Below are 57671 nucleotides of genomic sequence, written 5' to 3' on the forward strand. Positions count from 1 at the left end.
GACGACCGGGCGCAGATCGACTGGCTCAAGCGCGACCTCGCCGCCAACGGCAAGAAGTGCGTGGCGGCGTACTTCCACCACCCGCTGTTCTCCTCCGGCGAGCACGGCAACAACCCGGTCAGCAAGCCCGTCTGGAAGCTGCTCCAGGGCGCGAAGACCGAGCTGGTGCTCGGCGGGCACGACCACCACTACGAGCGGTTCGCGCCGCAGGACGCGGACGGCGACGCCGACGCCTCCGGCGGGATCGTCGAGGTCATCGCCGGGACCGGCGGCGCCAACCCGTACAAGATCGAGGAGGTGCAGCCGCACAGCCAGAAGCGGATCACCAACACCTATGGCGTGGTGAAGTTCGACTTCGCGGACGACGGGTTCTCGTGGAAGCTCATCGGGACCGACGGGTCCACGAAGGACACCAGCCCCGCGTACTCCTGCCGCTGACGCCGGACCTGGTGCCCCGCCCATGTATCTGGCCACCACCGACGCGGTCGCCAAGGCCGCGGACGGCCGCCGCGGCCGCGGCCGCGTCACCGGGCCCGTCCTCGCGCTCGGCGCGGTCAGCCTCGTCACCGACATCTCGTCGGAGATGGTCGCGGCCGTGCTGCCCCTGTACTTCGTCCTGGGGCTCGGGCTCTCCCCCCTCCAGTTCGGGTTCCTCGACGGGTTGTACAACGGCGTCACCGCCGTGGTCCGGCTCGCCGGCGGGTACGTCGCCGACCGGCGCGAGCGGCACAAGCTCGTCGCCGGCTCCGGCTACCTCCTGTCGGCCCTGTCCCGGCTCGGCCTGCTGCTCGCGGGCGGCGCCACCGCGGGGATCGGGGCCGCCATCGCGGCGGACCGGCTCGGCAAGGGCGTACGCACCGCGCCGCGCGACGCGCTGATCTCCCTGAACAGCCCGGCGGACCAGCTCGGCCGCGCCTTCGGCGTGCACCGGGCGATGGACACCACGGGCGCGCTGCTCGGCCCGCTCGCGGCGTTCGCGCTGCTGTGGGTCACGGCGGACGCCTACGACGCCGTGTTCATGGTCAGCTTCTGCTGCGGACTCTTCGGGGTGCTGCTGCTCGTCGCGTTCGTACCGGGGCGGCAGGCGCCGCCACCGGCCCCCCGGCGGGCGCGCGGCCCTTCGGCGCCGCGCCTCGCCCTGGCGCTGCTGCGCGACCCGGGCTTCCGGCGGGTCTGCGGCGCCGCCGCGCTGCTCGGGGCGGCCACGGTCGGCGACGCCTTCCTGTACCTGCTGCTCCAGCGGCGGCTCGACTTCGCGGAGAGCTGGTTCCCGCTGCTCCCGCTCGGCACCGCCGCCGTGTATCTGCTGCTCGCCGTGCCCGTGGGGCGGCTCGCCGACCGGTTCGGGCGGCGCGGCCCCTTCCTCGCGGGCCACGGCGCGCTGCTTGCCGCGTACGCCCTGCTGCTCCTGCCGACCGGTGGAAAGCCGCTGCTCATGGGCGTGCTGCTGGCCCTCGGCGTGTTCTACGCCGCCACCGACGGCGTCCTGATGGCGCTCGTGGCCCCCTTCGTGCCGCCGGGCCAGCGGGCCAGCGGCATGGCCGTCGTGCAGACCGGCCAGGCGCTCAGCAGGCTCGTGGCCGCCGCCGGCTTCGGCGCCGCGTGGACGCTGTGGGGCGTCGGCACCGCGCTGACCTGCGCGGCGCTCGCGCTCACGGCCGCGATCGCGGGCGCGGCGGCGCTGCTGCCCCGCGCCGGCGACCCCCACGGCACGCTTCCCCGGAGGACGACCTGACCATGACCCGCCCGCGCCCGACGACCATGAACCCGTCCCTGTACTCCCGGCCCCGCGTCCTCGCCGTCGCCGTGGCCGCCGCCCTCCTCGCCACCGTCGCCGTCACCTACACCGTGCGGGCGGCGCGCGAGGCCCCGCCCACCGTCACCACCTCCGAGTTCGCCCTGGACCGTGGCCAGTTGTACTTCCGCTCGACCGGCGCCGGGTCGGGCCGCGTCGCCCGGCTCCCGCTCGCGGGCCGGGGGCCGCGCACCACCGGAGGCCCGACGTGCGAGCGCTTCCACGCCGCCGGGGGCACCGGCCTGTGCCTGCTGCGTCGCCCCGGCATCCCGCCGAAGGCGTACGCCGTGGTGCTCGACGGCAGGCTGCGCGAGAAGCGCCGCGTCGCGCTGCCGGGCATCCCGAACCGGGCGCGCGTCTCGGCGTCGGGGCGAATCCTTTCGTGGACCATGTTCACCACCGGCGACTCGTACTCGGGCGGGGGCGGCTCCTTCTCCACGCGCACCTCGATCCTGGACACCCGCACCGGTTATCTGATCAAGAACATGGAGGAGATCCCGCTCACCCTCGACGGCCGCCGCCACCACTCCCCCGACGTCAACTACTGGGGCGTCACGTTCGCCCGCGACGACAACCGCTTCTACGCCACCGTCTCGACGAAGGGCAAGACGTATCTCGTCCGCGGCGACCTGCGGAAGTGGGCGGCGACGGCGCTGCGCGAGAACGTCGAGTGCCCGTCGCTGTCCCCCGACAACACCCGCCTCGCCTTCAAGAAGCGGGTGCGCGAGGGCACCTCGGACCCATGGCGCCTGTACGTCCTCGACCTGCGCACGATGCGTGAGCGCCCGCTCGCCGAGCACCGCTCCGTCGACGACCAGGCGGCCTGGCTCGACGACGGCACCCTGGCCTACGCCCTGCCGGGCCGCGCAGGGCGGAAACAGGACATCTGGACCGTCCCCGCCGACGGCTCGGGCCGCCCCGAGCTGCGCATACCGGGCGGCAGTTCCCCCGCGGCCGTGCGCTGACGCCGCGTACGCGCCACGACGACCCCACGAGCACGCCGCGTACACGACAGCCCGAACGTGCCACCGCCGGACGAAAATTGAGGTGCGCCCGCGGCGGCGCACCTCGCACGATGCCCCCATGACTGAGCACCGCACCGTCGTCCCGTCCCTCTTCCCGCCCCCCGGATACGCCCACGCCGCCGTCGTCGAAGCCGGTACGCGGCTCGCCTTCATGGCGGGTTCCGTGCCCCTGGACGCCAAGGGCGCGCTCGTCGGCGAAGGCGACGTCGCGGCGCAGACACGTCAGGTCGTCGCCAACCTCGACGAGGCCCTGCGCGCCATCGGCAGCGACCTGTCGCAGGTCGTGTCCAGCACCGTGTACGTCGTCGGGCACGAGCCCGGCGCGCTGACCGAGGCCTGGGAGGTCGTCCGCGCCTCGGGCCTGCTCACCGGCGAGCCGCACCCGTCCACGCTGCTCGGCGTGACCGTGCTCGGCTATCCGGGCCAGCTCGTGGAGATCACCGCCACCGCGGTGGTGCCCGCCGCGTGACCGTCACCCTGCGGGCCGCCACCGCCGGGGACGGCGCCGCCGTGGCGGAGGTCTATCTCCGCTCGTACGACGCCGCCCTGCCGGCCGTGCGCCGGGCCCACACCGACGACGAGGTGCGGGACTTCATCCGGCACGTGGTGGTGCCGCGCGGCACCACGTGGGTGGCCGAGGCCGCGGGCGCGGTCGTCGGCATGATGGTCCTGGACGGTGGGCGGCTCAGCCAGCTCTACCTCGCCCCCGCCTGGCGCGGCCGCGGCGTCGGCGACCTCTTCGTCGCCCTCGCCAAGGAGCGCAGCCCGGACGGCCTGACCCTGTGGACCTTCCAGGTCAACGCGCCCGCCCGGCGGTTCTACGAGCGCCACGGCTTCACCGCCGCCCAGTGGACGGCCGGTGACAACGAGGAAGGCGAGCCGGACGTGCGCTACGACTGGCGGCCCTGACCCGTCGGGCGCCGCCCCGCTAGATGCGGGAGTTCCGCGCGAGTTCCAGGGCGTAGCGCGGCCACCAGTCCCCGGCCTCCGGCCCGCCTCGGCAGGTGCCGTCGGACTCGCCGGGGCGCTTCACCCACAGGTAGGCGTCGACGGCCGGGTCACCGGTGCGCGTGGTGGGCGCCGTGCCGAGGGCGCGGCCGGGCGGGTTGCACCACGGCTCGGTGCCCGCGTACGGGCCGTTGCCGTTGCGGCTGGAGTCGATGACGAAGCGCGTGCCGCCGCCGAGGGCCTGGACGATGCGGTGTCCGTACGCCGCGCTCACCTGGTCGGTGTGGAAGTTGGACACGTTCAGGGCGAAGCCGTCGGCCTGGTCGACGCCCGCCCGCCGCAGCGGGGTGACGAGCCGCCCCACCTGCGGGATCCAGGTGGCGTTGCCCGCGTCGACGTACACCTTGGCGCCGGGCTGCCGCTTGAGCCGGTCCACGGCGTACGCGAGCAGCTCGTACCGCTCTTCGGTGTCGGCGCCCGCGCAGCCCGCCACCGCGTGCGCGACGGCGTCCGGTTCGACGATCACGTACGCGTCCCGCGTGCCGAGCCCGGCCGCGAAGCCGTCGATCCACGCCCGGTAGTGGTCGGCGTCGCGCGCGCCGCCCGCCGAGTAGGCGCCGCAGTCGCGGTCCGGGATGAAGTACGTGACGAGCACGGGGGTGCGCCCCGCGGCGGCCGCGCGCTCCACGAACGACCGCACCACCGGGCCGGGCCCGTCCTTGCTCAGCCACTCGGCCTGCGGCCGCACCGAGATCCGGGCCATCAGCCAGGCGTCGGTGAGCCGCCCCTGCCGCAACCACTCGGCGGCCTGCCGCGCGGCGCTGGTGTCCGGGTTCACCCAGAACGAGACGTCGGCGCGCCGCGCTTCGGCCGCGGGGGCCGGGACGGCGGCCAGCGCGCACAGGCCGAGCGCGGCGACGAGGACACTGCGGACGATGGCCTGGGACGGCATCCGGGCTCCCTGGGTCAGCACGGCGAGGGGCGGGTTCGCGGGGACGGCGCCCCCGTCACGTCACCACCGCACCCAAGGCCACGAACCCGCAGATCAGCACGGCCAGGATCGCGAGCAGCGGCCACACGAACCGCAGGTACCGGTCGTAGCCCACCTTCGCCAGGGCCACCCCGCCGATGGTCACCGCGGTCGTGGGTACCCACAGGTTCATCCATCCGCTGGCCGCGGCCCAGGCGGTGACGACGACCGACCGCGAGACCCCGGCGAAGTCCGCGAGCGGCGCCAGGATCGGCATGGCGAGCGTGGCGTGCCCGGACGTGGACGGGATCAGGAAAGCGAGCGGCAGGTTCACCAGGAACACGATCACCGCGAACACCCCGGACGACGTCCCCTTGACCACGCCCTCGATGGAGTGCAGGACCGTGTCCGTGACCCGCGAGTTGTTCATGATCACGGTGACGCCCCGGGCGAGGACGATCACCAGGGCGGGCGAGATGAAGTCGGCCGCGCCCTGGACGACGGTCGCGCTGAGCTTCTGCTCGCCCATCCGCGCCACCAGGCCCACGAGCACCGCCGCGCACAGGAACAGGGCGGCCAGCTGCGGGAAGGACCAGCCCAGCTCGAAGCCGTACGGCTCCGCGTCCGCCTTCCCGGTGAGCGCGCTCGACCACGGCACCACCGAGAAGATCATGAAGGCGAAGACCAGGGCGACGACGACCAGGATCACCTGGTGGAGGCGGGTCAGCTCGGGCACCTCGGCGTCCGGCCGCCCCGCGCCCGCCGCCTGCTCGCGATCGCCCGGCAGGAAGCCGCTGAGGGAGCGCTCGGGGTTCCTGCGCACCCGCCGCGCGTACCAGACGACGTACGCGACCGTCACTCCCGTGAGCACCAGCCACATCGCGAACCGCAGCACGATGCCGTCACCGAGGGAGATGTCCGCCGCCGACGAGGCCACTCCCGTCGCGAAGGGGTTCACCGTCGAGCACAGCACGCCGACGCCCGCGCCCAGGATGATCGCGCCGACGGCCGTCATGCGGTCGTAGCCGAGGGCCAGCATCAGGGGCACGATCAGGCCGTAGAAGCCGAGCGTCTCCTCGGCGAAGCCCTCGACGGTGCCGAGGACGGAGAACACCACCATGACGCCCGCGATGAGCAGCGCGCCGCGCTCGCGCAGCCGGTGGGCGAGCCGGCCGATGCCCCGGTCGAGGGCACCGGTGGCGAAGACGACGGTGATGAACGCGCCGATCGCGAGCACGAAGAGGAATACACCCGCGCTGCCGTACAGATCACCGGTCAGATCCGGGCCGACCTGGCCCGACCTGGGGTCCTGGATGCCGTACAAGCCGTTGACGGGCGCGAGGAAGAGATCGTTGAGGCGGTCGGTGAAGGACTGGTCGCCCGCGACGCGGTGGTAGCTGCCCTGGACGGGGGCGCCCTTGTCGTCGCGGTCGTACTCCCCGGACGGGATCAGGAAGGCGAGCAGCCACACCGCCACGGTGACGACGGCGAGCACGGTCAGGGCACTGGGGAAGGTGAACTTCCGCTTCCCGGCGGGCTCTTCGGGCGCGGACGGAGGTGCGGGCGGAGGTGCGGGCGGGGACGATGTCATGCCGTGCCTCCCGCCCGGCCACCGGCGCGGAAGCCGTCCGCGTACTCGCGTACGAAGGCACCCATGGCCACCACGGTGTTGCGCAGCTCGGAGAAGAGGACGCGCTCGTTCGGGGCGTGCAGATTGCACATGCTGTCCTGCGCGCCGAAGAGCAGCACCTCCGCTTCGGGCGCCGCCGCGGCGAGCCCGTTGACCAGCGGGATCGAGCCGCCGGTCGCCACGTACGAGGCGTCCGTGCCCCAGGCCTCCTTGAGGGCGGCGCGCGCGGCGCGGTAGGCGGGGCCGCCGGTCGTGGCCTCGTAGCCAGGTCCCGTGTCGCCGGGTGTGACGGTCAGCGGGACGCCGAAGGGCTTGAGGGACCGCAGGTGCTCCACGAGCGCGTCCCGGGCCTCGCGCGGATCCTGGCGTGGATGGAAGCGCAGGTTCAGCTTCGCCCTGGCGTGCGGCACGACCGCCGAGGCGGCGTGCTCCACGCCCGGCGCGTCCAGGCCGATCACGGTGATCGCGGGCCCGCTCCACAGCCGCTCGCCGAGGCTGCCGCCGCCGATCAGCGGTACGCCGTCGCGCACGCCCGCGAGGTCGCGGAACTCCTCCTCGGTGTACGAGGTCCCGGTCCACTCCTCGCGCCGGAGCCCCGCCACGGCCACGTCGCCGTGGACGTCGTGGAGGGTGGCGAGGGCCTTGAGCAGGACGAGCAGCGCGTCGGGCGCGGCGCCGCCGAACTCGCCGCTGTGGCGCGGCTCGTCGAGCGTGCGCACCTCCACGACGACCTCGGCCGCGCCGCGCAGGCCGGTGGTGAGGGTGGGGGTGCCGGGGCGGAGGTTGCCGAGGTCGGCGATGACCATGGCGTCGCAGGCGAAGCGCCCTGGATCGGTGGGCGGGTAGCCGTCGAAGGCGCTGCCGTACTCCTCCTGGCCCTCCACGACGATCTTCACGCCGACGGGCGGGCGGCCCCCGTACGCGCGCAGCATCCCGAGGTGGGCGATGACGTTGGACTTGTCGTCGGCGATGCCCCGCGCGCGCAGCCCCCCGTCGACGGGCGTCGGCTCGAAGGGCGGCGACCGCCACAGCTTCTCGTCGCCGGGCGGCTGCACGTCGTAGTGGCCGTACAGCAGGACGGTCGGGGCGCCGGGGCCGGGCGGCGGGATCTCGCCGTAGACGACCGGTGCGGTGCCGGGCAGGTCGAGGCGCTCGACCACGGGCACGCCCGCGTCCCGCAGCAGCGCGGCCACCAGGTCGTGGGCCTCCTCCACGGGCCCGCTCGGGAAGCCGGGGAAGGCGATCGAGGGGATCGACGACAGCCGTACGAGGTCGGCGCGCAAGCCGTCCATCAGGCCGTCGACCGTGGTTGCTAGCTCTTCGGGCGTCATGGGTAGCACCTCAGGATCAGCTGTCATGCGTGATTTGCCGTGATAAGCCCGAATTATTGGGTGCGGTGGCTCGCGGATTCCGGACGGCTCGCCGTGCGCCCGGGCCGCCCGCACCGATGCCGCATTAAGGTCGACGCATGGCTTCGGAGACTTCGGGAGGCGACGCGACGGGCAACGCCGTGCGCGTCGACAGCTGGATCTGGTCGGTACGCCTGGTCAAGAGCCGCTCGATGGGCGCGGCCGCCTGCAAGGGCGGGCACGTGCGCGTCAACGGCGAGCGCGTGAAGCCCGCGTACGGCGTGAAGCCCGGCGACGAGGTCCGCCTCCGCCAGGCCGGGGGCCGCGAGCGGGTCGTGATCGTCAAGCGCGTGATCCGCAAGCGGGTGGGCGCGCCCGTGGCGGTCGAGTGCTACGTGGACAACAGCCCGCCCCCGCCGCCGCGCGAGGCGGTGGCCCCCGCCGGCATCCGCGACCGCGGCGCGGGCCGCCCCACGAAGCGCGACCGCCGCGAACTGGACCGTCTGCGCGGCGCCCTGGAGCAGCCCCCGGCCCCCTAGCGCGGGGCTCCTAGAGGCGGAACCAGCCGTGGCCGCCGTACCAGTGGCCGCCCGCCCGCAGGTGGTCGCCGACGGCCCGCTGCACCCGGGTGCGGCGTGGCAGCCCGGCCACCGGCAGGTCCCGGTCCCCGAAGACGAAACCGATCGGCACGGTGTCGTCGGGCTCCTCGTCGCCGTACGTCGTGGCGAGCCGGAAGCGGTCCTGGAAACGCACGATGTTCGCGTCGGCGGGCAGATACCGCTTCAACTGCGGGTCGAGCAGCCACGAGTGGCACACCGCGACCTCGTAGCGCTCCTGGGGGAAGTGGCGCGGGAAGAACTCCCGGGCCAGCGCCACCGACCGGTCGCACGCCTCGGGCGACAGCGGACCGTGGAAGTCCGGTATGTGCACGCTCAGGCACAGGTCCTCGGGGCCGAGGCGGAGCCCGGCCCGCGTGACGGCCTCGGCCATGCGCTCGCCGAGCCGCGCGCGCTGGAACTGCAGCCGCCCCAGCTGGTACAGCTCGCCTCTGAAGTGCAGCGCGTTCCACGACGGCACCGGCACGCCGCGGCCCCCGTGCCCCCTGCGGTGCACGGCCATGTGCCGCCCGAGGTCGGCGAGGGTGCGGCGGGCGACGCCCTCGGGTATGCCGTGGCGGCGGTGGTACGCGCGCACGTGCGGCAGCGCGGCGAGGAACACGTACACGTAGAAGCAGCTGCCGAACTCGCCCAGTTCCTCCGGCAGGACCGGTGTGCGGGGCTGCGCCCCTGGCTCGCCCAGGTCCCGCACGAGCGCGTCGACGCACCGCTCCAGGAGCCACCGGGTGTCCTCGTGCCCGAGCACGTGCGCGCGCAGGGCCACCAGCTCGTTGACGTCCTCGTGGGGCACGGCCAGGTCGAGGAGGACCTCGGCCAGCTCGTCGGCCTCCGGCAAGACGGTGGCGACCCGCGGCTCCCCCGCGTCCGCGAGGTCCTTCAGCCACGCGGCGAGCCCCTCGTCACTCTCCGCCGCGGCCCGCAGCACGTCCAGCACAGCCCCACCTACCCCTCGGTCGCCCCTTCCGCTCCGCCCGCGCCGGGTGGACCCTGGAAGGAGGAGATGACGTCCGATGCGCACAGGCAGTGAACCGGTCACGGCACGCAGCCCCTTGCGCATGCGCTTCTGGTTCAGCGTATGGGGCCTGATCTGGGCGAGTGCGGGCACGGTGGCCTTCGCGCTCGCCGGGCGCCCCGGCTGGGCCGCGGCGTGCGGCGTCCTGTGGGTGGTGATCACCGTGGACATGACGCTCGTGCTGCGCCACATCCGGCAGGGGCCGCACTACCAGCCCGGGCGCGAGGTCCCTCCCTACGAGCCGCCGAAGGCCTGAGCGCGCCGGGGCCGTCACACGCGGCCGCTGGGGCCGTCCGTGTCCTCGGGGGAGTCGAAGCGGGCCGCCGCCAGATACTCCGGCTGCGGGTCGAGCGCCGCCGCGAGCCGGAAGTGGCGGCGCGCCTGGTCGGGCCGCAGGGCGCGCTCATAGGTGCGGGCGAGCGCGAAGTGCGCGAACGCGTTGTCCGGCTCGCGCTCAAGAACGATGCTGAACTCCAGCTCGGCGGCGCGCAGTTGGGCGGAGGCGAAGAAGGCGCGGGCGCGCAGCAGCCGCGCCGCCGTGTTCTCCGGGTGGGCGGCGATGACCGTGTCGAGGAGCTTCACCGCGCCCCGGGGATCCCGTGCGGCGAGGAGCTGCTCCGCCGCGCGGAAGTCGATGACGTGGCTCTCCGGGCTGCTTTCGGGCACGCCGGACTCCTTCCCTTGCCTCTGTGCGTCAACGCCCCGGGCGCGTACGCGTATTCCGCTACGCCCGCGGCCCTAAGGGGCGCTTCGCGCCCGTTCCTGGAGGTCCTGCCAGACGGCCGCCACGCGGGGGGCGAGGGTGTCGAGCGGGCCGTCGTTGTCGATCACGATGTCGGCGATCTCCAGGCGCTTCTCGCGCGTGGCCTGGGCGGCCATCCGGGCGCGGGCGTCGTCCTCGGTCATGCCGCGCAGCCGTACCAGGCGGTCGAGCTGGGTGGCCGGGCTCGCGTCGACGACGATCACCAGGTCGTACAGCGGCGCGAGCCCGTTCTCGGTGAGCAGCGGCACGTCGTGCACGACCACCGCGTCCGGGGCCGCCGCCCGCTCAAGCTCGGCCGAGCGCGCGCCCACCCGGGGGTGCACGATGCCGTTGAGCGTGGCCAGCTTGGCAGCGTCGGCGAAGACGATCGCGCCGAGCTTCGGCCGGTCCAGGGAGCCGTCCGGGGCGAGCACGTGCTCGCCGAAGGCCGCTACGACCTCGGCGAGCCCGTCCGTGCCGGGCGCCACCACCTCGCGCGCGATGCGGTCGGCGTCGATCAGGACGGCCCCGGACGCGACAAGGAGCCGCGACACCTCGCTCTTGCCGGCGCCGATACCGCCGGTCAAACCCACCTTCAGCATGACCGGCAGCTTAGGCCCTGGCGTCAGCCGTCGCCTTCCCGCTCCGCGAGGAAGCGCTCGAACTCCAGGCCGATCTCGTCCGCCGACGGGATGTCCACGGGCTCGGCGAGCATGTTGCCCCGCGACTCCGCGCCCGCGGCCGCGTCGTACTGGTGCTCAAGTCCCTGTACGAGCGCGACCAGTTCCTCGTCGCCCTCCTGGATCTGGCGGTCGATCTCGGTCTGGGTGCGGTGGGCCTCCGTGCGCAGCCCGTGCGCGACGGACGGCAGCACCAGGCCGGTGGCGGCGGTGATCGCCTCCAGGACGGTGAGGGCCGCGTCCGGGTACGCCGACCGCGCCACGTAGTGCGGCACGTGCGCGGCGACGCCGAGCACGTCGTGGCCCGCCTGGGAGAGGCGGTACTCGACCAGGGCCTCCGCGCTGCCGGGCACCTGCGCCTCGTCGAAGGGGCTGGTGTGGCCCGGCACCAGGTCGGTGCGGGTGCCGTGCGGGGTGAGGCCGACGGGGCGGGTGTGCGGGACGCCCATCGGGATGCCGTGGAAGTTCACCGAGAGCCGGACGCCGAGCCGTTCGACGATCTCCTTGACGGCGGCGGCGAAGCGCTCCCACTCGATGTCCGGCTCGGGTCCTGAGAGCAGCAGGAAGGGCGCGCCGGTGGCGTCCTGGAGCAGCCGCACGTCGAGCGTGGGCTCCTCGTAGTCGCTCCACTGGTCGCGGCGGAAGGTCAGCAGCGGGCGGCGCGCGCGGTAGTCGACGAGCCGGTCGTGGTCGAAGCGCGCCACGACCTGTCCGGGCAGGCTGTCCACGAGCCGCTCGACGATCTGGTCGCCGGTCTCGCCCGCGTCGATGTATCCGTCGAAGTGGTAGAGCATGACAAGACCGGCCGACTCCTGGGCAAGCGCCATGTCGACGACCGCGAGCCCCTTGGGCTCCCACGCGTACAAACCCTGCGGATCAAGCACAGTGACCGCTCCTCCTCGTGTTCGTAGACCAGAACACGCCCTGGAAGGCGGGCATTCCCGCCGTCGGCGATTGCCGCGGGGGCGCCCCGACGGGGCGCGGGGCTGTGGTCGGTATGCGCTCCGCCGCGCGGGCGCGACCAGCCGGAGAGGACTCGCGGACGAGGGAAAAGCACGGCGGGCCGCACCCCAGTCGGGGTGCGGCCCGCCGTTTCAGCTAGCGGCAGTTAGAGCCTCAGCTCTGGCCGCCGGCGAGCTTCTCGCGAAGCGCGGCGAGCGCCTCGTCCGAAGCCAGCGCGCCGGAGTTGTCCGGACCCTCGGAGGAGTACGAACCGCCGCCGCCACCGGAGGCGGCCGGAGCCGCAGCCGCGGCGTCGCCGCCCTCGGCCGCCGCCTGGGCGTCGGCCTCGCGGGACTTGATGACCTGAGCCTGGTGCTGCTCGAAGCGCTGCTGCGCCTCGGCGTACTGGGTCTCCCACGCCTCGCGCTGGGCGTCGAAGCCCTCCAGCCAGTCGTTGGTCTCCGGGTCGAAGCCCTCGGGGTAGATGTAGTTGCCCTGGTCGTCGTAGGACGCGGCCATGCCGTACAGGGTCGGGTCGAACTCGACCGACGCCGGGTCGGCACCGAAGGACTCGTTGGCCTGCTTCAGGGACAGCGAGATCCGGCGACGCTCGAGGTCGATGTCGATGACCTTGACGAAGATCTCGTCGTTGACCTGGACGACCTGCTCCGGGATCTCCACGTGGCGCTCGGCCAGCTCGGAGATGTGGACCAGACCCTCGATGCCCTCGTCCACGCGGACGAACGCACCGAACGGAACCAGCTTCGTGACCTTGCCGGGCACGACCTGGCCGATCTGGTGGGTGCGGGCGAACTGCTGCCACGGGTCTTCCTGGGTCGCCTTCAGCGACAGGGAGACGCGCTCGCGGTCCATGTCGACGTCCAGGACCTCGACCGTGACCTCCTGGCCGACCTCGACGACCTCGGACGGGTGGTCGATGTGCTTCCAGGACAGCTCGGAAACGTGGACCAGACCGTCGACGCCACCCAGGTCCACGAAGGCACCGAAGTTGACGATGGAGGAGACGACGCCGGAGCGGACCTGACCCTTCTGGAGGGTGGTGAGGAACGTCTGGCGGACCTCGGACTGGGTCTGCTCGAGCCAGGCGCGGCGGGACAGGACCACGTTGTTGCGGTTCTTGTCCAGCTCGATGATCTTCGCCTCGAGCTCCTTGCCCACGTAGGGCTGGAGGTCGCGGACACGGCGCATCTCGACCAGGGAGGCCGGGAGGAAGCCGCGGAGGCCGATGTCGAGGATGAGACCACCCTTGACGACCTCGATGACGGTACCGGTGACGATCCCGTCCTCTTCCTTGATCTTCTCGATGGTGCCCCAGGCACGCTCGTACTGGGCGCGCTTCTTCGAGAGGATCAGGCGACCTTCCTTGTCCTCCTTCTGGAGAACAAGGGCCTCGATCTCGTCACCGACAGCGACGACCTCATTCGGGTCGACGTCGTGCTTGATGGAGAGCTCGCGGCTCGGGATGACGCCTTCGGTCTTGTAACCGATGTCGAGCAGGACCTCGTCCCGGTCGACCTTCACGATGACGCCGTCGACGATGTCGCCGTCGTTGAAGTACTTGATCGTCTCGTCGATCGCGGCGAGGAAGGCTTCCTCGTTACCGATGTCGTTGACCGCAACCTGCGGGGTGGTGGCGGTGGTCTCGGTGCTGCTCGTCATGTGGGAAAGGGCTCCGGTACGGACATTGAAGTCGTAGGTACTGCATACGCCGGAGCCCGTTTCGCTCTGCAGAAGCCGGACAGCTCTAGAGGCGCCGGCTTCCGGAGATCCCGAAGGAACGGAAAGCGCCTCGACAACCGAGGGGACATACAACAGACGCGAGCGCAGCCTGCTATGTCTGAGGAACGCAGGCTCGCAGCGCAACTTGTAGCATACGGGGGCCGCCCGACAGGGTCAATGCGCGAAGGCGCACACCCGGGGCGGAACGCCGCATACCCGGCACAAATCCAGTTCCATGAGGCCACACGGGCCGCAGCGCGCTCTGCCGCGTCGCCTTCCGGACGGCGGCGCCCGCAGCGTACCGACGAGGGAGCAGATCATCCAAGAGCACGGCACGTCCGAGCCTCAGGCCACCCGTCGTGACACTGATGTCACGGAGAGTGTGCGAGCCAATCGGGGCTGGTGGGACCGGAACGCGGACGAGTACCAGACCGAGCACGGCACGTTCCTCGGCGACGACCGGTTCGTCTGGGGGCCCGAGGGCCTCGACGAGGTCGAGGCGGAGCTGCTCGGCCCCGCGGAGGGCCTCAAGGGCAAGGACGTCCTGGAGATCGGCGCGGGCGCGGCCCAGTGCTCGCGCTGGCTCGCCGGCCAGGGCGCGCGGCCCGTGGCGCTCGACCTCTCGCACCGCCAGCTCCAGCACGCCCTGCGGATCGACGGCGGCCGGGTGCCGCTGGTGGAGGCGGACGCGGGCGCGCTGCCCTTCGCGGACTGCTCCTTCGACCTCGCCTGCTCCGCGTACGGGGCGCTGCCCTTCGTCGCGGAGCCGGTGCGGGTGCTGCGGGAGGTGCAGCGGGTGCTGCGGCCCGGCGGCCGGTTCGTGTTCTCAGTGACGCACCCGATCCGCTGGGCGTTCCCGGACGAGCCGGGCCCCGAGGGCCTGTCGGTGGCCGCCTCGTACTTCGACCGCACACCGTACGTCGAGCAGGACGACAGCGGCCGCGCGGTCTACGTCGAGCACCACAGGACGCTCGGCGACCGGGTCCGGGACGTCGTCGCGGGCGGCCTTCGCCTGGTGGACCTGGTGGAGCCGGAGTGGCCCGCGTGGAACACCCAGGAGTGGGGCGGCTGGTCCCCGCTGCGCGGCAACCTGATCCCGGGGACGGCGATCTTCGTGTGCGAGCGGGACTGAGCGCTTCGCTGGAATTGCCGCGACGGGCCGTCGATTGTCTGCGGGAGCGTCGTGGCCGGTCGCGCCCGCGCGGCGGAGCCGCATGTCAGCACAGCCCCGCGCCCCCTCGGGGCGCTCCCGTACCGCAGCGGACTTCGCCCCCGCCGGGTCCGTACGACACTGGGGGCGTGATCCGTGACGCCGCCCTGAACCTGCCCGTGCGCGAGGCGCTGCCCGCGCTGCGCGCCGCCCTCGACGGGCCCGGAGCCGCCGTGCTCTGCGCGCCTCCCGGCACGGGCAAGACCACCCTGGTGCCGCTGGCCCTCGCGGGCCTCACCGAGCGTGACGCGCCGGCCCGTCGTGTGGTCGTCGCCGAGCCCCGCCGGATCGCGGCCCGCGCCGCCGCCCGCCGGATGGCCTGGCTGCTCGGCGAGAAGGCGGGCCAGACCGTCGGCTACACGGTGCGCGGCGAGCGCGTGGTGGGCCCGCACACGCGCGTGGAGGTCGTCACGACCGGCGTCCTGCTCCAGCGGCTCCAGCGCGACCAGGAGCTGGCGGGCGGCGGTGGGGTCGACGTCGTCATCCTGGACGAGTGCCACGAGCGGCACCTGGACGCGGACACCGCGGCCGCCTTCCTGATCGACGTACGCGAGACGCTGCGCCCGGACCTGAAGCTGGTGGCGGCGTCCGCGACGACGGACGCCGCGGCCTTGGCGCGGGTCCTCGGGGACGCGCCGGTGGTGGAGGCGGCGGGTGTCGCGCACCCCGTGGAGGTGGTGTGGGCGCCGCCGAAGGATCCGGTGCGGCCCCCGCACGGCCTGCGCGTGGACCCGGCGCTGCTCACCCACGTCGCCGCGGTGGTGCGGCGGGCGCTGCGGGAGCGCGAGGGCGACGTGCTGTGCTTCCTGCCGGGGGCCGGCGAGATCGGCCGCGTGGCCGGGCAGCTGGCCGGGCTCGCGGACGTGGAGGTCCTCCAGGTGCACGGGCGCGCCCCCGCCGAGGTGCAGGACGCGGTGCTCGCCGGGGGCGAGCGGCGGCGCGTGGTGCTCGCGACGTCGGTGGCCGAGTCGTCCCTGACGGTGCCGGGGGTGCGGGTCGTGGTCGACTCGGGCCTGGCCCGCGAGCCCCGCGTGGACCACGCGCGCGGGCTCAGCTCCCTGACGACGGTACGGGCCTCGCAGGCGGCGGGGCGGCAGCGGGCGGGGCGTGCCGGACGCGAGGCGCCGGGCGCGGTGTACCGCTGCTGGGCGCAGGCGGAGGACGGCCGCCTGCCGCGCTTCCCCGCCCCCGAGATCAAGGTCGCGGACCTCACGGCGTTCGCCCTCCAGGCGGCGTGCTGGGGTGACCCCGGCGCGAGCGGGCTCGCGCTGCTCGACCCGCCGCCCGGTGGCGCGATGGCGGCCGCGCGCGAGGTCCTGACGGCCGTCGGCGCGGTGGACGCGGGCACGGGCCGTGCCACCGAGCGCGGCCTGCGGCTCTCCCGGGTGGGGGCGCATCCCCGGCTCGCGCGCGCCCTCCTGGACGCCGCGCCGCGGGTCGGCGCGCGGCGGGCCGCGGAGGCGGTGGCGCTGTTGAGCGAGGAGCCGCCACGGGAGTACGGCGACGACCTGGCGGCGGCCCTGCGCGCCGCGCGGCGCGGCGGCGACGGGTACGCGCCCCGGTGGCACGCGGAGGTCTCCCGGCTCACGGCCGCCGTGGGCTCCGGGGCTTCCCGGCCGCCCGCCGGTGACGCGGCGGCGAAGGCGTCCGGCGACGACGCCGTCGTCGGGCTCGTGGCCGCCCTCGCCTTCCCCGAGCGCGTGGCCCGGCGCACGGCGGACGGGACGTACCTGATGGCGGGCGGCACCCGGGCCGAGACAGGGCCGGGGTCCGGGCTCGGCGGGGCGCCCTGGGTGGCCGTGGCGGTGGCCGACCGCCCCGTCGGCGCGGGCCACGCGCGCGTACGGCTCGGCGCGGTCGTCGACGAGGACGCCGCGCGGGCCGCCGCCGCCTCCCTGTACGCGGCGCGGGACGAGGTCGCCTGGGCAGACGGGGACGTGGTCGCCCGGCACGTGGAGCGCCTCGGCGCGGTGGAGCTGGCGGTGCGGCCGCTGCGTGACCCCGACCCCCACCTCGTCCGGGAGGCGCTGCTCGAAGGACTGCGCCAAGGAGGCGTGGCGCTGCTGCGCTGGAGCAAGGACGCCGTCGCGCTGCGGGACCGGCTGCGGTTCCTGCGCCTTCACCTCGGTGAGCCGTGGCCCGACGTGTCCGACGCGGCGCTGCTCGCGGTGCCCGACGCGTGGCTCGAACCGGAGCTTGGCCGGGCGCGGCGCCGCGCCGACCTGGCCCGGATCGAGGCCGGGCAGGCGCTGACGCGGCTCCTGCCGTGGGCGGGCGGTGAGGCGGCCCGTCTGGACGTGCTCGCGCCGGAGCGCGTGGAGGTGCCGAGCGGCTCCCGGATCCGGGTGGACTACACGGATCCGGAGCGGCCGGTCCTCGCGGTGAAGCTTCAGGAGATGTTCGGGCTCGACGCCACGCCCCGGGTGGCCGGGGTGCCGCTCCTCGTGCACCTGCTGTCGCCCGCGGGGCGTCCGGCGGCGGTCACCGCGGACCTGGCGTCGTTCTGGCGCGAGGGCTACCGCTCGGTGCGGGCGGAGCTGCGCGGCCGCTATCCGAAGCACCCCTGGCCGGAGGATCCGGCGCGGGCCGCGCCCACGCGGTACACCAAGGCCCGCCAGGAGAGGGCCGCGCGAGCCGAGGGGGCCTGACGGTCAGGCGTTCGCCGGCTGCGGCCGGGGTTCGGGCTCCCCCGTCGGCTCCGGGTCGCCGGGGGTGCGGCCGCGGGCCTCCAGCCAGAGGGCGAGGGCCAGCAGCAGCACGCCGAGGCCGAGGAAGCCCCACGGCAGGTACGAGGTCATGAGCAGGATCAGGACGCGCTGGGACTTGACCAGGTCCACGGTGTGGCGGATGTAGTCCTCGCGCATCTTCACGTGCCCGGAGAACGCGGTGACCTTGTCGCGGTCGCCGAGCAGGGTGCCGCCGCGCAGCTCCTCCTTGTGGATCTCCTCGCCGTAGACGGGCGCCCCGGTGGTCGGCTCGATCCAGAACTTGCGGACCGTGGTGTACCAGCGCGTGGTGCCCGTCTTGGCGATGGACTCGGGCGTGATGCCCTTGACCGGGAGCGTCTTGGGCATGGGGACCTCGGTCCAGGGGATGGTCTGCTCGAAGTAGTAGACCTCGACGCCCCGGAAGGTGCGGGTGCCCCGGTAGTGGATGGGCTTGGTGACGCGGGCCTGCCCGTCGAAGTACTCGTAGTCCCGCTTCTTCGTCAGGAAGGGCCATTTGAACTCGATGCCCTCGCGCCGCACCGGGTCGCCGTCGACCATCTCGCCGGTGGCGTGGACGGGTTCCTGGCTGTGGGCGTCGAAGATGTAGCGCTCGGGGATCTTGGAGACCATCTTGCCGTCGGGTCCTTGGACGTACGACAGCGTGTCCCAGACCACGACGTCCCGGGAGGAGTCCCCGTCGTTCTTCTCGATCCTCTCGGAGGCCTCCACGTTGCCCTTGAGGGTCTGCACGATGGTGACCTTGGGGACCTTCTCGGCCTTCATGGTGCCGTAGTCGATGAGGGTCGCGGGCTTCGCCTCCAGGACCATCGTCTCGTACCGGCCGGGCGGGATCTTGACCAGGCGCGGGAAGGCGTACCAGCGGAGGAGCGGGGCCGTGGTCGCGAAGAACACGGCGAGGGCGAGCAGGACCAGAGCGGCCTTGCGGCGCATCGCGGCCCTCCCTAGGGGTGCTCGGGGACGGTGGTGAGCAGCGGCTTCGGCGAGGTCTCGCCGGCCGGGGCGCCGATGGCCGTGACGGTGAGGACCAGGGCGAGGGCGACGGCCAGGCCGGTGGCGGCGGCGATGAGGGCGCGCATGGGGGCCTCCCGGGCGGTCTCGGGGCCGGACGCGGCTGACCGCCCGCCCGTAGCTGACTGTTCGTCAGAGCGGGGGCACCGTAGCAACGCGCGGATGAGATGAGAACAGCTCGCGCGGATCCGGCCGCGGGTCGCCGGGAACGCGGACCGCCCCCGCGCCGTGAGGGCGCGGGGGCGGTCTCGGGGTGTGCCGGGGGCGGTCCCGTCAGGCGCTCGGCGACGCGGAGCCGGACGGGGTCGCGGAACCGGACGGCGACGCCGAGCCGGACGGGGTGGCCGAGGGCGACTCGTCGGGCTCATCGGTGACCGGCTCCGTCACCTTCAGCTCGACGAGGAGCGTGCCGCCGCCCTCGGTGACGACGCGCAGCAGATACGTGCCCGCCGTGTCGTCGGCGTACAGCTTCGGCAGCAGCAGCTTGCCGTCGGCGTCCGTCCTCAGGCCCTTGAGGGTGCGCACGGGCTTGCCCGCGGCGTCCTTGAAGTAGGGGCCCTTGTCGTTTACGACCGGGCTCTCCTTCGACTTGACCAGCGTGGCGGTGGCGGCGACACCGGCCGCGGGCTTGTTCTTGTACGTCGCCTTGGCCGCGACCCGCTCGGCGAAGGCCTGGCCCGCCACGCACGTCAGCGGCTCGTCGCCGACGCGGACGAGCTTGTCGGCCTTGCGTGCGGTGACCGTGCCGGGCACCTTGACCGGGGCCAGGGAACGGCTCACCACCAGAGCGCGGACGGAGAAGTCGCCCGTCGTCTCGCCCGCGCGCAGCTTCGGCGAGACGGCAAGGCCATGGGCGTCCGTGAGGACGGTGACGCTGCGGGCGCCGCCCTCGAAGCGCGTGTCCGTCTTGCCGCCGATGGTGAACCGGATCTTCGCCTTGGGCACCTCGACGCCCGAGCCGGTCACGGCGAGCACCGACGGGCGCTCGGCGAAGGCGTCGCCCGCGGTCGCGGTCAACTCGATCGGGCCGGCGTTCTTCAGCTCGAAGACCCGGTCCTGCGGGGACGGCGGCTTGGGCTTCGGCGGCTGCGGCTTCTGCGGGTCGCCGCCGCCGCCCGGCTGGTGCGAGCCGCCGTTGCCGGGGTTGCCGGAGCCGTCGCGCGGCGGCGGGGTGTACCTGCCCTCGCGCTCCACCGGGGTGGTCTCGGGGCGCGAGGAGGGCGGCGTGGTCGGGCCGGGCCGCCGCGGCCGATCGTCGCTGCGGTCGCCCGGCAGCTGACCGGTGCCGTCGGGGATCTCGTGGGTGCCCTTGCGGTAGTACTCCAGCCACGACAGGACCGTGTTCAGGTACTCCGTGGACCGGTTGTAGCTGAGGATCGCGGCGTTCAGGTCGTCCTTGACGGCGAGGTCCCGGCCGTTCCCGCACAGGTAGTGCGCGGCGGCGAGCGCGGCGTCGTAGATATTGTTCGGGTCCTTCTTGCCGTCGCCGTTGCCGTCCTGGCCGGAGGACGCCCAGGTCGAGGGGATGAACTGCATGGGGCCGACGGCGCGGTCGTGCGTGGTGTCGCCGTCGAAGGCGCCGCGGTCGGTGTCCGTGATCTTCGCGAAGCCGTTGCCGTCGAGGACCGGGCCGAGGATCGGCGTGAGGGTCGTACCGTCGTCGTCGACGCGGCCGCCGCGGGCCTGGCCCGACTCGACCTTGCCGATCGCGGCGAGCAGCTGCCAGGGGAGGTTGCAGCCGGGCTTCGCCGTGCGCACGGCCGCCTCGGCCTTCTTGTACGCGTCCAGGACCGTGGCGGGCAGACCGGCCTCCGCGCCGCCCTTGGGGCCACCGGGCTTGCCGTTGGGCGGCACCGGGCTTTCGAGGGGCGGCAGGTCGGTGTAGTACGGCGAGTCGCCGGTCGCGGAGTCGCCGTCCGGCGGCGGCGCGGAGTCGGCTGCCCATTCGTCACGCGGCTGGTCCGTCGTGGCCACGCCCGGGGCCTGCGAGGCGGCCAGGGCCGCCACCGCCGCGGCGGCGACCGCGGTGGTCACCGTCGCCTTGCGCAGCCGCTTGCCGAATACCGGCGCCATGTCCGTGAATCCCTCCCCTTGACGACCTGCTCGAACCGCCCCGGTGCGCGCATGGGCGCCCTCAGGGGACGGCTCAGGCGACACTACGACAACTCTCGGAGCCGAGACACCTGTTCGCGTCCGATTTTGTCTGATTGGCCAGTCACGGGCCTGTACCGGTTCTCCTACCGGTCCGCGACCGTTCACTTCCCCGTGGCGGCGGCCCCGGCGGCCCCCACCCGCGGCCCGGCGTACAGCTCGTCGGAGCGCCGGGCGGGCCAGGGTCTCCGAGCCCGCCCGGCGTCCGAGGACGAGACCGCAGGCCGCTGAAGTGCGGCCCGGGCCGGGAGGCTAGTGCGCGGCCGACTCCCAGTCAGGGCCCACGCCCACCGACACGTCCAGCGGCGCGCGCAGCGACACCGCCCCGGCCATCTCCCTGCGCACCAGCTCCTCGACGGCCTTCCGCTCGCCCGGGGCGATCTCCAGGACGATTTCGTCATGGACCTGGAGCAGCATCCGCGAGGTCAGCCCCGCCTCCGTAAGCGCCCGGTCCACGTTCAGCATCGCGACCTTGACGATGTCCGCGGCCGTGCCCTGGATCGGCGCGTTCAACGCCATCCGCTCGGCCATCTCACGGCGCTGCCGGTTGTCGCTGTTGAGATCCGGGAGATAGCGGCGGCGGCCCAGCATCGTCTCCGTGTACCCCGTGGCACGCGCGTCGTCGACGACGCGCCGCAGATAGTCGCGCACCCCGCCGAACCGCTCGAAGTACGTGTCCATCAGGACACGGGCCTCCGCCGCCTCGATGTTCAACTGCTGGGAGAGGCCGAACGCCGACAGGCCGTACGCCAAGCCGTACGACATCGCCTTGATCTTGCGGCGCATCTCCGCGTCGACGTCCTTGCCGTCCACGCCGAACACCTGCGAGGCCACCGTGGTGTGCAGGTCCTCACCCGACGTGAACGCCTCGATGAGGCCCTCGTCCTCCGACAGGTGCGCCATCACGCGCAGCTCGATCTGGCTGTAGTCCGCCGTCATCAGGGACTCGAAGCCCTCGCCCACGACGAAGCCGCGGCGGATCGCCCGGCCCTCGTCCGTCCGCACCGGGATGTTCTGCAGATTCGGATCCGTCGACGACAGCCGGCCGGTGGCCGCCACCGTCTGGTTGTACGTCGTGTGGATGCGGCCGTCCGCGGCGATCGTCTTGACCAGGCCCTCGACCGTCACGCGCAGCTTCGCCTGCTCACGGTGGCGCAGCATGATGACGGGCAGCTCATTGTCCGTCTGGGCGGCGAGCCAGGCGAGCGCGTCCGCGTCCGTGGTGTACCCGGTCTTCGTCTTCTTCGTCCTGGGCAGGCCCAACTCGCCGAAGAGGACCTCCTGGAGCTGCTTGGGCGAGCCCAGGTTGAACTCGTGGCCCGCCGCCGCGTGCGCCTCCTTCACCGCCTGCTGCACGGCGCCCGCGAACTGCTGCTCCATCGACTCCAGATGCGCGCGGTCCGCCGCGATGCCGTGCCGCTCCAGGCGGGCGAGGAGCGCCGACGTCGGCAGCTCCACATCCGTGAGCAGCCCGGCCGCGCCGACCTCCGGCAGCTTCTCGCCGAACGCCGTGCCCAGGTCCAGGATCGTGCGGGCCTGCACCATCAGGGCGTCGGCCGCGGCCTGCTCGTCGTCCTCCGTACCGAAGGCCAGCTGTCCGTCGGACTCGGCGGCGGGCACCAGCTCACGGCCCAGATACTCCAGGGACAGCGCGTCCAGGTCGAAGGAGCGGCGGCCCGGCTTCACCAGATACGCGGCGAGCGCGGTGTCCATGCTGACGCCCTCGACGCTCCAGCCGTGCTCGGCGAAGACGCGCAGTACCGCCTTGGCGTTGTTCAACACCTTCGGCTTCTTCGCGTCGGCGAGCCAGGACGCGAACGCCTTCTCGTCGGCCTCGTCGAGCTGCGCCGGGTCGAACCAGGCGGCGGCCCCGCCGGCCGCGGCGAGCGCGACCTCGGTGACCGAACCCGTGCCGAGCGACCAGGAGTCGACCGTCGCCAGGCCGAGGACCGCCTTGCCGTGCTCGGCCAGCCACGGCGCCACCTCGCCCGTGCCGAGCACCGCACCGTCAAGCTCCACGCCCTCGGCGACGGGGGCCGGCTCGGCCTCCTCCGCGCCCGGGTCCACCGCGAGCAGGCGCTCCCGCAGCGACGGATTGCGGATCTCCAAGGTGTCCAGGACCATCGCGACCGCCTTGCGGTCGTACGGAGCGCGCGCCAGGTCCGCGACCGTCCGGGACAGCTCGACGTCACGCACCATCTCCGTGAGCCGGCGGTTCAGCTTCACCGCCTCCAGGTGGTCGCGGAAATTCTGCCCCGCCTTGCCCTTGACCTCCTCGGCGCGCTCCACCAGCTCCGCGAAGGAACCGAACTGATTGATCCACTTCGCGGCCGTCTTCTCACCGACGCCGGGGATCCCCGGAAGATTGTCCGAAGGGTCGCCGCGCAGCGCCGCGAAGTCCGGATACTGGCTCGGGGTGAGGCCGTACTTCTCCTGGACCTTCTCCGGAGTGAAGCGCGTCAGCTCCGAGACGCCCTTCGTCGGATACAGCACCGTCACATGGTCGGTGATCAGCTGGAAGGAGTCCCGGTCGCCCGTGACGATGAGGACCTCGAAGCCCTCCGCCTCCGCCTGCGTGGCGAGCGTCGCGATGACGTCGTCCGCCTCGAAGCCGTCCACCGCGAAGCGCACCGCGCCCATCGCGTCGAGCAGCTCGCCGATCAGCTCGACCTGGCCCTTGAACTCGTCCGGGGTCTTCGAGCGATTCGCCTTGTACTCCGCGAACTCCTGCGAGCGCCACGTCTTGCGCGACACGTCGAACGCGACCGCGAAGTGCGTGGGCGCCTCGTCACGCAGGGTGTTCGCCAGCATCGACGCGAAGCCGTAGATCGCGTTCGTCGGCTGGCCCGTCGCCGTCGTGAAGTTCTCCGCGGGCAGCGCGAAGAACGCCCGGTAGGCCAGGGAGTGCCCGTCCATCAGGAGCAGGCGCGGCCGATCGCCGGCGGTCGTCTTCTCGGTCTTCTTCGATGCTTTCTCTGCCACGCCCCCGATCCTGCCACGCCCCACTGACACTCGGCCCCGCCCCGGCCGCCCACCGCCCCGGTGTCGGGCGCGCCTACCGCGCGTCGCACGCCGGGCACGCGCCGCGACGGCCGCCGGGCACCTCCCCCGATCGCCCCCGCCCACGGGCGCTGTCGGTCCCGCGTGGGAGGATCGGAAGCACACCGTACGCTCATGCGCTCGAAGAGGAGCAGGCCATGGCGAGCAAGCCGCCCCAAGGTGACCCGGTCCAGGACGCCCCGCAGGTCACGGACGCGCAGCACGCCGCCGCCGGACTGCCGGCCATCGGCCACACCCTGCGGATCGCCCAGCAGCAGATGGGCGTCCGGCGCACCGCGCTCACCCTCCTTCGCGTCAACCAGAAGGACGGCTTCGACTGCCCCGGCTGCGCCTGGCCCGAGCCGGAGCACCGCCACAAGGCCGAGTTCTGCGAGAACGGGGCGAAGGCGGTCGCCGAGGAAGCCACCCTGCGCCGCGTCACCCCCGAGTTCTTCGCCGCGCACCCCGTCGCCGACCTCGCCACCCGCAGCGGGTACTGGCTGGGCCAGCAGGGCCGCCTCACCCACCCCATGTACCTCGCGGACGGCGCCGACCACTACGAGGCCGTGTCGTGGGAGCGCGCCTTCGACATCGTCGCCGAGGAACTGACCGCGCTCGAATCCCCCGACGAGGCCGTCTTCTACACCTCCGGCCGCACCAGCAACGAAGCGGCGTTCCTCTACCAGCTCTTCGCCCGCGAACTCGGCACGAACAACCTCCCCGACTGTTCGAACATGTGCCACGAGTCGTCCGGTTCGGCCCTCACCGAAACCCTCGGCGTCGGCAAGGGCAGCGTCCTCCTGGAGGACCTCTACCAGGCGGACCTCATCATCGTCGCCGGGCAGAACCCCGGCACCAACCACCCGCGCATGCTCTCCGCCCTGGAGAAGGCCAAGCGCCGCGGCGCGAAGATCATCACGGTCAACCCGCTGCCCGAAGCCGGCCTGGAGCGCTTCAAGAACCCCCAGACCGCCCAGGGCATGCTCCAGGGCACCGCCCTCACCGACCTCTTCCTCCAGATCCGCCTCGGCGGCGACCAGGCCCTCTTCCGCCTCCTCAACAAGCTCGTCCTGGAGACGGAAGGCGCCGTCGACGAGACCTTCGTACGCGAACACACCCACGGCTTCGAGGACTTCGCCACCGCCGCGCGCGCCGCCGACTGGGACGAGACCCTCGCCGCGACCGGCCTGGAGCGCGCCGCCATCGAGCAGGCCCTGCGCATGGTCCTCGCCTCCGAGCGCACCGTCGTGTGCTGGGCCATGGGCCTGACCCAGCACAAGCACGCCGTGCCCACCATCCGCGAAGTCGTCAACTTCCTGCTCCTGCGCGGCAACATCGGCCGCCCCGGCGCCGGTGTCTGCCCCGTCCGCGGCCACTCGAACGTGCAGGGCGACCGCACGATGGGCATCTTCGAACGCCCGGCGCCCGCCTTCCTCGACGCCCTGGAGAAGGAGTTCGGCTTCGCCCCGCCCCGCCACCACGGCCTCGACGTCGTCCGCGCCATCCGCGCCCTGCGCGACGGCGACGCCAAGGTGTTCTTCGCCATGGGCGGCAACTTCGTCTCCGCCTCCCCCGACACCGACGTCACCGAAGCGGCCATGCGCCGCGCCCGCCTCACCGTGCACGTCTCCACGAAGCTGAACCGCTCCCACGCCGTGACGGGCGCACGCGCCCTGATCCTGCCCACCCTCGGCCGCACCGAGCGCGACCTCCAGGCCGGCGGCGAACAGTTCGTCACCGTCGAGGACTCCATGGGCATGGTCCACGCCTCCCGCGGCCGCCTCAAGCCCGCGGCCCCCGGCCTCCTCTCCGAACCCGCCATCGTGTGCCGCCTGGCACGCCGCGTCCTCGGCCCCGGATCGGCCACCCCCTGGGAAGAGTTCGAGAAGGACTACGCCACCGTCCGCGACCGCATCGCACGCGTCATCCCCGGCTTCGAGGACTTCAACGCGCGCGTGGCCCGGCCCGGCGGCTTCACCCTCCCGCACGCCCCGCGCGACGAGCGCCGCTTCCCCACCGCCACCGGCAAGGCCAACTTCACCGCCGCGCCCGTCGAGTACCCGGCGCTGCCCGAGGGCCGCCTGCTGCTCCAGACGCTGCGCTCCCACGACCAGTACAACACCACGATCTACGGCCTCGACGACCGCTACCGCGGCATCAAGAACGGCCGCCGCGTCGTCCTCGTCAACGCCGCCGACGCCCAGGCCCTCGGCGTCACCGACGGCACCTACGTGGACCTCGTCAGCGAGTGGCAGGACGGCGTCGAGCGGCGCGCGCCCGGCTTCCGCGTCGTGCACTACCCCACGGCCCGCGGCTGCGCGGCGGCGTACTACCCCGAGACCAACGTCCTCGTACCGCTGGACGCCACCGCCGACACCAGCAACACCCCCGCCAGCAAGTCCGTCGTCGTACGCCTGGAACAATCAGCCGCCGACTGAGCGTTCGCTCAGTCACAGCTGTCCTTCAGACGTCGACGACGAACGGAGCCCGGCCCCATGGGCGAGCAGCAGCCAACGAAGTTCCCGCAAGAGGTCATCGACGAGTACGCAGGACTCGGCGTCGACCTGCGCGCCCTGTTCTCCGCCGGGAACCTCGGCAACCGCATGGGCGTGCAGATCCTGGAGGCCGCCGCCGAGCGCGTGGTCGGCACGATGCCCGTGGAGGGCAACACCCAGCCGTACGGGCTGCTGCACGGCGGCGCGTCCGCGGTGCTCGCGGAGACGCTCGGGTCCATCGGGGCGATGCTGCACGGCGGCAGCTCGAAGATCGCCGTGGGCGTCGACCTGAACTGTACGCATCACCGGGGTGTGCGGTCCGGGCTCGTCACGGGGGTGGCGACGCCTGTGCATCTGGGGCGGTCGACGGCTACGTACGAGGTTGTCGTCAGCGAGGAGAGCGGTAAGCGGGTGTGCACCGCCCGCCTCACCTGCCTCCTCCGCGAGGCCCCCACACCCTGACGGGCCCCTCCGCCGGGCAGGGCCTGCCCCCTCCGCCGGGCGGGGCCTGCCCCCTTCCGGCGGGGCCTATCCCCTTCCCGGCGGGGCCTGCCCCCTTCCCGGCGAGGCCTGTCCCCTTCCCGGCGAGGCCTCTCCTCCCGGCAGGGCCTCTCCCCCACCCGCCCGCCCTTCCATCGGCCTCCGGCCTCGTCCTCAAACGCCGGACGGGCTTGAAATCCCGTGCCCGGCCCCGCCGTTCACGCCTCCGCGTCACCAACGGGCTCGCGCACCCGGAGCCTCCGCTGATCGGCTACGGCCCCGCGCCGGGCCCGCCGTTTGCGGCTCTCTGTCACCGAGGGGATTGCTCCCCCCGCCCACCCGCCCCTTGCTCGGCGAGGACCGACGAGCGGGCCGCTGGGCCGGCGCCGGATCGACCACGATCGACACCCTGCAAGGCGCTAGGCCGCGGCCCGAATGGACCACCGGGGAAGCTACGGGCGGGACGGGTGGCGGGGAGGACGCAAGACGGCCCGCCAGCCGCTAGGCCAGGGCCCGACCCGGTCGCCGGGAGCAGGCACGGGTGGGCGGGCGGAAAGACGGAAGACGACCCGCAAGCCGCCAGGTCAGGGTCCGACCCGGTCGCCGGGGCAGTAACGGGTGGGCGGGTGGGAAAGAACCCGCCGCGACAGCGGCGGGAAGGACACAAGACGGCCCGCAAGCCGCCAGGCCGGGGCCCGACCCGGTCGCCGGGGCAGGCACGGGTGGGCGGGTGGGAGAGACCCCGTCGCGGCAGCGGCGGGAAGGGCCGAAGACGGCGCGCGAGTCGGCAGGCGTGGGTGGGAGAAACCCCGCCGCGGTAGCGGCGGGGAGGTGCTGTCGGGCCCCCGGCCAGACCCCTCTTCACCGGAAAAACAGGAGCACCCCCCGAAAACACTCCTGACCACACACATTCGCGAACACGGAAACATGCCCCGGAATCCCCACCTCCCTTTCTCCCGCGTAACCCTCCGTAATCCACCCCCCAACCAGAAATCAAGATCGAAAAGCCCGGCCCCCCACGTAAAAGATCTTTCCGGGCCGCTCCACCCCACACTCCCCCGAACACCGGCGTCATGAGTAAAACCAAGAAACAGTCCTGCCCCGCCCTCCGCACCGGATACGCCGAAGCATGCAGATTCCGCCACAACCACCCCCTGCGTTCCAGCGCGGAATACTCCGTGGCATAACAAGAGCGTCACAGCCTAGGTCCGACCACTCCTCCAGGATCAAATGCGCCCTTAGAGTCACGGCCAGTCACCGCGCCGCCGGGCGCGAACTGAATTGCACGGCCCTGTACCACCACCAGTACGGCCCGGCGATCTTCACGGTCCCTCAGCAGAGGGCCGCGCCTGGGGAAAGGACCAATCGTGCGAAACCGTTCCGCGCTCATCCTCACCACGGTGTTGACCACCGGGGCACTCACCCTCACCGCCTGCGGGTCGCGCGACAAGGACAAGAACGACGACAACGACTCAGGAGACAAGAAGACCGTCGTCATCGGCTTCGACGCCCCCCTCACCGGCGACCTCTCCGCCCTCGGCATCGGCATGCGCAACTCCGCCGAACTCGCGGTCAAGACCGCCAACAAGGAGAACACCGTCGACGGCGTCGAGTTCAAACTCCAGCCCCTCGACGACCAGGGCCAGCCCTCCGTCGGCGGCCAGAACGCCCAGAAGTTCATCAGCGACAAGAGCGTCCTCGGCGTCGTCGGCCCGCTCAACTCCAACGTCTCCCAGTCGATGCAGAAGCCCTTCAACGACGCCGACCTCACCCAGATCTCGCCCGCCAACACCGGCACCGAGCTGACCCAGGGCGACGGCTGGAAGAAGGGCGACAAGAAGCGCCAGTTCAAGACCTTCTTCCGCACCGCCACCACCGACCAGGTCCAAGGCCAGTTCGCCGCCCAGTACCTGTTCCAGAAGGCAAAGATCAAGAAGGTCTACCTGATCGACGACCAGAAGACCTACGGCGCCGGCCTCGCCGCCTCCTTCAAGGACACCTTCACCGACCTCGGCGGCAAGATCGTCGGCCAGGACCACGTCAACCCCGAGGACCGCGACTTCAAATCCGTCGCCTCCCAGGTCAAGGGCAAGGGCGCCGAAGCCGTCTACTACGGCGGCGAATACCCCGCAGCCGCCCCCCTCAGCCAACAGCTCAAGGAATCCGGCGCCAAGATCCCCCTCATGGGCGGCGACGGCATGAAGAGCGAAGAGTTCCCCAAGCTCAACAAGAAGGCCATCAACGACCTCGGCACCTCCGTCGGCAAGCCCGTCGAAGAACTGCCCTCCGCCAAGAAGTTCATCGAGGAATACAACAAGAACTACAAAGAAAACATGGAAACCTACGGCGGCGGCACCTACGACGCCACCTGGGCGATCATCGAAGCCGTGAAGATCGCCGTCGAGGACAACGACGGAGAACTCCCCTCCGACGGCCGCACCAAGGTCCTCGAAGCGATGAGCAAGGTCAAGTTCGACGGCGTCACCGGAACCGTCTCCTTCGACGAGTACGGCGACACCACGAACACCATGATGACCGCATACCAGGTCAACAAGAACAACAAGTGGGAATCCAAGTTCAGCGAGGCCTACAAGCCCCGCTAGGCGCCCCGCTGGACACGCGGTGCCGAACCCGCAGGCCCTCCGCACCCGGCCGCGCGGTTCCCCACGCCCCCGCAGGGCACACCCGCACCGCGACACACACCAGCGCGCCTGCTCGAAACACCCACCCCCATTGACTCAAGACCGCGCGGGACGCGCTACCAGCGCTCCCGCGCGGTGCCATATCCGAACCATCCAACGGAGGCCCTGCGGTGAACGAACTGCCGCAACAGCTGGCCAATGGACTCATCCTCGGCGCGATGTACGGTCTCATCGCGATCGGCTACACGATGGTCTACGGAATCGTCCAGCTCATCAACTTCGCCCACGGCGAGATCTTCATGGTCGGGGGCTTCGGCGCCCTCACCGTCTTCCTCTGGCTCCCCGACGGCTTCTCCCTGCTCGCCGCGATACCCATCATGATCATCGGCGGCGTCATATGCTCCGTCGCCGTCGGCACCGCAGCCGAACGCTTCGCCTACCGCCCCCTGCGCGGAGCACCACGACTCGCCCCCCTCATCACCGCCATCGGCCTGTCCATCCTGCTCCAACAAGCCGTATGGAAGTGGTACCCCGACGCCAAGAAGGACCGTTCCTTCCCACAATTCGGCGGCGACCCCATCCATGTCTTCGGCGCCGACATCCAACGCGGCGACCTCTTCCTCATCATCGCCGCACCCGCCTGCATGCTCATCCTCGGCTGGTACGTCAACAAGACCCGCTCCGGACGCGGCATGCAAGCCACCGCACAAGACCCCGACACCGCAAAACTCATGGGCATCAACACCGACCGCATCATCGTCATGGCCTTCGCCATCGGCGCCGCCTTCGCCGCCATCGCCGCCGTCGGCTACGGCCTCCACAACGGCCAAGTCGGCTTCAAAATGGGCTTCATCATGGGCCTCAAAGCCTTCACCGCAGCCGTACTCGGCGGCATCGGCAACATCTACGGCGCCATGCTCGGCGGCATCGTCCTCGGCGTAGCCGAAGCACTCGCCACCGGCTACATGGGCGACGTACCCGGCATGGAACAGTTCGGCGGCGGCGCCTGGAAGGACGTATGGGCCTTCGCCCTCCTCATCCTCGTCCTCCTCCTCAGGCCCCAAGGGCTCCTAGGCGAACGCGTCGCGGATCGGGCGTGATACCCATGACCACCAAAACCCCCAGCACCCCCGGCGCCCCCCAACTCACCAAAACCCACACCGGCGCCCCCATCTCCACCCTCCCCCTCCCCGAACCCCTCGCCCGCCTCCTCGTCCTCATCGGCTCCACCACCGCCCTCATCGGCACCTTCCTCGCCTGGACCTGGACCGACGACTTCCCCGGCGACCTCACCGTCACCGGCTACCCCGGCGGCCTCCAACTCATCACCCTCACCGGCGCCGCCCTCACCATCGTCTTCACCCTCGCCGCCTACCGCATCCCCGGACTGAACTGGCTCACCCCAGGCGGCACCAACAGCCCCATCCTCCTGCTCACCCTCGGAGTCCTCGGCACCACCGGCTACACCATGGGCGCCATCTCCGACCACCTCGGCGGCATCGTCAACCTCGAACCCGGCGCCTGGATCTCCGGCATCGGCGCCCTCACCGCCACCATCGGCGCCCTCGGCCTCCCCTCCGACACCCCCGACACCGACACCACCACCAACCCCTGGCAACGCCTCCGCCACAGCTTCAAAGCACCCCCACCCAAACGCGCCAAACAACTCCCCGACGCCGTCGAAATCCTCATCATCGCCGCCTCCTTCGGCATCGGCCTCTACGTCTTCGCCTACGGCATCGACGCCTACACCGAACTCTTCATCGGCTTCCTCATCACCGCCGCCTTCGCCGCCACCGCACTCCACCGCGCCGGCCTCATCCCCCGCCTCAACACCCTCACCGCCAAACACCGCAACGTCACCTTCGCCGCCGCCATCGTCGCCGCCGCACTCTTCCCCTTCACCCAGAGCGACGCCAGCTACGCCCTCATCGGCGTCAACATCCTCATCTTCGCCACCGTCGCCCTCGGCCTGAACGTCGTCGTCGGCCTCGCCGGACTCCTCGACCTCGGATACGTCGCGTTCCTCGGCGTCGGCGCCTACACCGCCGCCCTCGTCTCCGGCTCCCCCGCCTCCACCTTCGACGTCCACTTCCCCTTCTGGGCCGCCGTCCTCACCGGCGCCGCCGTCTCCCTCGCCTTCGGCGTCATCATCGGCGCCCCCACCCTGCGCCTCCGCGGCGACTACCTCGCCATCGTCACCCTCGGCTTCGGCGAAATCTTCCGGATCACCATGAACAACCTCAACGGAAGCGCAGGCCCCGACCTCACCAACGGCGCCCAAGGCATCCCCAACATCCCCGACCTCAAAATCCTCGGCTGGGACCTCGGCACCGAACACGACATCCTCGGCTTCACCCTCAGCAGACCCGCCAACTACTACCTGCTGATGCTCCTCTTCACCGCCGTCGTCGTCCTCGTCTTCCGCCGCAGCGGCGAATCCCGCATCGGCCGCGCCTGGGTCGCCATCCGCGAAGACGAAACCGCCGCCACCGCCATGGGCATCAACGGCTTCCGCGTCAAACTCATCGCCTTCGCCCTCGGCGCCACCCTCGCCGGATTCGCCGGCACCGTCCAAGCCCACGTCTCCTACAGCATCACCCCCGAGCAATACCTCTTCGCCAACACCGTCCCCCCCAACTCCGCCTTCCTCCTCGCCGCCGTCATCCTCGGCGGCATGGGCACCATCAGCGGCCCCCTCATCGGCGCCGCCCTGCTCTACCTCATCCCCGCCAAACTCCAATTCCTCGAGGACTACCAACTCCTCCTCTTCGGCCTCGCCCTCATCCTCCTCATGCGCTTCCGCCCCGAAGGCCTCGTCGCCAACAAACGCGCCCAGCTCGAATACCACGAGACCGACCAACTCGACGTACCCGACCAAGCAAAACTCCCCGAAGGCACCGTCGGCGTCAGCAAGGCGGGGGCGTGACCACCATGACCACCACCACGACCACCGTCCTCCAAGCCAGCGGCGTCACCATGCGCTTCGGCGGCCTCACCGCCGTACGCTCCGTCGACCTCACCGTCAACAGCGGCGAAATCGTCGGCCTCATCGGACCCAACGGCGCCGGCAAAACCACCTTCTTCAACTGCCTCACCGGCCTCTACGTCCCCACCGAAGGCACCGTCGCCTACAAAGGCACCGTCCTCCCCTCCAAACCCCACCTCGTCACCGACGCAGGCATCGCCCGCACCTTCCAGAACATCCGGCTCTTCGCCAACATGACCGTCCTCGAAAACGTCCTCGTCGGCCGCCACACCAGGACCAAAGAAGGCCTCTGGTCCGCACTCCTGCGCGGCCCCGGCTTCAAAAAAGCCGAAGCCGCATCCCACACCCGCGCCATGGAACTCCTCGAATTCGTCGGCCTCGCCCACAAAGCCGACCACCTCTCCCGCAACCTCCCCTACGGAGAACAGCGGAAACTGGAGATCGCCCGCGCACTCGCCAGCGAACCCGGGCTCCTCCTCCTCGACGAACCCACCGCCGGCATGAACCCCCAAGAAACCCGCGCCGCCGAAGAACTCGTCTTCGCCATCCGCGACCAAGGCATCGCCGTCCTCGTCATCGAGCACGACATGCGCTTCATCTTCAACCTCTGCGACCGCGTCGCCGTACTCGTCCAAGGCGAAAAACTCGTCGAAGGCACATCCGAAACCGTCCAAGCCGACGAACGCGTCATCGCCGCCTACCTCGGCACCCCCTTCGAAGGCGCACCCGGCGCCGCCGAAGTAGCCGAAGTCGAAGCCGCCGAAGCCCACCAAGAAGCCACCACCCCCCTCCACGACACCCCGCCGGACACACCCCGGAACGAGGAAGACGGCGCCCCCCGCACCACCGGCCCGGAAGGAACAGCCAAGTGACCGCACTACTGGAGGTCGAAGACCTCAGGGTCGCCTACGGCAAGATCGAAGCCGTCAAAGGCATCTCCTTCACCGTCGAAGCCGGCCAAATCGTCACCCTCATCGGCACCAACGGCGCAGGCAAAACCACCACCCTCCGCACCCTCTCCGGCCTCCTCAAACCCTCCGCCGGAAAAATCAGCTTCGACGGACAACCCCTCCACAACATCCCCGCCCACAAAATCGTCGCCCTCGGCCTCGCCCACTCCCCCGAAGGCCGCCACATCTTCCCCCGCCTCACCATCGTCGAAAACCTCCTCCTCGGCGCCTACCTCCGCGACGACAAAGCAGGAATCGACAAAGACATCCAACGCGCCTACGAACTCTTCCCCATCCTCGGCGAACGCCGCAAACAAGCCGCAGGCACCCTCTCAGGCGGCGAACAACAAATGCTCGCCATGGGCCGCGCCCTCATGTCACGCCCCAAACTCCTCATGCTCGACGAACCCTCCATGGGCCTCTCCCCGATCATGATGCAGAAAATCATGCACACCATCAGCGAACTCAAATCCCAAGGCACCACCATCCTCCTCGTCGAACAGAACGCCCAAGCCGCGCTCTCCCTCGCCGACCACGGCCACGTCATGGAAATCGGCCACATCGCCCTCTCCGGCACCGGCCAGGACCTCCTCCACGACGAATCCGTACGCAAGGCCTACCTCGGCGAGGACTAGGCCCGGCCCCTGGGCCCTACGCAGCGAGGGCGGCCACCCCGGTGTGGAGTGACCGCCCTCGCTGCGCTTCTCATCCGGCTTCCCGCCGACGGGGGCTTGGCGCGCCCACGCGGCGGAGCCGCACATCGACAGAGCCCCGCGCCCCTACGGGGCCGCTCTCAGCCCTTCGACGCCTTCTTCTCCTCGGCGTCCTCGATGACCGCCTCCGCCACCTGCTGCATCGACAGCCGACGATCCATCGACGTCTTCTGAATCCACCGGAACGCCGCCGGCTCCGTCAGGCCGTACTCCGTCTGCAAGATCGACTTCGCCCGGTCCACCAGCTTCCGCGTCTCCAGGCGCTGCGTGAGGTCCGCGACCTCGCTCTCCAGCGTCTTCAGCTCCGCGAACCGCGACACCGCCATCTCGATCGCCGGTACGACGTCACTCTTGCTGAACGGCTTCACCAGGTACGCCATGGCGCCCGCGTCCCGGGCACGCTCCACCAGGTCCCGCTGCGAGAACGCCGTCAGCATCAGCACGGGGGCGATCGACTCCTCCGCGATCTTCTCCGCCGCGGAGATCCCGTCCAGGACGGGCATCTTCACGTCCAGGATCACCAGGTCCGGCTTGTGCTCCCGGGCCAGCTCGATCGCGGTCTCACCGTCACCGGCCTCGCCGACGACCGTGTAGCCCTCCTCCTCCAGCATCTCCTTGAGGTCGAGACGGATCAGCGCCTCGTCCTCAGCGATGACGACGCGGGTCGTCAGGGGCGGGACGTGCGACTTGTCGTCGGACGCGTCTACGGCCTTGGGCGACTCGGGCGGGGTCACGGGGGCTCCTCGTTAGGGGCAGATCTGCTTCCCAAGAGCCTACCTAGCTGCGGTATGGTGGTGACACAGCGGGTGACCGCTGACCTTCATTTTGAAGGGGCCCCGGTAGCCCAGCGGTAGAGGCCATGGATTCAAAACCCATACAGCGTCGGTTCGAATCCGACTCGGGGCACTTTCCCTTCCTTTCCAAGGTCAGGGGTAAATCGATCAGCTTCACGTGATCGTATGAATCATCCACGCTGATCGCGCGAACCAGTGCAGCGACATACAGGCTGCACCTATGGAACAGCACAAACCTTCGGTCCGCGCCGAGGCACTCGAACTTCTCCGCAAAGGCATTCCCAATAGGGTGGTAGCGGAGCGCCTGAACGTTCCCCGCGGCACGGTTGGCTGGTGGCTCTCGGAGGATCGCAAAAAGCGCAACGCCCGCTACGAGCAGCCCACCGACTGCCCGCGTTGCACGCACCGGTCGTACGACCGGGAGGCATACGCATACCTCTTAGGCCTCTACCTCGGTGACGGCCACATCATCTCGAAGCCGAAGCAGCATCACCTGTCCATCTTCTGTGACGCTAGGCACACGGGGCTCATCGCCGCAGCTGAAGACACGATGCGCCGGGTGATGCCCATGCCCCACGTCAAAACGCGCTACAAGTCGGGGTGCGGCGAAGTGAAGTCGTACAGCAAGCACTGGCCCTGCCTCTTCCCGCAGCACGGCCCCGGTAAGAAGCACGAACGAACCATCGCGCTCGAATCCTGGCAACAGGACATCGTCGACGCGCACCCGTGGGAGTTCATCCGGGGGCTCATCCACTCCGACGGGTGTCGGGTGACGAACTGGACCACGCGGGTCGTCGGCGGCGAGCGGAAGCGCTACGAGTATCCGAGGTACTTCTTCACGAACACGTCCACCGACATAGTCGGGCTCTTCACCGGCACCCTCGACCGGCTCGGCGTCGAGTGGAAGACCCTCAACCAGAGCCGCGCCGCGGTGACTGTCTCCATCGCCCGCAAAGCCTCCGTGGCGCTCATGGACGTGCACGTCGGGCCGAAGTACTGAACCGGTCCCGGTTACCGGGAGGCCTCGCCGATGTGGTGGACGCGGACCAGGTTCGTGGAGCCGGAGACTCCGGGCGGGGAGCCCGCGGTGATGATGACGGTGTCGCCCGGCCGGCAGCGGCCGATCTTGAGGAGGTGCTCGTCGACCTGGGCGACCATCGCGTCGGTGGAGTCGACGTGCGGGCCGAGGAAGGTCTCGACGCCCCAGGTGAGGTTGAGCTGGGAGCGGGTGGCCGGGTCGGGGGTGAAGGCGAGGAGGGGGATCGGGGAGCGGTAGCGGGAGAGGCGCTTGACGGTGTCGCCGGACTGGGTGAAGGCGACGAGGTACTTGGCGCCGAGGAAGTCGCCCATTTCGGCGGCGGCGCGGGCGACGGCGCCGCCCTGGGTGCGGGGCTTGTTGCGTTCGGTGAGGGGCGGCAGGCCCTTGGCGAGGATGTCTTCCTCGGCGGCTTCGACGATGCGGGCCATGGTGCGGACGGTTTCGATGGGGTATTTGCCGACGCTGGTCTCGCCGGAGAGCATGACGGCGTCGGTGCCGTCGATGACGGCGTTGGCGACGTCGCTGGCTTCGGCGCGGGTGGGCCGGGAGTTGTCGATCATGGAGTCGAGCATTTGGGTGGCGACGATGACGGGTTTGGCGTTGCGCTTGGCGAGTTTGATGGCGCGCTTCTGGACGATGGGGACTTGTTCGAGGGGCATTTCGACGCCGAGGTCGCCGCGGGCGACCATGATGCCGTCGAAGGCGGCGACGATGTCGTCGACGGCGTCGACGGCTTGGGGTTTTTCGACTTTGGCGATGACGGGGAGGCGGCGGTTCTCCTCGTCCATGATGCGGTGGACGTCGTCGATGTCGCGGCCGCTGCGGACGAAGGAGAGGGCGATGACGTCGAAGCCGGTGTTGAGGGCCCAGCGGAGGTCGGCTTCGTCCTTGTCGGAGAGGGCGGGGACGGAGACGGCGACTCCGGGGAGGTTGAGGCCTTTGTGGTCGGAGACCATGCCGCCTTCGATGACGGTGGTGGTGACGCGGGGGCCGTCGACGGCGGTGACTTCGAGGGTGACTTTGCCGTCGTCGACGAGGATGCGTTCGCCGGTGGTGACGTCGTCGGCGAGGCCGGCGTAGGTGGTGCCGCAGATGTGGCGGTCGCCTTGGACGTCGGGTTCGACGGTGATGGTGAACTCGTCGCCGCGTTCGAGGAGTACGGGACCTTCGGTGAAGCGGCCGAGACGGATCTTCGGGCCTTGAAGGTCGGCGAGGATGCCGATGCTGCGGCCGGTCTCTTCGGCGGCCTTGCGTACGCGCTGGTAGCGGTCCTCGTGGTCGGCGTAGGTGCCGTGGCTGAGGTTGAAGCGTGCCACGTCCATTCCGGCTTCGACCAGGGTCTTGATCTGGTCGTAGGTGTCGGTGGCGGGTCCCAGGGTGCAAACGATTTTCGCTCGGCGCATGTGGTCGACAGTAGGCCTTACTGGTCGGTAGTGGATTGGTTGGGCGTGACTACTCAACAACCGTTGGGTGAAAGGCTTTTGACAACTGTTGAAGTGTGCGCGGGCGTGCTCTGATGAGCGTGTTCAAGGGTCGGCGGGTGGGGTGGCGTTTCAGAGTTGGGGCGGGTTCATGGTGAAGCGTGCGGTGACTTGGGCGTAGACGGATTGGCGCTGGGGTTCGAGGTCGAGGGGGGCGGCGGCTTCGGGGGCTGCTCCGGCGAAGGCGGCGCGGGCCATTCCGGGGGGTGCGGGGTAGCCGTAGTCGGGGGTGGGGTCGGTGCCGGTGTCGGCGAGTTCGAGGAGGGCGTCGAGGGTGGTGCCGAGGGCTTCGGCGTATTCGCGGGCGCGTTGGACTGCTTCTTTGACGGCTTGTTGGCGGGCGGTGCGGTGGGCGGGTGAGGTGGGGCGCAGGGCCCAGTAGGGGCCGTCGATGTGGGTGAGGTCGAGGTCGGCGATGCGGGTGGTGAGTTCGCCGAGTGCGGTGAAGTCGGTGAGTTCGGCGTTGATGTGGACGCGTCCGTGGTAGGTGCGGACGCGTTCTCCTTTGCCGCGTTTGGTGAGTTCGGGGGTGACGGAGAAGGCGCCGGTTTCGAGGCGTTCGACGGCGTCGCCGTAGGTTTTGACGAGGTTGATGACGTCGTTGTTGCGGCGGGTGAGGTCGGTGAGGGCGTCGCGGCGGTCGGTGCCGCGGGCGGTGATGGTGATGCCGATGCGGGCGATTTCGGGGTCGACTTCGAGGTGGGCTTCGCCGCGGACGGCTACGCGTGGGGCGTGGGGGGTGCCGTAGGGGGTGGTGGGGTGTTGTTGGTGGGTGGTCATGGGTTCCACTGTGGCACTGGGGCGGGGTTCGGGGTGGTCATCGGATCGAAACCTGGTGGGGGTGTTGTGGTGGGGGTGTTGTGGGCCAGAATCTACGCGCGTCGCCGGTGCGCGTAGGTCACGAAGGTTCATGAGGGAGTCGCAATGCCGCTCGACAGAAGGTCGTTCCTGGGGAGTTCCGCCGCCGCGGGGGCGGGGGTGGCGCTCGTGGGTCCCGCGGCTGCCGCGGAGGCGGCGCCGGCGGTTCGGCCGGGTAAGCGGTCGCGGCGGTATTCGTTCACGGTGATGGGGACGACGGACCTGCATGGGAACGTCTTCAACTGGGATTACTTCACGGACAAGGAGTTCGACGACAGGGACCACAACGATGTGGGTCTGGCGAAGATATCCACGTTGGTGTCGCAGGTCCGCAAGGAGAAGGGGCGTCGGAATACGCTGCTGATCGACGCGGGTGACACGATTCAGGGTACGCAGTTGTCGTACTACTACGCGAAGGTTGATCCGATCACCGCGGCGCGGGGTCCGGTGCATCCGATGGCGCAGGCGATGAATGCGATCGGGTATGACGCGGCGGCGCTGGGGAATCACGAGTTCAATTACGGCATTCCGGTGTTGCGGAAGTTCCAGGAGCAGTGTGATTTTCCGCTGCTCGGGGCGAACGCGTTGGATGCGAAGTCGCAGCGGCCTGCTTTTCCGCCGTACAGCATGCATCGGTTGCGTACGCCGCACGGTCGGGATGTGCGGGTTGCGGTGCTGGGTCTGACGAATCCGGGGATCGCGATCTGGGACAAGGCGCATGTGCAGGGGAAGATGACGTTCCCTGGCCTTGAGGAGCAGGCGGCGAAGTGGGTGCCGAGGCTCAGGTCGATGGGTGCGGATGTGGTGATCGTGTCGGCGCATTCGGGGTCGAGTGGTACGTCGTCGTACGGGGATCAGTTGCCGTATGTGGAGAACGCGGCGGCGTTGGTGGCGGAGCGGGTGCCGGGGATCGACGCGATTCTGGTGGGGCACGCGCATACGGAGATTGCCGAGTATGTGGTGGAGAACAAGGCGACGGGCGAGAAGGTGGTGTTGTCGGAGCCGTTGAAGTGGGGTCAGCGGTTGACGTTGTTCGACTTCGACGTGGTGTGGTCGAAGGGCCGTTGGCGGGTGGAGAGGGTGGGGGCGAAGGTCCTGAACTCCAACGCGGTGGCGGAGGACGAGCGGATCGTGCGGTTGCTCGGGGATGAGCACAAGAAGGTCGTGGCGTATGTGAATCAGGTGATCGGCACTTCGAAGGAGGCGATGAGTACGGCGGAGGGCCCGTACAAGGATGTGCCGATCATTGATTTGATCAATCATGTGCAGGCGGAGACGGTGCGGGCGGCGCTTGCGGGTGGCGCGTATGCGAAGTTGCCGGTGTTGTCGCAGGCTTCTTGTTTCTCGCGTACGGCGAGGATTCCGGCGGGTGAGGTGACGCTTCGGGACGCGGCGGGTCTGTATCCGTTCGAGAACACGCTGGAGGCGCGGGTTCTGACGGGTGCGCAGTTGAAGGATTATCTGGAGTTCTCGGCGCGGTATTACGTGCGGACGGCGCCGGATGCGCCGGTGGATCCGGCGAAGTTGACGAATGCGGAGGGTGTGCCGGATTACAACTATGACGCGTTGTACGGGGTGTCGTACGACGTGGATATCGCGCAGCCGGTGGGTTCGCGGATCGTGGGGTTGCGGTTCGGGGGGAAGGCGGTGGATCCGGGTGCTGAGTTCGTGTTGGCGGTGAACAATTATCGGGCGAGTGGTGGGGGGAATTTCCCGCATGTGGCGCGGGCGAAGCAGGTGTGGGTGAATTCGGATGAGATCCGTAACACGATCATCGCGTGGGTGAAGGCGAGGGGTGTGGTGGATCCGGCGGAGTTCGCGCGGGTGGACTGGCGGTTGACGCGTGCGGGGACTCCGGTGTTCTGAGGGAGGCTGTGATGAATGGGGATCTGGCGGCCGCGCTGGCTGTGGTGCGGCGTGATGTGTGGACGACGTGTGCGGTGCGGCCGGTGGTGCGGGAGGAGGTGGATTTCGACGGTGATCCGCTGGTGATGCTGTATGAGCCGGATGGGTCGGGGGTGGGGGTGTCGGTGCCTGTGGGGGTGGGTCCGGCGGAGCAGGTGGCGGAGTTGGCGGAGCAGGTGAAGGACTGGGCGGTGGAGGCGTTGGCGGCGCGGTTGTTGCCGGCGACGTGGCCGGAGTGTCCCGACCATCCGCGGGGGCATCCGTTGGCTGCGCGGGTGGTCGGGAGTGTGGCGGTGTGGGTGTGTCCGCGGTCGGGGCGGGTGGTGGCGCCGGTGGGTGCGTTGGGGGAGGTGGCGGGGGGCTGAGGGCCCGGGGGGGGTCAGTTCTTCAGGTGGACGAGGGTGCCGCGGAGTTCCGCGCCGGGGCGGGGGGTGGTGCGTGGTGTCGGTTGGTGGAGTCCGAAGTGGGTGAAGGCGGTTCGCTGGGGCTGGGGGTAGGGCTCTTTGCCGGTGAGGGTGTTGAGGATGCCGGCGCTGCGCCAGGCGGCGAGGCCGAGGTCGGGGGCGCCGACGCCGTGGGTGTGGCGTTCGGCGTTCTGGACGTAGACGCTGCCGGTGACGGCGGGGTCGAGGACGAGGCGGTGGTGTTCGTCGATGCGGGGGCGTTCGGAGGAGTCGCGGCGCAGGTAGGGGTCGAGTGCGGCGAGGAGGCGGTCGAGGGGGCGTTCGCGGTAGCCGGTGGCGAGGATGACGGCGTCGGTGGTGAGGCGGGTGCGGGTGCCTTGTTCGATGTGTTCGAGGTGGAGTTCGACGCGGGTGGTGGCGACGCGTCCTGCGGTGCGGACGTTGACGCCGGGGGTGAGGACGGCGTCGGGCCAGCCGCCGTGGAGGGTGCGTCGGTACAGCTCGTCGTGGATGGCGGCGATGGTGTCGGTGTCGATGCCTTTGTGGAGTTGCCATTGGCCGGGGACGAGTTGGTCGCGGACGCTTTCGGGGAGGGCGTGGAAGTAGCGGGTGTAGTCGGGGGTGAAGTGTTCGAGGCCGAGTTTGGAGTACTCCATGGGGGCGAAGGCGGGGGTGCGGGCGAGCCAGTGGAGTTTTTCGGCGCCTGGGGGGCGGTGGCGGAGGAGGTCGAGGAAGATTTCGGCGCCTGACTGGCCGGAGCCGATGACGGTGATGTGGTCGGCGGTGAGGAAGCGGTCGCGGTGCAGGAGGTAGTCGGCGGCGTGGATGACGGGGACGGTGGGGGCGTCGGCGAGGGGTTTGAGGGGTTCGGGGATGTGGGGGGCGGTGCCGATGCCGAGGGCGATGTTCCTGGCGTGGGTGCGGCCCAGGGCTTCGGCTTCGCCGTCGGCGTCGAGTTGGGTGAAGTCGACGTCGAACAGGTCGCGTTCGGGGTTCCAGCGGACGGCGTCGATCTGGTGGTTGTAGTGGAGTCGGGGGAGGTTGTCGCTGACCCAGCGGCAGTAGGCGTCGTATTCGGCGCGCTGGATGTGGAAGCGCTCGGCGAAGTAGAAGGGGTAGAGGCGTTCGCGGGTTTTGAGGTAGTTGAGGAAGGTCCAGGGGTTGGTGGGGTCGGCGAGGGTGACGAGGTCGGCGAGGAAGGGGACTTGGAGGGTGGCGCCGTCGATGAGGAGGCCGGGGTGCCAGTGGAAGGCGGGGCGTTGTTCGTAGAAGGCGGTGTCGAGGTCGAGGGGGTGGGCGAGGGCGGCGAGGGAGAGGTTGAAGGGGCCGATGCCGATGCCGACCAGGTCGCGGGGGTTGTCGGGGGTGGTGGGTGCTTGGGTGGGCTTGTCGGGGGTGCCTGGTGGGTGGGTCGGGGTCATCGGGGGGTGGTTCCTTCCACGAGCTTGAGGAGGGTGGTGAGGTCGTCGGGGGTGGTGTGGGGGTTGAGGAGGGTGGCTTTGAGCCAGCGGCGGCCGTCGAGTTGGGCGCGGCCGAGGACGGCGGTGCCGTCGGTGAGGAGTTTTCGGCGGATGTGTGCGATGTGGTCGTCGTCGGCGTGGGTGGGCCGGAAGAGGACGGTGCTGATGGTGGGGGTGGCGTAGAGGTCGAAGCGGGGGTGGGCGGTGATCTGCTCGGCGAGGTGGCGTGCTTGGTCGCAGACGTGGTCGACGAGGGCGCCGAGGCCGGTGCGGCCGAGTGCTTTGAGGGTGACGGCGATCTTGAGTGCGTCGGGGCGGCGTGTGGTGCGCAGGGAGCGGCCGAGGAGGTCGGGGAGGCCGGCTTCGGTGTCGTCGTCGGCGTTGAGGTAGTCGGCGCGGTGGGTGAGGGGGTGGGTGTCGGTGGGGTCGCGGAGGGTGAGGATTCCGGCGGCTGCGGGTTGCCAGCCGAGTTTGTGCAGGTCGAGGGTGACGGTGTCGGCGCGGTCGAGGCCGTGGAGTTTGGGGCGGTGGGTGTCGCTGAAGAGGAGTCCGGCGCCGTAGGCGGCGTCGATGTGGAGGCGGGCGTGGTGGGTGGCGCAGAGGTCGGCGATGTCGTTGAGGGGGTCGATGAGGCCTGCGTCGGTGGTGCCGGCGGTGGCGGTGACGAGGAGGTCGGTGTTGTCGGTGTTGTCGGTGTTGTCGGTGTTGTCGGCGGAGTGTGTGGTGAGGGCGGTGGCGAGGGTGTGGGGGTCGAGGACGCCGGTGGGGGTGGGGAGGGTGTGGGGGGTGGGCAGGCCGAGGAGCCAGGCGGCGCGGTGCAGGGAGTGGTGGGCGTTGGCGCCGGTGAGGATGCGCAGGGTGCGGCCGTGGGCGGTGGCGCGTTCGCGGGCGAGGAGGAGGGCGAGTTGGTTGGATTCGGTGCCGCCGGTGGTGATGAGGGCGTCGCCTTGGCCGTGGACCTCGGTGGCGAGGGTGGTGGTGAGGAGGGCTTCGAGGGCGGAGGCGGCGGGGGCCTGGTCCCAGGAGTCGAGGGAGGGGTTGAGCGCGGAGGCGGCGAGGTCTGCGGCTGCGGCGAGGGCGAGGGGTGGGCAGTGCAGGTGGGCGGCGCACAGGGGGTGGGCGGGGTCGGCGGCGCCGTGTGCGGTGGCCTGGACGAGGGTGTGCAGGGCGGTGCGGGCGCCGGTGCCGTGGTGGGGCAGCAGGGGGTGTGCGGCTTGGTGGAGGCGGGTGGTGACGGTGGTGGGGCCGCCGGGTGGGAGGGGTCCGCCGCGGGTTGCCGCGCCCTCGCGCAGGGCGGCCAGGGCGGTGGTGAGCAGGGGTTCCAGGGCGTCGGGGCCTTGGGCGCCCCCGGCGAGGGGCGGCGGGGTGCGCATGGGGTGACCTCCGGTGGGCGGACGGGGTCACCAGCCTGGTGGGTGGGGGTGGGGTGTGGGGTGGGGCTGGGGTTTCGGAACCCGAAAGGGGTACGGCTGTGCCGGGAAATCGTGTCTGCGCGGGGTGGGGGTGCTAGGGGGTGGGGCGGGCCCTGCCGGGGGACTCCCCTGGCAGGGCCCGCCCCTTCCCGAAATCAGGGGGCTCCGCCCCCTGTGCCCCCGTTGATCGGCCTTCGGCCTCGTCCTCAAACGCCGGACGGGCTTGAGTTCCGGAAGTCGTCCGCGTGGTCCTGGGCCCACTGGGTGTACGTGCGGGCCGGGTTTCCCGTGACCGTTTGGACGGTGGTGGTCAGGGGCGGGGCGGTGTCGACGGTGGCGGCGAGGGAGGCGACGAAGCCGGGGACCATGTCGGCGGGGATGATGGGGAACATGGCGGGGACGACGTCGTGGGGCGGTATCTCGGTGTAGGTGAGGGGGCGGCCGATGGCGTGGGCGATGGCGGCGATCTGGTCCTCGGTGGTGAGGGCTTCGGGGCCGGTGAGGACGTGGGCGGTGCCGCTGTGGCGTTCCAGGAGGCTGTGGCGGGCGACGGCGGCGATGTCGGCTTCGTGGATGGGTGAGGAGACGCTCTTGGCGTAGGGGCCGCGTACGGTGTCGCCCTCGTGGATCTGCCAGGCCCACTGGAGAGTGTTGGTGGCGAAGACGCCGGGGCGCAGGAAGGTCCAGTCGAGGCCGCTGTCGCGGACGTCCTGTTCGAGGGCGCGGTGCCAGGTGTGGATGAAGGTGTCGTGGGCGGGGTCGTCCTCGACGGCGATGCTGGAGAGCACGGTGACGTGCTGGATGCCCGCGGTGCGGGCGGCGGTGAGGAAAGCGCGGGTGTGTTCGCCGGTGACGGAGGCGTGCAGGAAGAGGGCGTCGGCGCCGTCGAACTGGGCGGTCATGTCGGCGGGTTCGGCGCTGACGGTGAGGCGGGCGACGTCGGCGGTGGCGGGCAGGCGGGCGCGTTGGGGGTCGCGGACGAGGGCGCGCACGGGGGCGTCGGCGGTGGTGAGCTGGTCGACGAGGGCGCTGCCGACGTTTCCGGTGGCTCCGGTGACCACGATCATGGGGTGCTCCTTGGGTGTGCGGGCGGGGCCGGGCCGTGGGCCCGGCCCGCTGTGTCCTCGACCCTAGGCAAGCGGAGCGGAACTCCGGATCGTCGTCAGGAAGGACCCCGGCCTAGGGCATCGGTCCTAGGCCGGGGGTCGTGCGGGGGCCGGTTCAGCTCTGTTCGGCCTTGCGGCGTACGCGCAGGGCCCGTGCCAGGTCGTCGAGTTGGTCGGCGAGGCGGCGGCGCAGGGCGGGGGTGAGGTCGGTGCGGGCCAGGCAGGCCTCGCCGAGGCGCAGCGTCTCGTCGTCGGTGGCCGGGGGGAAGGCGTGGCGGCCGGCGGCGTCGGCGATGGCGGGGCCGCGGCGGGTGGCGACGTCGACGGCGGCGTCGAAGTAGCGGGCCACGTAGGGGCGTACCAGGTCGTCCTGTTCGGGCTGCCAGAAGCCTTGGGCGGTGGCGGTGAACAGGTAGTTGGACAGGTCGTCGGTGGTGAACATGGCGTCCCAGGCGCGGCGTTTGGCGTCGGGGTCGGGCAGGGCGGCGCGGCAGCGGGCGGCGCCTTCCTGGCCGGTGGCGCTGGGGTCGCGGCGCAGTTCGTCGGCGATGGTGTCCTCGTCGGCCTCGCCGAGGACGGCGAGGCGGGCGAGGGCGCGCCAGCGCAGTTCGGGGTCGAGTTCGGGTCCGCCGGGTACGGCGCCTTGGGCGAGCCAGGTGTGGAGGGGCTCGGCCTGGGTGGCGGCGTCGATGAGGCCGCGTACGGCGATGAGCCTGAGGCCGGGGCGGGAGCCGTCCTCGGTGTGGCGGATGACGTCGTGGCACAGGGCGTCGAGGGTGGCGAGGGCGGCGGGCCGCTGTGCGCGCGGGGTGTAGCGGTCGGCGATGACGGTGCCGGCGAAGGTGAGGACGCCGGAGACGAGGGCGAGGTCGGTCTCGGCGGGCAGGTGGGCGCGGGCGGTGTCGAGGTAGGTGGCGGGTTCGAGGTCGCCGTCGCGGACCATGTCGCGCAGGGCGTTCCACAGGACGGCGCGGGTGAGGGGGTCGGGGACGCTGGACAGGGAGCGCAGGGCGGTGTTCTGGGAGTCCGGGTCGAGGCGGATCTTGGCGTAGGTCAGGTCGTGGTCGTTGGGGACGACGAGGGCGGGGCAGCCGCCGTCGCGGGGGGTGGGTGTGGTGTGTTCGGGTACGTCCGTCTCGTAGCGTTCGCGCAGGACGAGTTGGCGGCCGTCGGACAGGTCGCGGTCGTGGACGCCGACGGCGACGCGGTGGGGGCGGCTGCCGTGGTGGTCGAGGCGGAGGGTCCAGGTGCGGCCGCTGTGGCTGAGGGCCGGGGTGAAGGTGTCGACGCCGGTGGTGCGCAGCCAGGCGTCGGCCCAGGCGTGGACGTCGCGGTCGGTGGCGGACGCGAGGTTGTCGATGAAGTCGGCGAGGGTGGCGTTGGCGAACTTGTGGCGGGCGAAGTGGGCGTTGATGCCCGCGAGGAAGTCCTTCTCGCCGAGCCAGGTGACGAGTTGGCGCAGGGCGCTTGCGCCCTTGGCGTAGGAGATGCCGTCGAAGTTGAGGAGGGCGGACGCGGTGTCGGGTACGGCGTCGGGGTCGGGGGCGACGGGGTGGGTGGAGGGGCGCTGGTCGGCGTCGTAGCCCCAGGATTTGCGGGCGACGCCGAAGTCGGTCCAGGTGTCGGTGAAGCGGGTGGCTTCGGCGGTGGTCTGGTAGCCCATGTATTCGGCGAAGGACTCGTTGAGCCAGATGTCGTCCCACCACTTGAGGGTGACGAGGTCGCCGAACCACATGTGGGCCATTTCGTGGGCGATGACCATGGCGCGGGTCTGGCGCTGGGTGTCGGTGACGGCGGAGCGGTAGACGAATTCGTCGCGGAAGGTGACCAGGCCGGGGTTCTCCATGGCGCCGGCGTTGAACTCGGGGACGAAGGCCTGGTCGTAGGAGTCGAAGGGGTAGGGCTCGGTGAACTTCTCGTGGTAGCGGTCGAAGCAGGAGCGGGTGGTGTCGAGGAGTTCGTCGGCGTCGGCGTCGAGGTGGGGGGCGAGGGAGCGGCGGCAGTGGAGGCCGAAGGGCAGGCCGCGGTGTTCGGTGCGGATGGAGTGCCAGGGGCCCGCGGCGACGGCGACGAGGTAGGTGGGCAGCGGGGGTGTGGGGGCTGCTTTCCAGGTGCCGTCGCCGGTGTGTTCGGTGACGCTGTTGGCGAGGACGGTCCAGGCCTTGGGCGCGGTGATGTCGAGCTGGAAGACGGCCTTGAGGTCGGGCTGGTCGAAGGCGGCGAAGACGCGCTGGGTGTCGTCGAGGAAGAGCTGGGTGTAGACGTACGTCTCGCCGTCGGTGGGGTCGGTGAAGCGGTGCATGCCCTCGCCGGTGCGGGAGTAGCGCATGGCGGCGTCGACGGTGAGGTGGTGTTCGCCCGCGGTGAGGCCGGTCAGGGGGAGCCTGTTGCCGGTGAGGGTGCCGGGGTCGAGGGGGGTGCCGTCGAGCGTGACGGAGCGCAGGTGTGCGGGCTTCAACTCGACGAAGGTGTCGCCGTCCGTGGCGGTGGTGAAGGTGATCGCCGTGCGGGAGTCGAAGGTCTCGTCGCCGGTGGTGAGGTCGAGGGTGATCTCGTACCGCTGGACGTCGAGGAGCTGGGCTCGGGTCTGCGCTTCGTCGCGCGTCAGTGCGGGCATCTGGCCATGGTGCCTGATGCGGCGGGGTGCCTGGCAGGGGGTGGCCCGGCTCGGGCGGGGCTCGTTCGGAGGGGTGCGCCGCTCAGGCCTTCTCGTTCGCGATGGTCTCGTGGTGGCGGATGACCTCCGCGATGATGAAGGTCAGGAACTTCTCGGCGAAGGCCGGGTCGAGTTTGGCGTTCTCGGCGAGCTGGCGCAGGCGGGCGATCTGGCGGGACTCGCGGTCGGGGTCGGCGGGGGGCAGGTGGTGGTTGGCTTTGAGGTGGCCGACCTGCTGGGTGCACTTGAACCGTTCGGCGAGCATGTGGACGACCGCGGCGTCGATGTTGTCGATGCTGTCGCGCAGGCGGCTCAGCTCGGCGAGGACAGCGGGGTCGGCGGAGTCGGTGGAATCGGCGGGGTGCTTCGTGGTCATGGCAGGGAGCCTACGTTGCCGAGCCGGAGCCGCCGGAGCCGCCAGGGCCGCCGGTGCCGCCGGTGCCGCCGGTGCCGCCGGAGGTGAGCGTCGGTGGGTCGTCCGGGTCGGGGACCTGCCGTGACCAGCCGCCGGGCACGGCGCGGCCCTGCTGGGCGCGGAAGCGTACGGGGGCGGTGCCGACGCGGCGGGTGAAGAGGCGGGAGAAGTAGGCGGGGTCGTCGTAGCCGACGCGGCGGGCGACGGCGGCGACGGGCAGCTCGGTGGCGGCGAGGAGTTCCTTGGCGCGGCCGAGGCGGATGCCGAGGAGGTAGTCCTTGGGGCTGCATCCGGCGCCGCGGCGTACGGCGGTGCGCAGCTCGGCGGGGGTCATGCCGTGCCGGGCGGCGTGTTCGGCGATGGACAGCGGTGTGAAGGCGTCGCGGGCCAGGGCCTGGAGGACGGGGTCGCCGTCGGGGGCGAGGTCGGCGCGGGCGCGGCGCAGCGCGACGAGGAGTTCGTGGACGGCGGCGCTGGTCTCGACCTCCAGGAGGGGGTTGCCGCGGCGGGCGGCGCGGGCGACGCGGCCGACGACGGCGCGGGCGGCGGCGGGGTCGGCGAGGGCGACGACGGGCCGCTCGGGCTCGATGTAGCCGAGTTCGGTGTAGGTGGTGGTGGCGGGCCCGGTGAAGTCGACGAAGCACTCGTCCCAGCCGGTGTCGGGGTCGGCGCCGTAGTGGTGGGGGACGCCGGGCACCAGCCAGATCAGGGCGGGTGCGGTGACGGGTGCGCGGCGGCCGTCGGGTCGGGTGAACCAGCCGCTGCCCGCGCTGACGACGAGGGCGACGTGGTGGTCGAGGGTGCGGGGGCCGACGGGGGGCAGGGTGCCGTGCTGGAGGCCGACGCCGAGGCAGACCAGGCCGAGGCGGTGGTGGACGGGGCTGGGTGTGAAGTACCGCATCCAGGTGTGGTACATCGGCTGCTGCCCTCCTGGTCCGTCACGCCCGGGGCGTGCGCGTCCGGGCCGCTGCCGCCCGGTCCGGGCCGGACGCTCCTCCAGTCCAATCAGCCTCGATCTTTGTCCATGGACCGGGCCGCCCGCCAGAGGCAATCGTGGCGCCTGTCGAAGCACCGGGAGGGGACAGGGTGAACGGGTTCAGGGTGGGCGAGGACGGCTTCGAGGTGGACGGGCGGCCGGTGCGGCTGTTGTCGGGGGCGCTGCACTACTTCCGGGTGCACGAGGCGCAGTGGGGGCACCGGCTGGCGATGCTGCGGGCGATGGGCCTGAACTGTGTGGAGACGTACGTGCCGTGGAACGTGCACGAGCCGCGGCCGGGAGAGTTCCACGACGTGGAGGCGCTCGGCAGGTTCCTGGACGCGGCGCGCCGGGAGGGCCTGTGGGCGATCGTGCGGCCGGGCCCGTACATCTGCGCCGAGTGGGACAACGGGGGGCTTCCGGCCTGGCTGACCGGGGAGCTGGGGGCGCGCGTGCGGACCCGGGACGCGCGCTATCTGGGGCACGTCGAGCGCTGGTTCGCGCGGCTGCTGCCGCAGGTGGTGGCGCGCCAGCACGACCGGGGTGGCCCGGTGGTGCTCGTGCAGGTGGAGAACGAGTACGGCAGCTACGGCTCGGACGGGGTGTACTTGCGCGCGCTGGTGGAGTTGTTGCGCGGGCAGGGGGTCACGGCGGAGCTGTGCACGTCCGACGGGCCCGAGGACCACATGCTGACGGGTGGGAGCGTGCCCGGTGTCCTGGCGACGGTGAACTTCGGTTCGCGGGCGCGGGAGGGCTTCGACGTGCTGCGGCGGCACCGGCCGGTGGGGCCGTTGATGTGCATGGAGTTCTGGTGCGGCTGGTTCGACCACTGGGGTGCGGAGCACGCCGTGCGCGAGCCCGGGGACGCGGCCGGCGCGCTGCGGGAGATCCTGGAGTGCGGGGCGTCGGTGAACCTGTACATGGCGCACGGCGGGACGAACTTCGCCGGGTGGGCGGGGGCGAACCGGGGCGGCGGGGCGCTGCACGACGGGGTGTTGCAGCCGGATGTGACGTCCTACGACTACGACGCGCCGATCGACGAGCGCGGGCGGCCCACGGCGAAGTTCTGGCTGTTCCGTGAGGTACTCGCCGGGTACGCGGACGGGCCGCTGCCCGAGCCGCCGCCCGCTCCCGAGGTGCTCGGCGCGCCGGCCGTGGCGCGTCTGGAGGACTGGGCGCCGCTGGACGCGGTGGCCGCGTGCCTGGGGACCTCGGAGGCGGAGTACGCCGTGCCGCCCACGTTCGAGGAGCTGGGGGTGGATCGGGGCCTGGTCCGCTACTCGTTCACGCTGCCGGGGCCGCGCGGGCCGTATCCGCTGAGTGTGCCGGGGGTGCGGGACCGGGCCGTCGTGTACGTGGACGGGGTGCGGGCCGGGGTGCTCACCGAGGACTCCCCCGCCCTGCCCGCGCCGGTGCCCGGGGGCGCCCGGGTCGAGCTGTGGGTGGAGTCCCTGGGGCGCGTCAACTACGGGCCGCGGCTCGGGGAGGCGAAGGGGCTGACGGGCGGGGTGCTGCACGAGCGGCAGTACGTGCACGGGGTGCGGGCGGTGGGGGTGCCGTTGGGGGCATTCGACGCGGCGGGCTCGGTGCCTTCCGCCGAGGGCGGCGCGGGGGCGGGGCGGGCCGGTCTGTACCGGGGTGTGGTGGAGGTGGCCGGGGCGGGGGACGCGGTGCTCGAACTGCCGGGGTGGACGCGGGGCTTCGTGTGGGTGAACGGGTTCTGCCTCGGGAGGTATTGGGGGGTGGGGCCGCAGCGGGGGCTTTTCGTGCCGGGGCCGGTGCTGCGGGAGGGGGCGAACGCGGTGTGGGTGCTTGAGGTGGAGGGGGTGGGGGGCGTCCCGGAGGTGCGGCTGCGGTAGCGCGCGCGGGACGCCCCGCGAGGGTCAGGCCCGCGCGGGACGCCCCGCGAGGGTCAGGCCTCCCGTACCTCGAAGGTGTCCAGGACGAACTCCGCCTTGCCGTCGGCCCCGGTCTTGCGGAGGCCCACCCACGCCTCGCCCTCCCCCGGCGCGGTGAACTCGTAGGAGTGGGTGGTGGGGGCGTGGGCGGCCGGCAGGGGCTCGCGGGAGAGTTCGCGCGGGTCGGGGGTGTCCACGGCGGTGACCCACGCGTACTGGCCCGCGGTCTCGTTCACGTAGCGGAAGGACACCCGGTACCGCTTCCCGGCGGCGAAGCGCACGGTGTGGGGCACGGTGCGGTAGACGAGGCCCTGGTTCTCGCCGCGGGACTTGAGGGACTGGCCCCCGTCCACGACGTCGTCGACGGCCTTGCCGTTCCAGCCGCGCTGGGTGAACGGGGCGTGCCGCTGCGCGATGTGGGTGCGCGGGTCGGTGGCTCCCCCGGCGTCGCCCTTGACGAAGGGCCCCCACCCCTGCGGTACGTGCTCGAAGTCCTCGCGGCACAGGACGCCCCGGGGCAGGCGGGGCGCGGGCGCGGTGGCCGCGACGCGGACGTTGTCGAAGCGGACGCGGGCCCGGCCGGCCGCGGCGCGCAGCGTGAGCCGGACGGGTCCGCCGCCCTCGGGCACGGTGAAGGGGGTGAACAGGCGCTGGAAGCGGGTGCCGTGCTTGCGGTCGGCGGCGACGAAGTTCCCTGCGGTGGAGGTGGTGGTCCGGTTCGCGGCGGTGACGCCGTCGGCGGTGCGGACCTCCAGGGTCGCGGTGCGCTGCTCGCCCGGCCGCTCGCCGACCTCGACCTGTACGGAGGCGACGTAGGAGCCGGGTGCGAGGCGGCGCAGGCGCTGGCTCACGGAGGCGGCGGTGCCGGGGGCGATGACGAGTTCGTGGTCGCCCAGGGCGCTGCGGACGACGGCGGCGGGCCCGGTGACCTGCCAGGCGTCGAGGGTGCCGGAGTGGAAGCCGGGGTCGCGCAGCGGGGTGCCCTGGCCCCAGTCGGGGTCGGGCAGGGCGCGGGCGCGGGTGCGGTGGACGACGTAGGGCTGTGCGGCGCGGGCCTCGATGGTGATCTTCCCGGCGCGTACGGGGAGGGCGCGTTCGTGGACGCGGCCCTGGTCGGTGAGGCGGTACAGGTGCACGGTGCGGGCGTCCGCCCAGCCGCGGGGCAGGGTCCAGCGGCTGGTGCCGCCGCGGGGGTTGTAGTGGTAGAGCTTCGCGGGGTCGGTGGCGCGGCGGGGTTCCCAGGGCAGCAGGTAGGTGCCGGCGTCGTACACCGGGTGGCCGCCGGTGGTGATGCGGCGGGTGCCGCCGGTGTCGGTCACGGAGGTGGCGCCGTCGCCGAAGAAGGTGATCTCGTGGTCGGTCCACGTCCTGATGGGGTGGGCCTGGAGGTACTTGGCGGGCAGGGCGTGGGTCCAGATCAGGTCGTAGAACACGGTCCAGTCGGTCTTGCCGACCCAGCCCTCGTAGTTGCCCATGCGGGCGATGCCGAGGAGGGTGGGCCACTTGTCGGCGAAGACGTCCTTCTGGTGGTGGCGGATGAAGCGGATCAGCTGGGAGTTGATGCCGCGCGAGGTGTCGGGGCCGTAGTCGGTCTCGGTGGCCCAGTGGGACCAGACCGCGGCGCGCTCGAAGCCGTGGCCCCATTCGGTGGTGAGGGTCCAGCCCTGGTCGCGCAGGGCGCGCTGGAGCCGGTCGGAGGTCCAGCCGGACTCGCGGAACACGTCGATGTAGAGGGTGTCGAGCGCCTGGTGGGTGTCGCGGCGCAGGTCGGCGAAGCGGCGGACGATGTCGCCGGAGACGAGGTCGCGGCGCTGGTCGATGCGGTAGCTCTGGTCCAGCCAGTCCCACTGCTCGTTGTTCTTGTCGACGAGCTTCTCGGAGAAGGCGTGGGCGACGGGGTAGGACTCGGTGGCGTTGACGTGGACGCCGAAGTCGCTGTTCCACTTGGTGCCTTCGCGGAGCAGGGTGTTGAGGTCGCGCAGGCCGCCGGCGCGGGTGTTGTAGTGGCCCGCGTAGTCGGGGTGGGCGGAGTCGTGGCCCTCGGACTGGTAGCCCTTGAGGAGGGTGTACTGGCGCAGGCCGTCGGTGGCCAGGTGGACGCGTTTGACCTCGTCGAGGGTGGCGAGGAACGGGTTGGTGGCCTGCGAGGCGAAGTTGAAGGGGATGTGGGGGACGACGCGCAGGTGCTGCTCGTCGGCGCCGAGGGGGGTGACCATGATGTCGCGGAAGGCGATCGCGGCGTCCTGCCAGTCGACCTTGCCGTCGCCGTTGCGGTCGCCGGTGACGACGACGGTGGCGTAGGGCAGCGGTTCGGTGGCGTCGACGGGTGAGGTGGCGGCGCGGTGGGTCCACTGGCCGGGGGTGAGGCGGGCTTCGGTGTGTCCTTCGGCGCGGAGGGTCTGGCGCCACAGGCGGCCGTTGTCCCAGCTGGTCTCGGATGTGGGCTTGTCGTAGACGGTGTTGGTCTCGACGGCTCCGCCGAGCCGGTCGTGGGCGAGCACGGCGTAGGCGCAGCCCGTGGGTGCCTGGGCGGGGGTGTCCGCGGCGAGCCGCAGGAGGGTGTCGCCGCTCTTGGCCTGGTCGAGCTGTACGCGGGCGGCGAGGAGGGTCGCGCCGGGCTGGTCGCTGCGCACGGACAGCAGGGCGAGGCCGGGCACGCGGAGGGTGCCGATCCGTAGGGCGGGGGTGTCCTCGATGCGGGTGACGCGCCAGTGGACCTGGTGGCCTTGGACGGAGATCTCCACGTCGATGCGGGTGCCGCCGTCGAGGGTGAGGACGTAGGAGGCGCGGTCGTCACGGATCGTCGCGGTGACCTCGGGGGTGTGTTCCTTGTCGTCGACGAGGAGTGTGGTGACCGGGTCGGGCTGTGCGTGCAGCACGGCGCCGCTCGCGCGGTCGGTGTACGACACGACGCGGGGGAAGGCGGTGGCGACGCGGACGTCGAGGGCGGCCGAGCGCAGCACCGCCTCGTCCGCGCGGGGCTCCGGGGCGGGCGCGGCGTGCGCGGTGCCCGCGCCCACGGCGGCGCCCAGTGAGGCGAGTGCCCCGGTGGCGACGACGGCTCTGCGACTCGGCCCGGACGGCTGTGACGACGGCATGAACGCACCCTCCGTACGACGAAATCCGTGACGGTCACGATGCGCCGGGGGTGCGGGGGGCGCCCATGGACAAAGGAACGGAAGGTGTTGGACTAAGCGCGGGGCCTGGGCGTCACCAGCGCCCCGAAGCGGGAGCGCCCCGAAGGGGCGCGGGGAACTGCGCGACAAGCCACAGCGCGCCCGCAGCCGAACAGCTACTCAGCACAGCGCAAGCGCACCGGCGCCTCAGGCCGGATCCCCCTGCCCGTACGGCAGCACGGCCCGAACCTGCCAGCCCCCACCCGGGCGCGGCCCCGCCGCAAGGTGCCCGCCAAGGGCCCCCACACGCTCCCCCAGGCCGACAAGACCGAACCCACCCCGGTCACCGGGGCCGGGCGATGGCGCCGGGGCGCCGTCATCGGCGACCCGGACCTCAAGGCCGCCCTCGGCCAGGCGCACGGTGACGTGGACGGCTCGGGCGTCGACGGCGTGTTTGCGTACGTTGGTGAGCGCCTCGCGCACGATGTGGTGGGCGGTGGCCGCGAGATCGGCCGGAAGGCGCTCCTCCAGGCCGTGTTCCACCTCGACCGTCACGGGCGGCCCGGCGACGGCACCGGTGTGGGCGAGCGCGCGCAGCTCGGCGAGCCCCGGCAGGGGCGCCGTGCGCGCCTCGCCTTCGCGCAGGACGCGCACGAGGCGGCTCATCGCGCCGAGGGCCGCGTCGCCCGCGTCCGCGATGCGGGTGAAGGTGTCGGCGGTGGCGGGCGCCCCGGCGGCGGTGGCGGGCGCGGTGAAGCTCGCGGCGCGGGCCTGCACGACGATGCCGGTGACGTGGTGGGCGACCAGGTCGTGCAGTTCGCGGGCGAGGTCGAGGCGTTCGGCGGCGCGCGCGGCCTCGGTGTCGCGCACCCGCTGGGCCTCGGTGCCGCGCAGCAGCAGCGAGAAGGCGCTGACCACGGCGGCGAGTGCGGAGAACAGGAGCGTGAAGCGGCCCGGGGCGGCGTCGCGCACGGGCGCCGCCGCGCAGGCGAGCGCGAGCAGCGGCCCGAGCACGGCGGCGCGCCGGGCGGGCAGCCGCAGCAGGACGCCGGTGAGCAGCACGAGCAGCGCCACGGCCTCGCCCAGGCCCCAGACGGCGAGCGGCCTGCCGCTGGCGAAGACGTACAGGGTGGCGGCCCAGGAGACCCCGGCGGCCGTCCAGGCGCGGGCGGCGAGCGGCGGGCGCGGCCAGGGCACGGCGCACAGGCTGGTGACGATGCCCGCGGTGAGGAGGGCTGCGCGTGGCTCGGTGGGGTTGCGGGTGAGGGTGAGGCCCTCGACGAGGACCAGGAGCACGAGGGCGGTGGCGAGGAGCAGCCGGGCGGCGTGGCGCAGGGCGGGGTGCCGGTCGAGGGCGGGCGGTCTCAGGGCTGGGCGCACTGCGGGCTCACGGGGCCTTGGTGGCGAGCCCGCTCTCCCAGGCCCAGGCGGCGATCTCCACGCGGTTGCGGGCGGCCAGCTTGGCCTGGACGTTCGCGAGGTGGGACTTGACCGTGGACAGGGACACGTACAGCTCGGCGGCGATCTCCGCGTTGGTGCGGCCGCGGGCGAGGGCGCGCACGACGTCCCGCTCGCGCTGGGTGAGGGGTTCGGCGGGCGCCGGGGCCGCCTTGCGGGGGGCCAGCTCGCGCAGCAGGCGCACGGTGATCGCGGGTGAGACGAGGGCGTCGCCGACGGCGGCGGCCCGGACGGCCTCGACCAGCATGGCGGGGCTCGCGTTCTTCAGGAGGAACCCGCAGGCGCCGCCGTGCAGGGCGGCGTGGACGTACTCGTCGAGGTCGAAGGTGGTGACGATGACGACGCGGGGGCGGCTGCCGCGGGCGGTGAGGCGGCGGGTGGCCTCCAGGCCGTCGAGGCGGGGCATGCGGATGTCGAGGAGCAGGACGTCGGGGTCGTGTTCCTCGACGGCGTCGAGCGCGGCCTCGCCGTCGACGACGTCGGCGAGGACCTCGATGTCGGGCTGGCTCTCCAGGATCATGCGGAAGCCGGTGCGGACCATCTCCTGGTCGTCCGCGATGACCACCGTGATCGCCATGTGCCGCTGCCTCGCCGTCGCCTGTCTCGTACGCGACGAGTGTCCCATATGTACGTGGTCGGGCCGCACTTCCGTACGGGCGGCGGGACGCGGTCATCCGGCGCGCGGAGAGCCGGGCCCCGCTGGGGGCCCGGCTCCGTGCCGGCTTCGCTCACCCCGCGCGGCGCGCGGTGGCGGGGTGGAGCGTCAGAGCTGGCCCGCGTACTTGGTGATGTCGGCCGCGAAGGTCGACACCTCGGTGTAGACGCCGGGGTAGGCCGGGCGGGCGCAGCCGGTGCCCCAGCTGACGATGCCGACCTGGATGTACTGGCCCGCGTCGTCCTTGCGGAACATGGGGCCGCCCGAGTCGCCCTGGCAGGTGTCGACGCCGCCGACGCCGAGCTTGCCCGCGCAGATCTCCTCGCCGGGGATGATGTCGCCGTTGTACGCGCGCGAGCAGTCCGCGTCGCTCACGAACGGCACGGTGGCCTTGAGCAGGTAGCGCTGCTGCGGGCCGCCTTCGCGGGCGGCGCCCCAGCCCGCGACGGTGAAGTTGCCGTTGTTGTACTTGGTGTCGGTGGCGATCTTCAGCGTGGGCTGGTTGATCGGCTTGGCGAGCTTGATGAGCGCCCAGTCCTTGCCGCTGCCGTTGTAGCCGGGGGCTTGCAGGACCTTGGTGGACTTGACCTTGATGGCGCTGGAGCTCTGGAGGTCGACGACGCCGCCGGTGGCGGTGATGGAGGTGTTGTTGCCGGAGCCGTCGACGCAGTGCGCGGCGGTGAGGACGACGTCCTGCTTCAGCAGGGAGCCGCCGCAGCCCATCGACAGACGGACCATGAACGGGAACTCGCCCTGCGCGGCGCGCGTGCCGCCGACGACCTGCTCGCCGGGGTTGGGGCCGGGGTGCGGGGCGGCCTGGGCGGCGAGGGGCTGGAGGCTGAACCCGGCGAGGGCGATCGACCCGAGGACGGCGGCTCTCTTGACTCCACGAAGCTTGTCGGTCTTCAACGTGTTGTCCCTTCATGGGGGGTTGTGGGGGGTAGCGCGACGCGACGGGCCCTTGCCGCACGCGCCGGAGCGCTGCGTGGCATGAGCCCGCCAAAGCGTTGTTGGATTATGAGGAGGCCCACACGCGGCCGACAAGGGGCGGTTTTCGGCCAGCCGCCGACTTCCGGGCTGCTTACGCGCGCGGACAACACCCGTACAGTAGGGACGAGTTGGGATGATCCACGCGGGATACGGCAGCGGATCCCGCCGCGGCCCAGGGGGGACGGCGTGGCCAACGACAGGCCCGTGGAGCACGGCTACCCCCACCTGGAGACGGTCCGCTCGGCCGTCACCGCGCTGTACAAGCGGCTCTCGTACGACACCGTCCACTCCTTCGGCACCAGCGTGGCGCCCGCGGACGTGGCCTTCGGCGACGAGGACGACCTGTATCTCGGCGCGCAGCGCGTGGCCCGCGAGATGGTGCGGCACCTGCGGCTCCCCGACGCCCGGGTGATCGTGTCGTTCCGCGAGATGGAGCACGCCGCGTTCGTCGAACTGACCGCGGGGCCCGAGTACTTCATCGAGCTGAACGACCGCTTCCGGCGCCACCGCAGGGACATCGGGGCGGCCCTCGCGCACGAGGTGATGCACGTGTATCTGCACCGCCTCGGCCTGACCTTCCCCGGCACGCGTGCCAACGAGATCCTCACCGACACCGCCACGACCTACCTCGGCGCGGGCTGGCTCCTGCTCGACGCCTACCGCGAGGACGCCGCGTCCTCGCAGAAGCTCGGCTACCTCACGCCGGAGGAGTTCGGGTACGTGCTCGCCAAGCGGGCCCTCGCGTTCGGCGAGGCACCCGAGACGTGGTTCACCAGCCCGCAGGCGTACACCGCGTACACGCGGGGCCTGGCGCAGGCCCGCCGTGACGAGCGGCAGCCCCCGCTGGCCGCGGCGGGCTGGGCGGGGCGGCGCCGCTACGCCAAGGACCGGCGCTACGCCCTCGACCACGGCTCGACTCCCCGGCCCGGCGGGTCCTACGCCTTCTCGCGGCCCGACGCGGCCGGGCCGCTGCGGGTCTCCTTCCCCTGCCCCACCTGCCACCAGCGGATCCGGCTCCCGGCGCGGGGGCGGGTCCGGGCGCGCTGCGCCCTGTGCCGCACGGTCCTGGACTGCGACACCTGAGCGCGCCGGGCCGGAGCCGCGCGAGGGCGCCACCGGAGCTGACTGACCGTCAAATACTCCGCGCGTTCGCCTTCCCCCTTCAAGACCCCCTCGCTACCGTCCGCCGCGA

46 protein-coding genes and 1 tRNA gene (1 of these 47 running past the window's edge) are annotated in these 57671 nt (G+C 71.6%); 22 read left to right on the top strand and 25 right to left on the bottom strand.

Going from position 1 to position 57671, the window contains the following annotated elements; genetic code table 11:
• The 5 genes from AC07GB_RS20570 to AC07GB_RS20590 all read left to right on the top strand — a co-directional run.
• On the top strand, positions 1-438 hold the final stretch of the coding sequence (locus tag AC07GB_RS20570; protein ID WP_478847405.1) for a metallophosphoesterase family protein. The gene continues 552 nt to the left of window position 1, outside the view; the window shows 438 of its 990 coding nt (coding positions 553-990); its start codon lies beyond the left edge, outside the window; its stop codon occupies positions 436-438.
• A 22-nt stretch (positions 439-460) separates the two neighbouring features.
• Positions 461-1735, top strand: a complete 1275-nt coding sequence (locus AC07GB_RS20575; protein WP_478847407.1) for an MFS transporter — start codon at positions 461-463, stop codon at positions 1733-1735.
• Positions 1736-1737: 2 nt separating this feature from the next.
• On the top strand, positions 1738-2760 hold the full coding sequence (locus tag AC07GB_RS20580; protein ID WP_478847409.1) for a TolB family protein: 1023 nt from the start codon (positions 1738-1740) through the stop codon (positions 2758-2760).
• Between the two features lie 118 nt (positions 2761-2878).
• Positions 2879-3289, top strand: a complete 411-nt coding sequence (locus tag AC07GB_RS20585) for a RidA family protein (protein WP_478847411.1) — start codon at positions 2879-2881, stop codon at positions 3287-3289.
• Positions 3286-3729 (top strand): N-acetyltransferase family protein, encoded by a 444-nt coding sequence (locus AC07GB_RS20590; protein WP_478847413.1) that lies wholly within the window; start codon positions 3286-3288, stop codon positions 3727-3729. The genes AC07GB_RS20585 and AC07GB_RS20590 overlap by 4 nt, the downstream gene beginning before the upstream one ends.
• Before the next feature lie 19 nt (positions 3730-3748).
• Here the strand turns inward: AC07GB_RS20590 and AC07GB_RS20595 are convergent, their stop codons facing one another.
• The 3 genes from AC07GB_RS20595 to AC07GB_RS20605 are packed head-to-tail and all read right to left on the bottom strand — an operon-like array spanning position 3749 to position 7699.
• The gene (locus AC07GB_RS20595; RefSeq protein ID WP_478847415.1) at positions 3749-4720 is read right to left on the bottom strand and encodes a glycoside hydrolase family 6 protein; all 972 of its coding nucleotides are present in this window, start codon (positions 4718-4720) and stop codon (positions 3749-3751) included.
• 55 nt (positions 4721-4775) lie between these two features.
• Positions 4776-6329, bottom strand: a complete 1554-nt coding sequence (locus AC07GB_RS20600; protein WP_478847417.1) for a YfcC family protein — start codon at positions 6327-6329, stop codon at positions 4776-4778.
• Entirely contained in the window at positions 6326-7699 is a 1374-nt protein-coding gene (locus AC07GB_RS20605) for a M20/M25/M40 family metallo-hydrolase (protein ID WP_478847419.1), read from the bottom strand. Before AC07GB_RS20605 ends, AC07GB_RS20600 begins: the two co-directional genes overlap by 4 nt.
• 137 nt (positions 7700-7836) lie before the next feature.
• Here AC07GB_RS20605 and AC07GB_RS20610 point away from each other — a divergent pair, with 137 nt between their 5' ends.
• Complete coding sequence (locus AC07GB_RS20610) at positions 7837-8256, top strand: RNA-binding S4 domain-containing protein (protein ID WP_478847420.1); 420 nt, start codon at positions 7837-7839, stop codon at positions 8254-8256.
• Positions 8257-8266: 10 nt separating this feature from the next.
• Here the strand turns inward: AC07GB_RS20610 and AC07GB_RS20615 are convergent, their stop codons facing one another.
• Positions 8267-9268 (bottom strand): acyltransferase domain-containing protein, encoded by a 1002-nt coding sequence (locus AC07GB_RS20615; protein WP_478847422.1) that lies wholly within the window; start codon positions 9266-9268, stop codon positions 8267-8269.
• Between the two features lie 76 nt (positions 9269-9344).
• Between AC07GB_RS20615 and AC07GB_RS20620 the strand changes: the two genes are divergently transcribed.
• Complete coding sequence (locus tag AC07GB_RS20620; protein WP_478847424.1) at positions 9345-9602, top strand: DUF6343 family protein; 258 nt, start codon at positions 9345-9347, stop codon at positions 9600-9602.
• Between the two features lie 14 nt (positions 9603-9616).
• Here AC07GB_RS20620 and AC07GB_RS20625 read toward each other — a convergent pair whose 3' ends face one another.
• The 4 genes from AC07GB_RS20625 to rpsA all read right to left on the bottom strand — a co-directional run bounded on the left by AC07GB_RS20625 (position 9617) and on the right by rpsA (position 13390).
• Positions 9617-10012, bottom strand: coding sequence for a tetratricopeptide repeat protein (locus AC07GB_RS20625; protein ID WP_478847426.1), 396 nt, complete (start codon positions 10010-10012; stop codon positions 9617-9619).
• A 72-nt stretch (positions 10013-10084) separates the two neighbouring features.
• Positions 10085-10690, bottom strand: a complete 606-nt coding sequence (gene coaE, locus AC07GB_RS20630; protein WP_478847428.1) for a dephospho-CoA kinase — start codon at positions 10688-10690, stop codon at positions 10085-10087.
• Between the two features lie 23 nt (positions 10691-10713).
• Positions 10714-11652, bottom strand: a complete 939-nt coding sequence (locus AC07GB_RS20635; protein WP_478847430.1) for a PAC2 family protein — start codon at positions 11650-11652, stop codon at positions 10714-10716.
• Positions 11653-11884: 232 nt separating this feature from the next.
• On the bottom strand, positions 11885-13390 hold the full coding sequence (rpsA, locus tag AC07GB_RS20640) for a 30S ribosomal protein S1 (RefSeq protein ID WP_478847431.1): 1506 nt from the start codon (positions 13388-13390) through the stop codon (positions 11885-11887).
• Positions 13391-13685: 295 nt separating this feature from the next.
• Here rpsA and AC07GB_RS20645 point away from each other — a divergent pair, with 295 nt between their 5' ends.
• Together AC07GB_RS20645 and hrpB are read left to right on the top strand one after the other, a co-directional pair.
• Entirely contained in the window at positions 13686-14582 is an 897-nt protein-coding gene (locus AC07GB_RS20645) for a class I SAM-dependent methyltransferase (protein ID WP_478847433.1), read from the top strand.
• A gap of 167 nt (positions 14583-14749) precedes the next feature.
• Positions 14750-17308, top strand: coding sequence for an ATP-dependent helicase HrpB (gene hrpB / locus AC07GB_RS20650; RefSeq protein WP_478847435.1), 2559 nt, complete (start codon positions 14750-14752; stop codon positions 17306-17308).
• A gap of 3 nt (positions 17309-17311) precedes the next feature.
• Here hrpB and pgfA read toward each other — a convergent pair whose 3' ends face one another.
• The 4 genes from pgfA to polA form a co-directional block, all read right to left on the bottom strand.
• Positions 17312-18319 (bottom strand): cell envelope lipid trafficking protein PgfA, encoded by a 1008-nt coding sequence (gene pgfA, locus AC07GB_RS20655; protein ID WP_478847437.1) that lies wholly within the window; start codon positions 18317-18319, stop codon positions 17312-17314.
• An 11-nt stretch (positions 18320-18330) separates the two neighbouring features.
• A complete protein-coding gene (locus AC07GB_RS20660) occupies positions 18331-18465 on the bottom strand; it encodes an SPW_0924 family protein (protein ID WP_478847439.1) in 135 nt (44 codons plus the stop codon).
• A 205-nt stretch (positions 18466-18670) separates the two neighbouring features.
• The gene (locus AC07GB_RS20665; protein ID WP_478847441.1) at positions 18671-20470 is read right to left on the bottom strand and encodes a lytic transglycosylase domain-containing protein; all 1800 of its coding nucleotides are present in this window, start codon (positions 20468-20470) and stop codon (positions 18671-18673) included.
• Between the two features lie 330 nt (positions 20471-20800).
• Positions 20801-23530 (bottom strand): DNA polymerase I, encoded by a 2730-nt coding sequence (gene polA, locus AC07GB_RS20670; RefSeq protein WP_478847443.1) that lies wholly within the window; start codon positions 23528-23530, stop codon positions 20801-20803.
• A gap of 215 nt (positions 23531-23745) precedes the next feature.
• Between polA and AC07GB_RS20675 the strand changes: the two genes are divergently transcribed.
• The 7 genes from AC07GB_RS20675 to AC07GB_RS20705 all read left to right on the top strand — a co-directional run bounded on the left by AC07GB_RS20675 (position 23746) and on the right by AC07GB_RS20705 (position 33778).
• Positions 23746-26025: an FdhF/YdeP family oxidoreductase gene (locus AC07GB_RS20675; protein ID WP_478847445.1), complete on the top strand. Its 2280-nt coding sequence runs from the start codon at positions 23746-23748 to the stop codon at positions 26023-26025.
• Positions 26026-26082: 57 nt separating this feature from the next.
• Positions 26083-26544 (top strand): PaaI family thioesterase, encoded by a 462-nt coding sequence (locus AC07GB_RS20680; RefSeq protein WP_478847447.1) that lies wholly within the window; start codon positions 26083-26085, stop codon positions 26542-26544.
• A gap of 1385 nt (positions 26545-27929) precedes the next feature.
• Positions 27930-29165, top strand: a complete 1236-nt coding sequence (locus AC07GB_RS20685; RefSeq protein ID WP_478847449.1) for a branched-chain amino acid ABC transporter substrate-binding protein — start codon at positions 27930-27932, stop codon at positions 29163-29165.
• A gap of 209 nt (positions 29166-29374) precedes the next feature.
• The gene (locus AC07GB_RS20690) at positions 29375-30304 is read left to right on the top strand and encodes a branched-chain amino acid ABC transporter permease (protein WP_478847451.1); all 930 of its coding nucleotides are present in this window, start codon (positions 29375-29377) and stop codon (positions 30302-30304) included.
• Positions 30305-30309: 5 nt separating this feature from the next.
• Complete coding sequence (locus tag AC07GB_RS20695; protein ID WP_478847453.1) at positions 30310-32133, top strand: branched-chain amino acid ABC transporter permease; 1824 nt, start codon at positions 30310-30312, stop codon at positions 32131-32133.
• 5 nt (positions 32134-32138) lie between these two features.
• Entirely contained in the window at positions 32139-33065 is a 927-nt protein-coding gene (locus tag AC07GB_RS20700) for an ABC transporter ATP-binding protein (protein WP_478847653.1), read from the top strand.
• The gene (locus tag AC07GB_RS20705; RefSeq protein ID WP_478847455.1) at positions 33062-33778 is read left to right on the top strand and encodes an ABC transporter ATP-binding protein; all 717 of its coding nucleotides are present in this window, start codon (positions 33062-33064) and stop codon (positions 33776-33778) included. The genes AC07GB_RS20700 and AC07GB_RS20705 overlap by 4 nt, the downstream gene beginning before the upstream one ends.
• Before the next feature lie 158 nt (positions 33779-33936).
• Here the strand turns inward: AC07GB_RS20705 and AC07GB_RS20710 are convergent, their stop codons facing one another.
• Positions 33937-34590: an ANTAR domain-containing response regulator gene (locus tag AC07GB_RS20710; RefSeq protein ID WP_478847458.1), complete on the bottom strand. Its 654-nt coding sequence runs from the start codon at positions 34588-34590 to the stop codon at positions 33937-33939.
• 99 nt (positions 34591-34689) lie between these two features.
• Between AC07GB_RS20710 and AC07GB_RS20715 the strand changes: the two genes are divergently transcribed.
• Both AC07GB_RS20715 and AC07GB_RS20720 read left to right on the top strand, forming a co-directional pair.
• Positions 34690-34762 (top strand) — tRNA-Leu (locus AC07GB_RS20715).
• A gap of 108 nt (positions 34763-34870) precedes the next feature.
• The gene (locus tag AC07GB_RS20720) at positions 34871-35650 is read left to right on the top strand and encodes a helix-turn-helix domain-containing protein (protein WP_478847460.1); all 780 of its coding nucleotides are present in this window, start codon (positions 34871-34873) and stop codon (positions 35648-35650) included.
• Positions 35651-35661: 11 nt separating this feature from the next.
• Here the strand turns inward: AC07GB_RS20720 and pyk are convergent, their stop codons facing one another.
• Both pyk and AC07GB_RS20730 read right to left on the bottom strand, forming a co-directional pair.
• Positions 35662-37092: a pyruvate kinase gene (gene pyk / locus AC07GB_RS20725; RefSeq protein WP_478847462.1), complete on the bottom strand. Its 1431-nt coding sequence runs from the start codon at positions 37090-37092 to the stop codon at positions 35662-35664.
• Positions 37093-37242: 150 nt separating this feature from the next.
• Positions 37243-37950 (bottom strand): SIMPL domain-containing protein, encoded by a 708-nt coding sequence (locus AC07GB_RS20730; protein ID WP_478847464.1) that lies wholly within the window; start codon positions 37948-37950, stop codon positions 37243-37245.
• 144 nt (positions 37951-38094) lie between these two features.
• Between AC07GB_RS20730 and AC07GB_RS20735 the strand changes: the two genes are divergently transcribed.
• Together AC07GB_RS20735 and AC07GB_RS20740 are read left to right on the top strand one after the other, a co-directional pair.
• Positions 38095-39894 (top strand): bifunctional metallophosphatase/5'-nucleotidase, encoded by a 1800-nt coding sequence (locus AC07GB_RS20735; protein WP_478847466.1) that lies wholly within the window; start codon positions 38095-38097, stop codon positions 39892-39894.
• Between the two features lie 11 nt (positions 39895-39905).
• On the top strand, positions 39906-40298 hold the full coding sequence (locus tag AC07GB_RS20740; RefSeq protein WP_478847468.1) for a hypothetical protein: 393 nt from the start codon (positions 39906-39908) through the stop codon (positions 40296-40298).
• A 14-nt stretch (positions 40299-40312) separates the two neighbouring features.
• Here AC07GB_RS20740 and AC07GB_RS20745 read toward each other — a convergent pair whose 3' ends face one another.
• The 6 genes from AC07GB_RS20745 to AC07GB_RS20770 form a co-directional block, all read right to left on the bottom strand.
• On the bottom strand, positions 40313-41758 hold the full coding sequence (locus AC07GB_RS20745; RefSeq protein ID WP_478847469.1) for a lysine N(6)-hydroxylase/L-ornithine N(5)-oxygenase family protein: 1446 nt from the start codon (positions 41756-41758) through the stop codon (positions 40313-40315).
• Positions 41755-43170, bottom strand: coding sequence for a pyridoxal phosphate-dependent decarboxylase family protein (locus tag AC07GB_RS20750; RefSeq protein ID WP_478847471.1), 1416 nt, complete (start codon positions 43168-43170; stop codon positions 41755-41757). Before AC07GB_RS20750 ends, AC07GB_RS20745 begins: the two co-directional genes overlap by 4 nt.
• A gap of 245 nt (positions 43171-43415) precedes the next feature.
• On the bottom strand, positions 43416-44276 hold the full coding sequence (locus AC07GB_RS20755) for an SDR family oxidoreductase (protein WP_478847473.1): 861 nt from the start codon (positions 44274-44276) through the stop codon (positions 43416-43418).
• Between the two features lie 154 nt (positions 44277-44430).
• Complete coding sequence (gene pepN / locus AC07GB_RS20760) at positions 44431-46932, bottom strand: aminopeptidase N (RefSeq protein ID WP_478847475.1); 2502 nt, start codon at positions 46930-46932, stop codon at positions 44431-44433.
• A gap of 82 nt (positions 46933-47014) precedes the next feature.
• Positions 47015-47347: a chorismate mutase gene (locus AC07GB_RS20765; RefSeq protein WP_478847477.1), complete on the bottom strand. Its 333-nt coding sequence runs from the start codon at positions 47345-47347 to the stop codon at positions 47015-47017.
• A gap of 10 nt (positions 47348-47357) precedes the next feature.
• Positions 47358-48302, bottom strand: a complete 945-nt coding sequence (locus AC07GB_RS20770) for a helix-turn-helix domain-containing protein (protein WP_478847479.1) — start codon at positions 48300-48302, stop codon at positions 47358-47360.
• Positions 48303-48472: 170 nt separating this feature from the next.
• On the opposite strand from AC07GB_RS20770, the gene AC07GB_RS20775 reads away from it, so the two are divergent.
• The gene (locus AC07GB_RS20775; RefSeq protein ID WP_478847481.1) at positions 48473-50221 is read left to right on the top strand and encodes a glycoside hydrolase family 35 protein; all 1749 of its coding nucleotides are present in this window, start codon (positions 48473-48475) and stop codon (positions 50219-50221) included.
• Between the two features lie 53 nt (positions 50222-50274).
• On the opposite strand, the gene AC07GB_RS20780 is transcribed toward AC07GB_RS20775, so the two are convergent.
• The 4 genes from AC07GB_RS20780 to AC07GB_RS20795 form a co-directional block, all read right to left on the bottom strand.
• A complete protein-coding gene (locus tag AC07GB_RS20780) occupies positions 50275-53358 on the bottom strand; it encodes an endo-alpha-N-acetylgalactosaminidase family protein (protein ID WP_478847483.1) in 3084 nt (1027 codons plus the stop codon).
• A gap of 225 nt (positions 53359-53583) precedes the next feature.
• Positions 53584-54756 (bottom strand): sensor histidine kinase, encoded by a 1173-nt coding sequence (locus AC07GB_RS20785; RefSeq protein WP_478847485.1) that lies wholly within the window; start codon positions 54754-54756, stop codon positions 53584-53586.
• Between the two features lie 7 nt (positions 54757-54763).
• Entirely contained in the window at positions 54764-55411 is a 648-nt protein-coding gene (locus AC07GB_RS20790) for a response regulator (protein ID WP_478847487.1), read from the bottom strand.
• Positions 55412-55597: 186 nt separating this feature from the next.
• Positions 55598-56398, bottom strand: coding sequence for a S1 family peptidase (locus tag AC07GB_RS20795; protein WP_478847489.1), 801 nt, complete (start codon positions 56396-56398; stop codon positions 55598-55600).
• Positions 56399-56665: 267 nt separating this feature from the next.
• Here AC07GB_RS20795 and AC07GB_RS20800 point away from each other — a divergent pair, with 267 nt between their 5' ends.
• A complete protein-coding gene (locus tag AC07GB_RS20800) occupies positions 56666-57562 on the top strand; it encodes a hypothetical protein (protein ID WP_478847491.1) in 897 nt (298 codons plus the stop codon).
• The last annotated feature ends 109 nt before the right edge of the window (positions 57563-57671 follow it).

This window comes from Streptomyces sp. NPDC045778, from assembly GCF_056431945.1.

Coding starts and splice junctions, on each gene's coding strand:
- AC07GB_RS20575 (WP_478847407.1), top strand. CDS start 461: ATGTATCTGGCCACCACCGACGCGGTCGCCAAGGCCGCGGACGGCCGC.
- AC07GB_RS20580 (WP_478847409.1), top strand. CDS start 1,738: ATGACCCGCCCGCGCCCGACGACCATGAACCCGTCCCTGTACTCCCGG.
- AC07GB_RS20585 (WP_478847411.1), top strand. CDS start 2,879: ATGACTGAGCACCGCACCGTCGTCCCGTCCCTCTTCCCGCCCCCCGGA.
- AC07GB_RS20595 (WP_478847415.1), bottom strand. CDS start 4,720: ATGCCGTCCCAGGCCATCGTCCGCAGTGTCCTCGTCGCCGCGCTCGGC.
- AC07GB_RS20600 (WP_478847417.1), bottom strand. CDS start 6,329: ATGACATCGTCCCCGCCCGCACCTCCGCCCGCACCTCCGTCCGCGCCC.
- AC07GB_RS20605 (WP_478847419.1), bottom strand. CDS start 7,699: ATGACGCCCGAAGAGCTAGCAACCACGGTCGACGGCCTGATGGACGGC.
- AC07GB_RS20610 (WP_478847420.1), top strand. CDS start 7,837: ATGGCTTCGGAGACTTCGGGAGGCGACGCGACGGGCAACGCCGTGCGC.
- AC07GB_RS20620 (WP_478847424.1), top strand. CDS start 9,345: ATGCGCACAGGCAGTGAACCGGTCACGGCACGCAGCCCCTTGCGCATG.
- coaE (WP_478847428.1), bottom strand. CDS start 10,690: ATGCTGAAGGTGGGTTTGACCGGCGGTATCGGCGCCGGCAAGAGCGAG.
- rpsA (WP_478847431.1), bottom strand. CDS start 13,390: ATGACGAGCAGCACCGAGACCACCGCCACCACCCCGCAGGTTGCGGTC.
- AC07GB_RS20645 (WP_478847433.1), top strand. CDS start 13,686: ATGAGGCCACACGGGCCGCAGCGCGCTCTGCCGCGTCGCCTTCCGGAC.
- pgfA (WP_478847437.1), bottom strand. CDS start 18,319: ATGCGCCGCAAGGCCGCTCTGGTCCTGCTCGCCCTCGCCGTGTTCTTC.
- AC07GB_RS20660 (WP_478847439.1), bottom strand. CDS start 18,465: ATGCGCGCCCTCATCGCCGCCGCCACCGGCCTGGCCGTCGCCCTCGCC.
- AC07GB_RS20665 (WP_478847441.1), bottom strand. CDS start 20,470: ATGGCGCCGGTATTCGGCAAGCGGCTGCGCAAGGCGACGGTGACCACC.
- AC07GB_RS20675 (WP_478847445.1), top strand. CDS start 23,746: ATGGCGAGCAAGCCGCCCCAAGGTGACCCGGTCCAGGACGCCCCGCAG.
- AC07GB_RS20680 (WP_478847447.1), top strand. CDS start 26,083: ATGGGCGAGCAGCAGCCAACGAAGTTCCCGCAAGAGGTCATCGACGAG.
- AC07GB_RS20695 (WP_478847453.1), top strand. CDS start 30,310: ATGACCACCAAAACCCCCAGCACCCCCGGCGCCCCCCAACTCACCAAA.
- AC07GB_RS20700 (WP_478847653.1), top strand. CDS start 32,139: ATGACCACCACCACGACCACCGTCCTCCAAGCCAGCGGCGTCACCATG.
- AC07GB_RS20720 (WP_478847460.1), top strand. CDS start 34,871: ATGGAACAGCACAAACCTTCGGTCCGCGCCGAGGCACTCGAACTTCTC.
- pyk (WP_478847462.1), bottom strand. CDS start 37,092: ATGCGCCGAGCGAAAATCGTTTGCACCCTGGGACCCGCCACCGACACC.
- AC07GB_RS20730 (WP_478847464.1), bottom strand. CDS start 37,950: ATGACCACCCACCAACAACACCCCACCACCCCCTACGGCACCCCCCAC.
- AC07GB_RS20735 (WP_478847466.1), top strand. CDS start 38,095: ATGCCGCTCGACAGAAGGTCGTTCCTGGGGAGTTCCGCCGCCGCGGGG.
- AC07GB_RS20740 (WP_478847468.1), top strand. CDS start 39,906: ATGAATGGGGATCTGGCGGCCGCGCTGGCTGTGGTGCGGCGTGATGTG.
- AC07GB_RS20745 (WP_478847469.1), bottom strand. CDS start 41,758: ATGACCCCGACCCACCCACCAGGCACCCCCGACAAGCCCACCCAAGCA.
- AC07GB_RS20750 (WP_478847471.1), bottom strand. CDS start 43,170: ATGCGCACCCCGCCGCCCCTCGCCGGGGGCGCCCAAGGCCCCGACGCC.
- AC07GB_RS20755 (WP_478847473.1), bottom strand. CDS start 44,276: ATGATCGTGGTCACCGGAGCCACCGGAAACGTCGGCAGCGCCCTCGTC.
- pepN (WP_478847475.1), bottom strand. CDS start 46,932: ATGCCCGCACTGACGCGCGACGAAGCGCAGACCCGAGCCCAGCTCCTC.
- AC07GB_RS20765 (WP_478847477.1), bottom strand. CDS start 47,347: ATGACCACGAAGCACCCCGCCGATTCCACCGACTCCGCCGACCCCGCT.
- AC07GB_RS20770 (WP_478847479.1), bottom strand. CDS start 48,302: ATGTACCACACCTGGATGCGGTACTTCACACCCAGCCCCGTCCACCAC.
- AC07GB_RS20780 (WP_478847483.1), bottom strand. CDS start 53,358: ATGCCGTCGTCACAGCCGTCCGGGCCGAGTCGCAGAGCCGTCGTCGCC.
- AC07GB_RS20790 (WP_478847487.1), bottom strand. CDS start 55,411: ATGGCGATCACGGTGGTCATCGCGGACGACCAGGAGATGGTCCGCACC.